Below are 57,671 nucleotides of genomic sequence, written 5' to 3'. Positions count from 1 at the left end.
CTTTGCTGTGCTTGATGATATTGGTCACTGCTTCCCGCATACACATGCTGATAATATTTTGCGTGACGGGAGATATTGCTGAAAAGTCTTCGTCACCTTCATATTGAAAGGTAATGTTCCCCGTTCTTAATATGTGCTGAATGTTGGCGAGTTCCTCCGCCATCGTGGCCGTTCTCATATCAGAAACAAGCTCACGAACCTGCTTGAGTGCGGCGCGTGAACTGATTTCCATTTCTTTTGCTTCAAGCCGGGTCCGTTCTGAATCAGATGTTGCCAGCCGCTGAATCAGCTGGCTTTTTAACGTAAGGAGCGACAGGGTATGGCCGAGGGTATCGTGAAGATCACGGGCGATTCGAACGCGCTCCTCCCTTTTGGAGAGTTCTTTTATCTGTTCGTTGGCTTGGGCAAGTTTGGTTTCAAGTTCAATTCTCCGAAACATCGAACGGATGCCGAATGGAGAAATGAGCATGATGACGAGAAACGGGAGAACAGAAAAAAGCTCCCGGAGCGAAACCGAATTCGCAAGAAATTGATAAAAACACGGAAAAAGCAACATAAAGATTAAACCGCAGAACGCACGGTTAAACTTTGTTTTCTCTTTGTAATAACCAACAAAGTTTGCCGGAAAAAAACCTAAATAGATATAGGTGATATTGTAAAACACACTATAGATGAAAATAACCGCCATTTGCACGAGAAGCCAATACGTAAACGAAGCTCTGCCCACATTGCAAAACAACTGGCGATAGGCTATGACAAAAAAGAGCAGCATGCCATATCCAATCACCTGTTTGACGCCTGTTTCTCTCAATAAAGAAAGAAACGGCATGATGGTATACACCAGAAAGATATAAGGGAAAAACCCGAATTGCTTAGGGAATATAGTTCTTAAGATTTTCATGTATTATACCGCTTCTTGTTTTCTTCTTATATACTTAGATAGTAGCATGAAGAGCATCAAATAAGCGATTAGTATCAGAATATTTTCCCATGACGGGCCCCCGCCCCGGACAAGTTCCCACGCTCCGTTCCCGAAATGATAAGACGGAAGCCACCGGCCAATATTCTGCATCACCTCAGGCATAACCTCAAACGGCATCCACATGCCTCCGCCTAAAGCCAGCAGCATGTAAAGCACATTACTGATTCCAGCTGCTGTTTCTACTTTTCTCATAAGGCCAATTAGTGTGCCTAATGCTAAAAACGGCAATGCGCCAAACAAAATCCACAGTCCGCTCATGATCCATTCAAACGGGGACAAGTCGATGTCATTGATAATTGCGCCGCAAAGAAAAATGACGGTAATAGATAAAATGTGAATCACACTTTGACCGATCATCTGAGCTGATAAATAGATATGATCCGGAAGAGGCGTAATGCGGATAAAGGCAGTCCAGCCTTGCGACCGTTCTTGAACCATACGGATTCCAAGCGTCATGATAGAGGATCCCATTACGCTGAAGACTGTCATTGACATTAAGTAATGAGCGTCCCATGCACGTTGATCAGAGGCGCCCGTATTCACTACATTAGTAAAGAGATAATAAAAGGCAATCGGCATCATCAGAGACCAAAACACAAAATACTTATTCCGAAGCACCCTTTTCATTTCGGCTGCGCTTTGCTTTTGCAGCATATTCACTCACATCGCCTCCCGATTTCCGTCAGCCAGCTGGCGAAATGCCTCATCGAGCGTTCCTTGCTCAATTCGAATATCGCATGCTTGTATGTTTTCTTGAAAAATCAGTGCTAACACTTTGTCTGTATTTGATGTTTGGATAATGGTTCTCTGTTGCTTTTGGATCACTCGCTCTACGATCGGATGACGAGACAGCTTTTCCAATGATTCATCTGAATGCAGCGTAAAGGAAACAGACTGTTTTTGGATCCTTGAGCGGATTTGCATTGGCGAGTCGTCCGCCACAAGCCGTCCGTCAGCAAAAAATAAGATTCGCCGCGCGGCATCATCTGCTTCCTGTAAATAATGGGTTGAAAAAATAATTGTTTTTCCTTGGTCCGCGAGCCCATGAATGGTCTGCCAGAATCGATGTCTTGATGATGTGTCCATTCCGACTGTCGGTTCATCGAATATGAGCAGCTCGGGGTTCCCGGCAAGAGCCAAAGCAAAGCTCAAACGGCGTTTTTGTCCGCCGGATAATTTTTCTGCCCTCGTTTTCAAGTCTTCTTTTGTGAGTGCTGTTAACGAAACGAGTTCTTTCATAGACAATGGATTTGGATAATAGCTTCGGAAGAGCTCGAGGATTTCATACACCTTCAGACCAGGCATAACGCTCACTTCCTGCAGCATCACCCCTATTTTTTCCCGCACCTGTTGATCATCGGGAACCCGGTTAAATAGTTTGATGTCTCCCTCGCTTGGTTTCAGCAATCCTAATATCATGGAGATAACGGTCGTCTTCCCTGCCCCATTCGGGCCGAGAATGGCTGCAATTTCTCCTTTTTTAATGCTGAAGCTGATGTTGTTTACAGCTGTTTTTTGCTGGAATTGTTTTGTCACATTGCTTACTGATACTGCCTCATTCATCACATGAACACCTCCTGATAGCTTATAATGATTGTAAAATGACGGAGAAGATGATGTTAGTATGAGGTGTCATGATGGTGGGTGACAAATGTCATATTCTTTCTCAAGTCTAGGTCATCCCTCCTCTACATCTTCCAATTTTTCCAGCTCGCCTATGCCGGATGTCCTCTTTCTTTTAAACCGCTATATACTTTCATAGAAAGACGCACTCTTCAAACCGTGAGTGTTATGATATACATATTGAAATTTATTTTACTTTCCAGCTGAAAGGAGCCAATCATGAACGATGCGATTTTGTCTCGAAATGATGTGAAGGTGAAGGGAAGCGGCAAAACATCTATCATTTTCGCCCCTGGTTTTGGATGTGATCAAAGTGTGTGGAATGCCGTGGCCCCGGCCTTCGAAGAAGATCATCGGGTCATTTTATTTGATTACGTCGGTTCGGGACATTCAGACTTGCACGCATATGACCCGGATCGTTACCAGACACTTGAAGGCTATGCCCAAGATGTTCTTGATATTTGTGAAGCTTTAGATCTGGAAGACACCGTATTTGTGGGGCACTCTGTCGGGGCTGTGATTGGGATGCTTGCTTCCATCCGCCGTCCGGCGCTTTTTTCCCATCTGGTGATGGTGGGGCCTTCTCCTTGCTATTTGAATGATCCGCCTGAGTATTACGGAGGATTTGAGGAGGAACAGCTCCGTGGTTTGCTGGAGATGATGGAGAAAAATTACATAGGCTGGGCAACTGTATTCGCAGCAACCGTTCTGAATCAGTCAGATCGGCCTGAAATCAGGGAAGAGCTTGAAAACCGTTTCTGTTCTACTGACCCTGTAATTGCCCGCCAATTCGCGAAAGCCGCGTTTTTTTCTGATCACCGGGAGAATCTTTCGAAGGTAACGGTTCCCTCTCTGATTCTCCAATGCGCGGACGATATCATCGCACCGGCCGCAGTAGGCGAGTATATGCAGAAGCATCTTCCTTATAGTACACTGAAACAAATGGAGGCTCGCGGGCATTGCCCCCACATGAGCCATCCTGAAGAGACGATCCAGCTGATCAGCGATTATTTGAAAGCGCTCGTGATATAGGAACGAAAGAGATAGAGGTGACCCTCTTAATGGACAAACAATTGAATGATGCACCATGCGGTTTCCTCACTTTGTCAGAAGAGGGTTCAATCATAGCTGTCAACCGCACCCTGCTCAAGATTCTGAATTATGAGCCGAAAGAGATTGTCGGCCGGCATATGAATACGATCCTGACAATTCCCGCACAGCTTTTCTGCCAGCTCTATTTTGAGCCGCTTTTAAAACTGGAGCAGCACATTGAAGAAATCTACATTTCTCTGCAAACTAGAGATGGAGAAGAAATTCCCGTCCTTGTCAATGCTGTTGCAAGAGCTGATGGCGGATTATCTGTCACCGAGTGTGTTCTGATACCGATGCGAAAGCGAAATGAATATGAAAATGAGCTGCTGATGGCCAGAAACACGGCTCAGGAAGCTTTGCTTGCCAAACAGAAAGCCAATGCGGAGCTAGAAATGGCCTTGGAAGCGCTGAAGGCAAAACAAGAAGAACTTCTTGAGATCAACAAACAAAATCAGCAATTTAAACTAAACACTAAAAGAGAGCTCGAGCTTGCCAGAAAAACACAGGAAAACTCGTTGACTGAACCGATTGTAAACGACCAGATCCAGATTGACGCTTATTACAAAGCATCCAGTGAATTATCGGGTGATCTATACGGATTTTATCAAATCGATGAACATCGATACGGCATTATTATTCTTGATGTGATGGGGCATGGGATTTCATCTGCATTGATTACGATGTCTCTGCATCCTTTGTTCCAGCGCCAGATCACGCAAGGTCTCAGTCCCGGCAAAGTCATGAAGGAATTAGACCGTCACCTTCACAGCTTGTTTCAAAATGATGAGGAAGCAAGACATTATTGCACAGCCATTTATCTCGAGATTGATACAGCCCGGCAAAAAATTGATTATGTCAATGCAGGGCATCCGCCGGCATTATGGCAGGGCGCCGGCGGAACCCAAAATCCGCTGCATACAACCGCGCCTCCGATCGGGATGTTTGAAGATACAGTCTTTCAGTCAAGCAGTCTTTCATACACGGAGGGCGGAAGGCTCCTGCTGTATACAGATGGCGTGATGGACCCTACAGCGTCATGTTATTTATTTGATTTATTAAAGGACCATCCCGATTTGCCTATCGCTGACTTGAAAGAGCAAATTCTTACATCCCTGCATGATCATAAGGAAGCCCATCATAAAAGTGATGACGAATGTTTTATATTAGTTGATTTGAAAATCCATGAGACGTAACAATGACTTGATACGTCTCATGGATTTTCTGTTTCAATGATTCTTGAGGATATGACCTGACTCCGCATATTGAAACACCTGCAGGGAAGGGAGCGGGTGTCCGTTAAAATCAAACAAAGCTTGGTTATCCACAGCACTTCCCCCATACCACTTCCCGGCATCTTCTGGGTCATATTCAGCGGCATAGCTCGAGGCCCATCCTGAACCGAATGTTTCCCATAACACTTTGTTTTTCTCCACCTGTGTTTTCGGCCCGACTGGAATCCACGCAGGCTCCCAATAGAACACGCCAAGTCCCGCCGTTCCTGTATTCGCTACGGCCTGCATCACATCTCTTATCGCATTCGCCTGGCCTTGAACGGAAATAGGATATAGCAGCGTCTGCCCGCTTTTTGGCGCTGTATTTTCATGCCCATCACCGTCCTCAGCGGTATAGGTGTACGATGTCTCCGCCACCATGACTTTTTTGCCGTACGTCCCGGCAACTGCCTTCAGTACAGAAGTCAAATTCTGCAATGTGCCGTGCCAGAAAGGATAATAAGAACTGGCAAACACATCATAATCCACTTTGTTTTTGCGGAGTGTTTCTGCAATAAATGAATACCTTCCAGTTGTTTCAGGATTGGTAAAATGCAGCGCGACCAAGATGCCTGGGTCTGTTTCTCTGACCGCCCGGCTTCCTTCATTAAATAATTGACTCATCTTCGCCCAATCGGTTTCGCCCGCAAATGCCCCTGTTGTTTCATTTCCAACCTGAACCATGCCGATGTCGACGCCTTCCTTGATCATTTTTTGCAGGCTTTGTTTCGTATACTCATAGAGCTTTGTTTTTTTAGCTTCAAAGCTGAAATTCGCCCAAGCTTTGGGCACCTTCTGTTTCGCAGGATCAGCCCAGAAATCAGAATAATGAAAGTCGGCCAGCACCTTCATTCCGTTCGCTGTCGCTCTTTTTCCGATTTCAATGGCTTTTTGAACATCATTGTTTCCCCCTCCATATCCACTGCCATGTGAATCATACGGATCATTCCAAATGCGGACGCGAACATAGTTGACGCCGGCTTGTTTTAGGGTTGTAAAGATGTCCTGGCGTTTTCCGCTTGTATTGTAAAAGGTGACTCCGCTGTTTTCCAAAGCAATAACACTGGACACATCTGCCCCTTTGATAAAGTCCTTGTTCATGCCCTCTACTTTTTTAACGAAAAGATCCTCTGTCCGAGGCTTCGGCACATGTTTCTCCTCCCCAATGGCAGCGGCATATCCCGTAGAACTGAATACACTCCATACGATGGCAGCTGCAAAGAATATTTTCACTCTGCTTTTCATGACACTTCTCACTCCTCGGTAAACGCTTTCAAAATACAAGAAAAAAGAATCCGCCCATAGCGGAGGCATCAGCCTAATGTGTGTTTACGACGATTCTCACTTCATATTTTTCCATCGTCAGGTCGCCAGATACTATCTCTCCGGTCATCATATCTTTCACACTCTGATTAAACGTGACCTGCTGTTTTTCTTCCGTGAAATTCATGACAAAAATGTAATCATTGCCCTGATCCTGCCTCGCTTGTACGGAGACGCCTTTTCCGTGCCGAACCGGAAAAACAGGAGAAAGAGACAGGTCTGTGATCAGCCCTTCATAGAAATCCCGATGAAATTGATCCTCCAAACGCGCACCGATAAAATACGCCTTGCCCCGCTGATATTGATGGCTTGTCACCGCTGGCGTACGCGCATAAAAATCTTCTTGATACAAAGCTTCTGCAGACGCCGTCTTTACATCAATCACCGTTGCATAATCCTTCATTTCATATGATTGGCTGCGATAACTGACAGCATTTCGATCCTTCGGGTACAGCGTATCGGATTCAAGAGGCTCCATTCCGAAAATGGCTTGCAAATCCGGATGCCATCCGCCTGTGTACGTTAAGTCATGTTCATTCACAATTCCGCTGATATATGTCATGACTAAGGTGCCGCCGTTAGCCGTAAACGCTTTCAAACGGGAAATGGTGTCTTCGCTGATTAAATAAAGCATCGGGACGATCAGCAGTTTATATGATAAAAAGTCTTGTTCTTTTGTGATGACGTCGACAGGGATATCGTGTTCCCAGAACGTGCGGTAATGCTGCTGAAGTGTTTGCGCATAACGTTTTGTCGCCTTTGCAAAACCCTGAGCATCCTCGAGCGCCCAATGATTTTCCCAGTCATATAAAATGGCGGTTTCAGCCGGCCTCTTCGTTCCGACAACCGCGGAGAGCTGTTCTAATGTTTCGCCGACTTTGGCCACTTCTTGAAAGACCCGGTTCTGCGGGCTATTGTCATGATCCACTATTGCCCCGTGCAATTTTTCTGATGACCCGCGTGATTTACGGTATTGGAAATAGAGTACGCTGTCCGAACCGTGGGCAATCATTTGCATAGACGACAGCAGATTCATGCCCGGGCGCTTCGCCTTGTTGACGTTATGCCAATTGACCGCGCTTGGCGTACACTCCATTAATAAGAAAGGCTGCTGCTTTAGGCTGCGGTACATGTCATTGATAAAGCCCGCCTTCATCGCCAAATCAGCTGTGCTTTCCCAGTCATTGTGCCAGACCGGATAAGCGTCCCAGCTGATGACATCGACATGCTTCGCAAATTTGCTGTAGTCGAGGCCCTGATACGGAATTAAATCCGGTGTGTCAGCCATAAAGTTCGTTGTGATAGGGATATCAGGCGTCAGTTCTTTCAGCGGGATGATTTCATTTTCATAAAACGAAATCGTTTGATCAGTGACGAACCGGCGCCAGTCTAAGTTCAAACCGTGCAAGCCATTTTCACCGATCGGCGAAGGGCTTTCAATTTGTGACCAGTCATTAAATGTATGGCTCCAAAAAGGAGTCCACCACACATGGTTTAATGCCTTGAGGCTGTTGTCATATTTCGATTTCAGCCACACCCTGAAAGCATGCTGGCATTGGTCGCAGTGGCACTCTCCTCCGTATTCGTTGGAAATATGCCACATTAACAGCGCCGGATGATTGCCGTATCGTTCTGCTAATAACCGGTTGATGTGACGTGTTTTTTCACGGTAGACTTTAGATGTAAGGCAGTGGTTGTGCCTTCCGCCATGCAGCTGTTTGACGCGGGAGGCATTGACCCGCAGCACTTCAGGATAGGTTTGTGACAGCCAGGCAGGACGGGCTCCGCTTGGCGTTGCTAATATGACCCGGCCGCCTATGCTGTGAATCCGTTCAAAAATATCATCAAGCCATTCAAATTGATATACGCCCTCTTCCGGCTCAAGCGCGCTCCATGCAAAAATGCCGACAGAAAACGTATTCGTATGAGAAAGCTTCATCAGCTTAATATCATCGGCTAAAATATCAGGCCGATCCAGCCACTGATCAGGATTGTAGTCTCCCCCGTGGAGCATAAACTTCGCTTTTGTAACGTACGTTTTTTCAAGCTTTGCCATTATTTTCTCCCCCTTATTCTCTTACCCTTTTGTTCCCCCAGCGGTTAATCCGGACACAAAATGCTTTTGCAGCATGATAAAGATGATGGCAACCGGTATGCTGATAAGCAGGGCTCCGGCTGCAAATGTTGTATAGCTGGCTCCCATGACATCATTCACTAAATTGAATAGACCTACGGGCAATGTATATGATTCAGGCGTTCTCAATATCGTTGAGGACAGCACAAAATCTCCGAGCGGGCCGGTAAAGCCGTTCATGGCGACTACTGCCGCCATCGGTTTTGATAATGGCAGAATGATCTGGAAGAAGATTCTTGTGCTGCCGGCCCCGTCAATCTTGGCGCTTTCGTCTAAATCCATCGGAATGGAATCCATGTATCCTTTCATCAAATACGTATTCATCGGGATCAGGCCGCCGATATAAAGCAAGATTAACAGCCAGTGGCTATTGATCATCCCCAAGATTTGCGCCAGCACAAACAAGGCGATTAAAGCCGAAAACTGAGGAATCATTTGCAGCAATAAAAAGAGGGTTAAAGCGTATTTCCTTCCTTTAAATCGAAAGCGCGAAAACGCATAGGCGGTAAACGTCACACAGATCAAAGATCCGGCCATCGTAAACAGGCTGATCTTCATTGAGTTGAGATACCACTGCACATATTGAAGGCTTTCTTCGCCCGCAAATAACTCCTTGTAATGATCGAATGTCGGATGCTTCGGAATGATGGATGTACTGATTAAGCTGTTGCCGGGGTTAAAGCTTGCGCCTGCCGTCCAAAGGAGAGGATAAACAATGATGGCCGCCATACAGGCTAACAACAAGTAAGACAAAAGGAGACGAATACATTTTCTGACCTTCATATCTGCCAGCATGCCTCATGCCTCCTCTTTAAAAGACTTCGTCCGTCTGAACTGCCACAATGCGATAGAGATGACAAACACAGATAATAAAATCGTTAAAGCCGCGGCGAGTGAATATTGACTGGACTGCATTGTCAATTTGTAAATCCACGAAACAAGGATATCTGTCCCGCCGGCTGTTGACCCGGTTACCGCCGGACCACCGCCATTGAATAGATAGATAATATTAAAGTTATTAAAATTAAACGTAAACTGAGTAATGATAATGGGAGCCATGGCGATGAACACCATTGGAAGCGTAATGTATCTCAGTTTTGCGAAAACAGAAGCGCCATCAATCGTGGCTGCTTCATACAGATCGTCCGGAATGGACTGCAAGACGCCTGTTGAGACGAGAAAGATGTACGGAAACCCGAGCCAGCCCTGCATAAGAATCAGCGCAAGCCTCGACCAATTGGCATCTGTCATCCATGGAAGAGGCTCTATGCCGAAGAAAGCCAAGATATCATGATTCATCGCACCGAAGCTATCATTAAACAGCCCTGCAAAAATTAAAATCGTCACAAAACCGGGAACAGCCCATGGCAAAATCAAAATCGTCCGGAAAAAACGTTTAAAAAGAATGTCTTTCTGATTGACAATAATCGCGAGAAAAATCCCCAAACTGACTTGCAGTGTGGATGCTGCAAGTGTCCAAACCACCGTCCAAGCCAGCACATCAAAAAAAGTCGACCTCCAAATATCAACTGTGAAAATGCTTGAGAAGGTTTGAAAACCGACCCAATCAATTAATTTAGCAGGAGGCGAATGATATAAATCATAGTTCGTAAAGGCTAGTGCAAAGCTGAATAAGATGGGGAAAATGACGGCGAAAATTAAAATAAACAAAGATGGTCCGCTGACGACATAAGGGTAGCCATGAGAAATGATATGTTGGTATTGTTCCTTGAGAGAGCTCAATGGCTTGTTTTCATCGCGCTGTTTTCCGCTTTGAAACGCATCGCGAAGATTCACATAATACACCGCAAGGCCAAAGCAGGTCACGATTACAGCGATAATCCCTTCCGCCAGCAGAAACACGGAATGATCCCGCGGCACCTCTGTTCCCAACGTGAAAATTCCCCAAAACCCCATATTGAGCAGATCTCCAAAGACCGCAAAAAACGATACGCCTAGGAAAAGAAAGACCAAACCTTTTATCCATTGCTTGTTATAAAATTGCCCGAACCCCGGGATGATAGACAGCAACAAAGCGATTTGACGATGCTGCACCGTTTTCACCTCTCTCACAATACAAATCTAGCTTTCTCTTTATTTTCCGCTGTGCTTTGCCTTGATTTGTCCTTTAGCCGTTTCAGCCGCTTGATCCAATGCTTGTTTCGGATCTGCTTTTCCTGTTGCAATCGTCTGTAATGCTGAATCAGCCGGCGTCCATATTTCATTCATTTCCGGAATATTTGGTGTCAGCTCTGCGAAGCGGGTTTGTTCCGTAACAGCCCGTGCCGCCTCGCTTTTCATAATAGCCGGATCATTGGCTAAGGATTTCACAGCAGGAACTTCTTTGGTTTTTTCATAGCGTGTTTTAGCATTTTTTTCGTTTGCAAGAAAAACGGCTAATTCCTGCGCTAGCTCCGCATTCTTTGAAAACGCACTGACATTGTAGCTTTTGACACCGATAAAGGAGCTCATGTTTTTCCCCTTTTCCAGTTCCGGCAGTTTCGTTATGCCATAATTGATTCCTGCTTTCGAAAAGGCATCTACATTCCATGGGCCCGAGATAATCGCTGCGGCTTTTCCTTCTGTGAACAGTGATTCCAGCACGTTTATCCCTTGTTCTCCAATAATGCCTGCCGGGAATAAACCATCCTTGTAAAACTTTTGAATCTGCGCCGCACCTTTGAGAGCGCCTTCATTATTGATCCCGATGTCTGACGGGTTATAGCTGCCGTCTTTGTCCTTTCCGAAAATATATCCGCCGTAACCGCTCATCACACTTTCCGCGTAATAAATTTGATCAAATAACGCTAAAAAGCCAAATTTGCTGCCGTCAGCAGTCTTTTTGGAATAGTCGTACCACTCCCCCAGCGTTTGCGGCAACTCCTTCTCTGAAATAAGATCTTTGTTGTAAAAAAGCACTGTCGTTTCGACCGCTTTAGGCAGCCCATAAAGCTTTTGATCTACCATTTGAGATTGGATGGCAGTGTCAGTGTAAAGCGATTGCACGTCCTTTTCAACATGTAATTCCTTGAGTAATCCCTCCATGACAGCCGTTCCGATTTGGTCACCGGGCATGGTTAACACGTCAGGACCCGTGCCGGCCGGTCCGTCCATTCGCAAATCTTCAATCTGCTTGGCATACGGTTTTTCAACGACTTTGACCTTCACATCATGCTCTTTTTCAAACGCGGCAACGGCACCTTTAATGCCGATGCTCTTTTCTTTATCCTCCCACACGACAAGCTTTGCTCCTTTTGAGCTTGGTTTGGTGCTGCCGCTTTCCTTTGGGCCGCAGGCCGCCAAGGATAAACTGACAGCCGCACAGAGCAAGAGTGCGGAACACTTTTTCGCCATTTTCATTGTTTGTCACCCTTTCGCTAGTAATGAAAGCGCTTTAAAAAATAATATAGCACGGCTGAGAAAATATGTAAACAAAATATTTACTTATATCAGTAAATTTATTTACCAATAAAAAATAGCTTAGTGTCCTAAGCCATTCTTAATTCATACTCTTTCTGACGATTAATTCCGCGCCCACATATAATGTTTTTACCGTTCTTCTCTTGTCCTGCACTTGTTCAAGCAGCATTTCAACAGCATTTTTGCATAATTCATGTATATCAATATGAAACGTTGTCAGAGGGGGTGAGACATACTTTGCAAAGCTGATGTTGTTGATGCTCACAATGCTTACCCTGTTCGGTATGGCAATTCCTTTTTCGTTCAGGGCTTGCAGACAGCCAACTGCAATCGGGTCCGCCGCGATCAAAAAAGCCGTTGGAAGCTGATCGCCTAATGTGTCGATCGCTGTTGTCATCAGGCGATAGCCGTTTTCTACAGAGAACCCGCGCTGACAGAAAATATAGCGCTCGTCCAGCAAGCCTTTTTCCCTCATATAAGATCTAAAGGTTTGTTCACGGATGTCCATTTCATCCTGATTGGTGTTCGGATTTTTGTATGTGCCGCCGATAAAACCGATGCTCTTATGCCCTTTCCCGCTCAGGATATTTACCGTCTTCCTTGTCATTTGAGCTAAATCGGGCCTTACCGAGTCAAAATGATCGGGATCAGGAGTTGAATCGATAAACACGCCGTTTTCAGTGAGATTTCTGAGAAAAGCCAGCTCTTCATCAGAAAATGTTCCAACGGCAATAAACCCTTCTGTATGTGCAGGAATGCTTTCGATTCCATCCGATATTTTATAAGTGGTCATGTCGACATTGAATGCTCTCGCCAGTTTCTCTACTTCTAATCTCATCGTTTTAAAATAGACATCTTCTAATTCTTCTTTATCTGTCAGCCAATATAAAAACGCAATATGTTTCACTAGCGGCCTTACTGTTTTCTTGCGGTAATTGAGTTTTTCCGCGGCTTCATAGATTTTCTCCCGTGTCTCATCAGGAACAGAAAGGCTTTCATCGTTATTTAAAACGCGGGAAACAGTTGAAATCGAAAATCCCGCTTCCTGCGCGATATCTTTAATTGTCGCCATTGCATCTGCCTCCATTATTCAGCTCGTATTCGTTTTAGTAAAATATTTTACTTTGTTTTTCACAAATGTCAAGTGCTGCTGCAAGCACAAAAAGACTGAACCTTTTGTGGCTCAGTCTCGGTTGTTCATTCGGCACCGGCAGAATTGCCCGGGAAATGAGTTAGTTATTGCACATTTTCCTCGAAATATCCCGAAAGCACATCTTCCACATTCGTTAAATGCGCCAGCATAGAAGCCTCCGCCTGCGCTCCATCCTGTGCAGCCACGGCATTGTAAATCCGTTCATGCTCCTCATAAAGCCGCTGAACTGAGGTCTTCTTGGAAAACAGCCAGATTTTCCGTGTTTCTCTCATCGTTTCCAGCAGCAATGATGAAACGTGGTTCATCAGATGTTTGAGAAGATCGTTTTGGGAAGCGTCAGCCAGCGCCAGATGAAACGCGAAGTCTGCTTTCTCTCCAAGCTCTCCGTCGGCTTCAATGCTGCCCATTTCCTTTAACGCGGCATGAATTCTTTCGAGATCCTCTTCTGTTCTTTTTTCAGCAGCTAATGAAGCCACGCCGATTTCAAGCAGTTTTCTGACCTCGAGCAGCTGCTTGACGTCCTCTTTTTTCATAAGAAGGGCGGCTGAGAGCGGCTGAGAAATTTGATTGAGCTCAAATTCCTTTAGGTATGTGCCTTCTCCCTGTTTCATTTCGACAAGCCCCATCGCTTTTAGCGCGGAAAGTGCTTCGCGAACCGCTGAACGGCTGACTTGAAAGCTTTCGGAAAGGGCTTGAACGGAGTCCAGTTTATCTCCCGGCTTCAATTCGCCGTTTTTGATCATGTCTAATAGTGCGTCCGCCACTTCTTCATATATTTTCTTTGTTTTAATCTGTTTGTATTTCAATGCAATTCACCCCGTAACTTGTAGGTCTGGCTGTTTACGATCTATTATACTCTGTTTTTGGGGGAGCCAAAAGATTTTGACAATTTTGTCAAAAAGTCTTGTACTTTGATTTTTTTCAAAATATAATGCTAGGTAACTGGTCTTATTACCCAGTCATCAGATGATCATATCACCATCTATAGAAAACGCTTACACACAACGCCAGTTTATGTTTCTAGGAGGGGTTTGGGATGCAATGGACACAGGCATATACGCCTATAGGGGGAAATTTGCTTTTATCAGCGCTTGCGGCACTTGTACCGATTATTTTCTTTTTTTGGGCACTCGCGATTAAACGGATGAAGGGGTATACAGCGGGCTTGTCCACATTGGGGATCGCACTTTTCATCGCTGTATTGGTTTATCGGATGCCGGCGGAAAAAGCGCTGATGTCCGCGACACAAGGAGCCGTATACGGGATTTTGCCGATCGGCTGGATCATTGTGACGTCTGTTTTTTTGTATAAAATCACTGTGAAAACGGGACAATTTGATATCATTCGCAGTTCTGTCCTCTCGATTACGGATGACCGCCGGCTTCAGGCGCTCCTGATCGCTTTCTCATTCGGGGCTTTTTTAGAAGGAGCGGCGGGCTTCGGAGCGCCGGTCGCCATTTCAGCCGCGCTGCTGGTCGGCCTCGGCTTTAACCCTCTTTATGCGGCGGGAATCTGTTTGATCGCCAATACGGCGCCGGTCGCCTTTGGCGCGATTGGGATTCCGATTACAGCCGTAGAAGGGCCTACAGGAATTCCGGCGATGGAGATTTCGCAAATGGTCGGGCGGCAGCTGCCGTTTTTATCCGTATTTATTCCTCTTTATTTACTCATCATCATGAGCGGGTTCAGGAAAGCCTTTGAGGTCTGGCCGGCCATTCTCGTTTCCGGTGTTTCCTTTGCTGTCGTTCAATATCTTAGCTCCAATTTTTTAGGGCCTGAGCTGCCGGATGTTTTGTCAGCGCTTGTTTCGATGGCAGCGCTTGCTGTGTTTTTGAAATGGTGGAAACCGAAAACAACATTCCGGTTTGCCGGTGAACAGGAATCGGCCGCCGCGATTGAAACGGCGAAAACGAGTCAGGCAGCGCCTGCATACAGCGGGGGACAGATTTTTAAGGCCTGGTCGCCATTTTTGCTGCTGACGGTGATGATTTCTGTATGGGGCATTCCCTCTGTCAAATCCGCGCTGACCGGGCATTATGAAGGCGCTTCTGTTTTCTTGAAGTGGCTGAATGGTATTGGAGAAAAACTGACTTTCGCCCCTGGTGTGCCTTTTTTGAACAATCAAATTGTCAATGCTGACGGTACGCCGATTGAAGCGGTTTACAAGCTTGAGGTGCTTGGTTCGGCCGGCACAGCGATATTGATTGCGGCCGTGCTGTCAAAGTTCATCACGGCGATTGCGTGGAAAGACTGGGGAGCTGTTTTTAAAGAAACGATCCAAGAGTTGAAGTTTCCGATTTTGACCATCGCTTCTGTTGTTGGTTTTGCCTATGTCACCAACTCTTCGGGGATGAGCACGACCCTCGGGATGACACTTGCGCTGACAGGTTCGATGTTCACCTTCTTTTCGCCTGTTCTCGGCTGGCTCGGCGTCTTCATTACCGGCTCGGATACGTCTGCCAACCTGCTGTTCGGCAACCTGCAGAAAGTCACCGCGTTATCAGTCGGCATGGACCCTGTTCTGTCTGTCGCCGCCAATTCATCAGGCGGTGTCACAGGAAAAATGATCTCGCCGCAGTCGATCGCGGTCGCGTGCGCCGCGGTAGGGCTCGCCGGGAAAGAGTCGGATCTTTTCCGCTTTACGATTAAGCACAGCTTGTTTTTACTGCTGCTCGTTTGTATCATCACTTTTTTACAGCATCACGTGTTCAGTTGGATGATTCCAGCAGGATGATGCAGTATGAACAGTCAAGATTATCAAGAAATAAAAACAAAACTGGCAGATTGATGTTCTGCCAGTTTTATTTCTTAATATTTTTTTGATAATATCACCCACGAAGTGAAGGTTGTAATGATTGTTAAGGATATTAAAATCCTCATGATTTCAACTGCCGATAACGCCACTGCGCTGAACTGAATACTGAACAAGATTATTACGCAATAAATCAATACAGAATAAAGTGCGTACTGCATTCCTTTTTGCTTAATCAAGTTTGCTCTTTCATCTTTTTCTTTGAAATGCGGATAAATATAGCCCGCAGCAAAACTTAAATAAGACAGTGCTCCCCACATTAATAATTCAGTAATGGAAACAGAATGAGTCACAATTTGAAAAAAAGCTTTCATCAGTAAAATCATTGTGAATAAAGCGCCAATGATGAAGTAAACTTTTCGTAATGCCATGATTTTCACCTCTCGTTCTCATCTTCATAAAACATGTTTTCGACAGTTGTATGAAACGTTTTCGCGATTGCTAATGCCAGCGGCAAAGAAGGATTATATTTTCCTTTCTCAATTGATATAACCGTTTGTCTGCTAACGTTTAGCAGCTCAGCTAATGTATCTTGGGAATATCCATATTTCTTTCTGTATTCTATTAACCTATTTTTCAAAGGGATTACCTCTTTTTCCATTAATTGTACAATAAATTCATTATAACGTAAAGCTTGCTTTACAATTTGTGAATGTAGCACCGCAATTACGCAATAAAAATCCTCCCTTTTCGGGAGGATTTTATTTATACCGTTTTCTCGCTGCCGATGACGGAATGCTCATTTGATCGCGGTACTTTGCCACGGTGCGTCTGGAAATTTGAATGCTGTGCTGTTCATATAGCAAATCGGCTATCTTTTGATCTGAGAGCGGTTTTGTTTTGTCCTCTTGATTGATCAGGTCTTCAAGATGTGTTTTGACTGCATAGTTAGACGCATCTCCATCTCCTGATGCCTCGGCTTTTGCTGAGAAAAAGAGTTTCATCTCAAATAGTCCGTACGGCGTTTGTAGCGTTTTTCCTTTGATTGCCCGGCTTACAGTTGATTCATGAAGGCTTAGGCAGTCCGCTACCTCTCTGAGAGTCAGCGGCTTCATTGCGGTTCTCCCTTTCAGAAAGAACTCCCTTTGCCGTGTGATCAGTTCATTGACAATTCTCGTGATCGTCTGTTTTCGCTGCCGCAGCGCGCGGCTCAGCCAGCGCCATTCCTGATATTTCGCAGATAAGTAAGAGGCGGTATCCTGACAGGAGCCCGACGATAAAAGCGGTCTGTACTGCGAATGCAGTTCTATTTCCGGAAACGAGCGAGTATTCAGCTCCGCTGCGATGTGCCCGTTTTTCACAGAGATAAAAATGTCAGGCTCGATATACATATCTTGCTCTGGCTGGGCAAACAGAAGCCCTGGTCTCGGATGAAGAGCCGCGATGTCATCAGAGATATCTTGAATGGTATGAAGCGGAATCCCGGTCTCCTTTGAAAGCGCTTTCCAGTTTTTTTGCGCAAAAGCATCAAAATGAGCTGAAACAAGCATTTCCGCTTGCTCATTTCTGTCCGGCAGCCGCTGTAATTGAAGAAGGATACATTCCTGCAGAGATCTTGCGCCGATTCCAGCTGGCTCTAACGACTGGAGTTTTGTCAAAACAGCTTCCGCTTCCTTGGCCGAAACAGATAGGCGCCGGGCTGCCTCCTCCACCTCTTCTTCCAAGTACCCGTTCGAATCAAGCGAATGAATCAGATAATTGAAAATCTTTTTTTCGGAGTTTGTCAGATTCATATCGAGTGACTGCTGTTTTAACACATCCTGCAATGTTTTTTGCGGATCACTTAATTGAAGGCCGGCTTCCTGTGGATTCATCCTGTTTTTATTTGTTTTATGGTAAGATAGTGGCGGTGTGTCTGTTTCCTTTCGTTCAATAAGAGGGTTTTCCAGTGAGAGCTCATCAATGTATTCGGCGAGTTCTGCCGAATGATAGCCAAGCAGCGTGATGGCCTGCCTGAGCTCCTGTGTCAGTTGAGGCTTTAATACTTGTACTTGCTGAAGTTTCATATCCATCTTGCTCACTCCCCTTTCTTCATTGTACATGATTGAGATCACACCGTATACATTTATGAAAAAGGAGCTGCCAAAAGAATGTCTGAACTTTTTTCCGTCCCTTATTTTATTGAGAATTTAAAACAGCATATTGAAATGAATCCGTCTGAGGATAAAATCCATGCGATGAACAGCTACTACCGTTCCGTCGTCTCAACGCTTGTTCAGGACCAGCTGACGAAAAACGCGGTTGTCTTGAAACGGATTCAGCATTTAGATGAAGCGTACAATAAAGTCAAACGGGGAGAATCAAAATAAACCTTCCGCTCACATGTGAGCAGGAAGGTTTTCCTTCTTTGAGGCGTTCTGGATGAGTCGGGTGTTCGGTACTTCTTCCATCCAGGTGTGATAGTAATTGGCGTTTTTCCCATAGGAATTATCAATAACCGTGTTTTCTTTTTGAAGAAGAGATGACAAGATGTGGCCGTGCAGCCTTGACGTTTCCACCGATTCGTAACGGCTGAAAAACCGAATCGCTTTTTTGACGATATAATCCGAGTATTTTTCCCATATATACGCGATAGGCAGAAGATTGCCCGCTTTTTTGTTCAGGACGTTCAGCGTTTGCAGAAAAGCGATTGTCCGGCGGTCTGAAGCTGACAGCACCGTACGCCAGTCGTAGCTTTCCGCTTTTGCGTGTTCCTGAAGCTCCTTATTCGCTTCGTGATCTGTTCTGATAAATCTCAGCTTTTGATTGAACGGCTGCTGCGTGGGAACGACGGGAAACAGCTGATGAGCCATATCAGGCAGAAGCTTAATGTGATTGCTTGTAAAATAAGCCTGCGCCGTAGCATAGGAGGCTTTTTCCCTTGTGATGATATGGAGATTCGCATGTGCAGAAAATATCTCCGCCGTCCGTTTAAGATTGTCTTCGTTTTGAAAATAAATCGATTGCGGCAGGATCACGATTTTATGGTTCGGATAGGTTTGGACGATTTTCTCTCTAAAGCCTTGGTAATACGGATACAAATCCCCGAAGTTGCCGCCTCCCTGGCAGACGATGATGAGATTCGGGTCCAGCTTTCGACCGACTGGAAAGTTGTCGGGATTCCAGCGTTTTCTGACCTGAATCCCATGTTCTTTAAAGAAAGCTTCTGTTCCCTTCATAATAAATAAATCCCCTACATTTCCGTATAGAGGATAATCGGCATAGATGATCTCGGATTGTTTCGGAATGACGTCGAGCAGCCCGGACAGTTTCTGTTTCAGGCTGATCATCGAATGCTTGCTGTCCATTTCTTCACCTCGCCAGTTTGGAATAAGTGTACGAGTACATCAATAACCCGGTCTTGCTCTTCTTCCGTCAGATTTGACCCTGATGGGAGACAGATTCCCCGCTTGAAAAGATCTTCGCATATGCTTCCTGTATCTTCATGAGCATAAAATAAAGACGGCTCAAACAGCGGCTGGGTATGGAGCGGCTTCCACAGCGGGCGCGCTTCAATGTTCTCTTCCGCAAGACGCTGAACCGCGTCATATGGGCTCAGCCCGTTATCAAGTGTAAGTGTGGTGAGCCAGCGATTGGATACACCTGCTGCATGTTCCGGCATAAAGCGGACTCCGTTTATGTGACCGAGTGCATTCTTGTATCTCGTGAAAATGGCCCTTCTTTTCTCCACCCGTTCATCCAGCACCTCAAGCTGGGCAATGCCGACGCCGGCCAAGATATTGCTCAGCCTGTAATTGTGGCCGATTTCGCTGTGCTGATAATGTACAGCCGGCTCACGTGCCTGTGAAGCGAGAAATCTTGCTTTCTCAATGGCGGCTTCATTGTCTGAAACGAGCATCCCGCCGCCTGATGTGGTGATGATTTTGTTCCCGTTAAATGAAAAAATGCCGAAGCGCCCGAATGTCCCGCTTTGCTTCCCTTTATAGACTGTGCCGAGAGATTCGGCTGCGTCCTCAATGACAGGCACTCCATATGCATCACACAGGCTTACGATGTCATCCATTTTCGCGCTTTGCCCATATAGATTGACGGCAATAACCGCTTTAGGCAGCTTTCCGTTTCTTTTCGCTTCCTCCAGCGCTCTTTCTAGGGCTTGCGGCGACATATTCCACGTATCAGGCTCGGAATCAATAAAGACGGGCACCGCTTTTTCATATAAAATCGGATTGGCGGTCGCCACAAATGTGAAGGACTGGCAAAACACGCTGTCTCCTTCTTTTATCTCAAGCAAACGCAGCGCCAGATGAATCGCCGCTGTTCCTGAGCTGACCGCCGCTGCCCCTTTTACGCCGACACGTTCAGCCAATTGCTCTTCAAATGAATTCACGAGAGGCCCAAGCGGCGCAATCCAATTTGAGCGAAAGGCTTCTGAAATATAGTGCTGCTCTCTGCCGCTCATGTGAGGGGGAGATAAATAGATTCTTTTATGCATATAATCATCCTTTGTTTTATGTTTGAATGGGAGAAATAATGCGCGCCGGGGCACCGGCCGCCGTTACCCTGTCCGGTATGGAACGGATCACCGCCGAGCCGGCGCCGACAACGCTCCAAGATCCGATTGTGAGCTGCGGTATGACATTTGCGCCGGTTCCGATGTGAGCGCCTTCCTGAACGGCAACCGATCCTGACAGCGTGACACGCGGGGAAAGATGAACATAATCGCTGAGTTGATTGTCGTGCTCTGCCACTGCGCCCGTATTGATGATGCAGTGGGCGCCGATCCGCGCATCCGCCTGAATGATCGCGCCCGCCATAATGACCGTCCCTTCCCCGATGACAGCGGACTTGCTGACGATGGCTGACGGGTGAATCAATGTAATTAAATCTTCTTTTTTCAGTCCCAGCCGCTCCGCCAGGTGTTTTCTGACACTGTTGTTTCCAATGGCGATCAGAAACAACACGTCGGGAACCAGCCTGCACACGTCAGAAATGGCTTCCGGCGGGCCTGTGTACCACTCTTTTCCGGCTTCAAATGTTCGGAATTTATCATCCAGCACCGCGGCTAAGCGCGTATCTGACCGGGCGTTTATCAGCTCTCTAATCACCTTTCCGTGCCCGCCGTCACCCACAATGGCAACGTTTCTCATGAGGACACATCTCCGTTTCCTGTAAACCGTTCCGCGGTCACATGATTGGTTTGCTGAACCCCTTCTGAAACAAGCACCTTTCGCACCGTCAAACATAAAATTTTCAAATCGAGAAAAAATGACCGGTTGTCAACGTACCACACATCTAATTCAAATTTCTTTTCCCAGGAAATCGCGTTCCGGCCGTTGATTTGCGCCCACCCTGTGATGCCCGGCTTCACCTCATGGCGCCGGGCCTGCTTTTCTGTATAAAGAGGCAGATAGTCCATCAAAAGCGGGCGCGGGCCGACAAGGCTCAAGTCGCCTTTTAGGACATTCAGCAGCTGCGGAAGCTCATCAATGCTCAGCTTTCTGATCAGCCTGCCCGTTTTCGTCAGCCGAACTTCATCAGGCAGCAGATTTCCTTCACTGTCCCTTTGATCCGTCATTGTTCGGAACTTATAAAGGGTGAACGGCTTGCCGTTCAGGCCCGGCCTTACTTGCTTAAAGAAGACAGGTGATCCTATTTTCAGCCTGACAACGGCGATGGTGAATAGAATGATGACACTTGTACAGCACAATAAAAAAATGGCGGCCGTCAGATCAAAAAGTCGTTTCAGGATCAAAGATTCACAGCCCCTTTCGTTTTTCGAAATCGTTTCAGTACCAACTGTCTTTCCTCTTTCGTACAAACGAGCGCAAACGCGAAAATGGCGTAGCAGCAGCTGACTGTTATTCCCGTCGCAATCAATGATGTCCAGTCGTCAATCTTCACAGCGAACCTGATTGCCTCACAGACCGCCCAGGCAAACACAGCCGCTGAAAGAGGCCCGATTATGCCTTTAAAAAACACGTGCTTTTTGTAGCCGGTCATGCGGGATACGTAAAGCGGCGTAAAAATGGCGTTTTTCAAAATAAGGGAAATCGCTCCGGCCAACGTAATGCCGTACAGACCGAGATGAGCTGGCCCGCTCAGTGTGGCGGCCAGCACTACATTTAACACACCTAACAGCAGGGTAATGATCGCCGGGGTTTTTTGTTTATTAAAGGCGGTCCAGATATAAAACAGCGGCATAAAGGCGAGACTGACCACCAAGTATCCGGCATGAATATATAAAATCGGTGCGATAGACGAAAAGGACGGTCCGAGCCAGATCGTCAGAAAAGGCCCCGCCAGCCCGCCCAATAAGGCAGCAGGAAGCGCAAGCAGAAGACCGTTCAGCCTCACTGCCTTGTTGGCGTAATTCACCAATCCGTCCATATCGCCTTTTGAATAATACGACGTCATGAGAGGCGCAAACAGAGATGCGACCGTTCCAGCCAAGCTGCGCAGCAGCAGCGGAAACTGGATAATCGCCGCGTATTTCCCGGCTTCAGACGCTCCCAGCACCAAATTGGCGGTTAATAGATCAATCTGCAAAAAAAGCAGGACGCCGATTTGATTGACGGAGCTCCATGTGCCCGCCTGAAACAGCTCTTTGCTTATGCGGAATGAAAGATCCTTCACCCGAAACGTAAACCACGGAATCAGCTTTTTGAAGAAATAGAAAGACAGCACAGCCGCGATGACAGCACCAGCTAAAGCGGCAAGCTGGATCTGCCAGATTTTCGGTGTGAAGCATGCAAACAAGAGCAGCACAGACAGCACGCGTACAAGCATTTGCACCGCCTGAATGGAGCTTGAGATGTAAAGGCGGTTGGCATAAAATGGGGCAGCGCCGAAACCCGCCATCAGAAACGTTAAAATAAACAGTACACTACCGATCAAAATCGACAAACGCACATCAGCCAAAATCGCCTGCGGCACGTTCATGACCCGGTCAATATAGAAAGCTGAACCCGCAAGAGGCAGCAAAAGAAGCAATGATATCAGAACAGAAGCCGCCAAATAATTGCTGATATACGCATTTGCTTTATCCCGCTCCCCCCGGTGTGCGGCGACAGAAAAAAAACGCACGACAACCGAGCTGAGCGCGACGGTGATGATCGAAAAGTAATTAATCACGTTTTGGGTCAAATGAACAAAACCGAACGCTTCCACACCAAGCGTTTTGACAATAAAAGGCGTCATCCAGACCGACAAGAAAACGGACAAGAGAAAAGCCGTGAGATTTGCGCTGAAGTTGATCGTGAATTTCATGCCTGCTTCGCACTGCCTTTCATCGTTCCCCGCTGCTCGAAAAACAGCTTGATGAGAAAAATGAGCCGCAATTTGCACAGTCCTAATACCAAACGCTCGCCTCTTAATAATTTCTCATGCTGAAACGGTGTATGTCTGACGGCCTGCCGCACCATCTCATAGGATAAAATGTGTTTGATCTGCTTTTTAATGTCTTTCGGCGAATTTGGAGAAGCACAGGCGTTTGCCAGAAGCATCGGAAGCTGGTGCTTGCAAATGTACACATTCAAATCTTCTTTGCATGCGCCTGCTATACCGTAATGATTGTAGAATGCGATTTTCGCCTGATATTGCTTTTGAATATGTTCATCCATCGCCGGCTTATAAGGGACTTCTGTCAGGCTGTTCGGGTTTTCGCGATAGACGTACAAGCCTTCATCCAGCATTTTCACCCGCTCCGCTTCGCAAAAAGCGGACAAATTGAAGGGAGAGTCTTCAGCAAAACGGATGTCTTCATCAAACATCAGATGGGCTCTCTCCAAAAGCTCACGGCGATAAACATAACGCCATACATACCAGATAAATCTCGTTTCGTGAGCATATTTGAGCCATTCAGCCATTTCAGATTTTGTCAGCACGCGGTTTGTGTCAAGCTGCGGCGGCACATAAGTCCGCCTGTCCGCTGACTGCTTGTAAAAACCGCATCCAGCGATGTCGAGCCGGTGCTGTTCCGCTTCTTCAATCAACCTTTGGAACATGGCGGAAGATACATAATCGTCACCGTCCACAAAGCCGATGTACGTCCCCCGGGCGGCCTTTATTCCCGTATTACGCGCTGAACTCAACCCGCCGTTTTTCTGATGAACGACCCGGATTCTCGCATCCCGTTTTGCATAATCCTCTGCAATCTCGCCAGAACGATCCGGCGATCCGTCATTCACAAGGATGACTTCCATATCAGAAAGCGTTTGGCGAAGCAGTGAGTCAATGCACTCTTCTATAAATGGTTCAACGTTATACATCGGGACAATAATGCTGACGAGCGGGGTCATTGCGCCTCACCGCTGATTTTGTCACGCAGCCCTTTAAAATACACGTCTCTCGGAAAGCCGGAACGGATTGTTTCTTTTGTTAACAGCTCTTTTACTGCGACTGTCACGCGCTCCGGGTCCGGATGTTCAATCAGCTTCATGTATGGGATGTCTTTGAGCCATTGATAGCCTTCCATCACCTTATGGTCAAAGGAGCGGATGACGACACACGGCGTTCCTGTCAGCGCGCAAAAAATCATGCCATGAAGCCTGTCAGTGACAACAGCTTCTGCACTTTGCAGCTTAGACCACAGCGCTTCAAGCTCCCGCTCCCGGGAATCGCGGCTGACCCGGCGCCCGATCGTTGTCGTAAAGGCTTTAATATCGCCGAATTCTTCAAATAGCGCAGCCTTCACATTGTTTCTCTCATCTTCTTGAAGCACGCTTTCCTGATCCTCGCGCAAACACATATAAACCCCTTCGCGCTCTGCGGGGGTCTTGCTTCTGTCTAAGTACAGCACCATGTCCGGCTGCTTCAAAATCATTTTTTCTTGAAAATGCTGTTTCATAAATTGATACGTTGTTTCATCCCTGGCCATCAGCAATAAGCCGGGATGCGCATTATAAATTTTTTGCGCCCGTTTCAGCTCTTTGCGTCCCTTTTTCGTGTCAGAAAAATGAGCCGTTGCGGGAAGCTGGACAACTGGATAGTCGTGAAATGTTTTAATGATGAAGCGGCGCGTCCACTCCTCGTAACGGTATAAGTCCCCCATGTTTCCGCCTCCGATGATAAAGACCATGTCCGCCGGATGGCGCGAGCGGAGCAGCGCTTTTGCTGATTTATAAATGTCCTTCATATCGACCTCGACGATGTTAAAATCGGGGTATTCCTGCTCAAGAAATGCCTTGCTGGCATAAGCAATCGCGTGATCCCCCAAATTGTCATGGGACGGCAGCAGGGTCAGTATGATTTTTTTCTGATGTGTTGCGGCCTTGACCGGCTGATCGGCCGCACCCAGCCAATATTGGGACGGGTATTTGACCTTAAGCAGCAGCCATTCTGCAAGATTGATTTTCAACGATTGTAACGACATGTCCTCACCCTCTGTTTCTCATTTTGTACTCGATTACCCGCTGATACACGGCCGACGCCATAGCGACGAACGGGATCATTCTGTATTTCGCCATCAGAAGCAGGCATGACCGTTTTGCGTCAAAAGGCGCGGTACCCGTTTTTGAGAGGCTCTCTTGAAATATGGGATCCCCGCAAATCACGCCGACATTTCTAAACTTGTCAAACAGCCTGCGGCTGCCGCTTGTTTTCCATTCATTCAGCATACAGATGCTGCTGTGAAGCACGATAAAGGTATCAAGCTCCTTACCGTACTCCTCCAGTTTGTTGTTCTCCTGTAAAAACGCCGCATTCGCCTCATACAGCGCAAGCCCCGATTCAAACAGTTTTTTCTGATAGCGCTGCACGATGGATGATAGGTGAATGCGGTAATGATAGAGCGGCGCCTTGACATAGGATACTGTACGGGCGAAAAAATGAGCCCTGAAGCTGAAAAACTGATCCTCGACATGCTCCAGCTCGCCTCGAAGCGGAAACGACAGCCGATGTGCTTTAATCATGCTTCTTCTGTACAGTTTGTTCCACGAAAACCCTCTGACCTTCCCTTCGAATAACGCCTTAATATAGTTCTCTTTCGGCTGATCCTGGTAGGTTTCCGCAATGTCAGAGATCATCGTTTTTCCAGTGTCCTCAAACTCCGCGGCGTAGTTGCAAATGACCAGATCAGTTTCATCGCCCGCTGCTTGGAGCATTCGCTCGCAATAATCGGGCTCGATCCAATCGTCTGAATCGATAAACGCGATAAATTCGCCGCGTGCCGCCTCTACGCCTTTATTTCGAACCGCACCGAGGCCTTGGTTTTCCTGATGAATCACCCTGAACCTGTGATCCTTTTTGGCGTATTCCTCCGCGATATTCGGGCTGGCGTCTGCCGAACCGTCATTGACGATGATGATTTCAATATTGTCCACCGTCTGGTTCCGCAGCGATTCGAGGCACGTTTTGATATATGTTTCTGTATTATAAACAGCGACTAGCAGACTAACCGCAGGTATTTCCATAATGACCGGCTCCTCTTGCATAAATTACCGGGAAAAAATCGTTCTGTAAGGCAGAACGGACGAATCAACCGGCATAAGCAAATAACTATAAAGAAAATAACAAACAACGATCGCGATATAGATAAGGGCATTCGATTTTTCATCAAATATCCTGACGAAATAAGGGACTAGGATCAATTGATACAGGCCGAAATAAATATTGAATCTGGCAAAGATCACGTCTTTTGTGGCCAAAAGCCCGAATAAAAAACCGAGCAGGCACAGATTGACGACGATGTCGATTTGCGGCCACAGCTTCCGCAGACGCGCCCTGTAGCAAAAGGCGAGAAACAGCGGCAGAACCAAGACAGCGATTTTGATCACATTCATTCCATTTGTGTTCGTCATAAGCCATTTTTCATAATGACTGTATGAGCTGTTTTCAAGCACAACAACAAACACAGAAATGAATTTTTGATATAAAAACGTCATGCCGAGAAATAAAGCGGATAGCCCGAATATCGCCGGTGACCAAGCTTTTCTTCTGACAATAAAATATACGGGAATCATAATCAGCGCCGAGGAATGAAAGAGCGAGCTGATCAGCACGATCAGAAAATATCGCTTCCAGTTCCCGCTAATGATGTAACGAATCGCCCAAAACAAACCGGCTGCCACCATGTATTGCCTGATGCCGTTAAAAGACGCGTAATAATGAAAGGTTCCTAAAAATAAAAAGACACTCAGCTCAAACGGCCTTCCGTAATCAGCAAGTGTCTTCATAACCAAACTGTAGGTCACGGCCGCAACTGTTATATACATGATTTGCGGATCTGCCGTGATGACATTCATCAGCCAAAGGAGTGCGGTAAAGCCCGGATCCGTCGCCATTTTAGCTGTGCCGAAACCGAATATCTGCCACACATTTTGATAATCGCCCGCCAATTCATACAGCAGCGTGTACGTCTGAAAATCCGTGCCGACTCTGTAACGGAGACCCGACACAAGCACAAGTGACGCTAGCGGAATCCAGATTAACAGCTTATTCGGCCGATATCCCGTAGCGAGCGAATCGTCACGGCCGCCGCACATTTTGGCAAACCAAGACCAAATATATACAATTCCCATATTGACGGCATATACAATCATCGTTTATTGTCCTTTTCCGCTGCTAATGTTATATACATTCAGCAGCGCTCCTACATTTTGCTGTGCATCGTAGCCAAGTTCGGCGAGTGTTTCTTTGATAAGCTCCCGCTTCGGCCTGCCTGCGGCGGCCGCCCTTGCAATGGTTTCAGCCCAGATGCCGATCGGCTCAGAAAGATTCAATCTTGTCACAAGTCCTAGACCGACATCGACTTTTTCTGTGATGGTGTCTGAAATGATGCATGGAAGCCCCGATGCCTGCGCTTCCACCAGCACAACCGGCAAGCCTTCATACAGAGACGGCATGACAAACACATCAAATGTGCGCATCAATTCATGAATGTTGTCTTCAGTGCCTAAAAAGAGGACATCTGAAAGCAAGTTCTGCCGCCGCGCCTCCTCTTCCATTTTCTCGCGCAGCGGCCCGTCTCCTGCGAGCACGAGATGAAAGCGAACCCCGCGGTCTTTAAGGTGTGCGGCAAGCTTCAGCAGAAACGCATGGTTTTTCACTTCATGAAACCGGGCCACATGGCCAATAATGAGACGGTCAACTGCAATGCCGCGTGCTGTTTTTTCTTCATCATCCCACTGTACATTTGGGGCGAACAAATCAAGATCAATCCCGTTTGGAAGGAGATGAACACGCTCCATGTTGGACGGTCCGAATAAAAACTTGCCCGCATCCTCTCCGCAGGCACACAGTGCTGTCGCGTTCGCCAAAATCAGCCGCCTGAACACCATCAGCTGCAGGCGATCCTTCCAATTGAAGCCGGTCTTCCACGACGTATTATGGGAATGACATACCCTGACCGGCACTCCGGCTAGCCTTGCCGCAAGGGCGATAAAGCCCGTTTGGAAATCCGTGTGCGCATGAACGGCGCTGAACGGCCCGTTTTCTGTTATCGTATGTCTTACATTCCTCACAAATGTAAGAGGATTGCTTTGCCCGATGCTCGGGACATAAAAAAGCCGCCCGCCTAAAGATAAAATTTCTTCATCAAAAGCGCACGGATCATTTCGATACGTTAAAAAATCAAATTGTACTTTGCTTCTGTCCATTTTCCGATATAAATTCATCACCATGGTCTCCGCGCCGCCCCTGTTCATGCCGCTGAGAACATGGAGCACGCGTTTTTGGCTGCTATTCATGTTTGACAAGCCCTTCCTTTTGGTTCATCACTCTTTTTTTGTGGTAGCGATTCATCACGGCTGGAGGCATAAGCGCGCGGATTAACGGTTTTGCGATATATAGGTAATCAGATAATGGAAGCTTCAAGCGTCTGCATGCCTGATAGACAAGGATGGCATTGTCAATGGAATACGTAAATGACCGCCGTTTGAAAGCATCGCTGTCTTCCCTTACTTTATACAAGGCTTCCTGGAGGTTGTAGCCCCTGAAGCCCTCTTCAAAAAAGCGAAGCCATAAATCAATATCCTCCATCCGTCTCGTCCGCCGCACCGAACGGTAGCCTTTCAGCGTGCGGTAGGCGCTCGCTCTCATCATAATCGTTCCGTGGCAAAACGGGGTCCCTTTTGCCATGATGCCCGGCTCCGGAACAGAAGGCAGGATGCGTGTGCCCCTTACGCCACATTCATCAAATACAAGCATGCCGGTGCCAACCACCTGATAGTGGCGGTGCTTTTCTAAAAATGCGACCTGCTTTTCCAGACGGCGCGGAAACGAAAGATCGTCTCCGTCCTGGCGGGCGATATACTCGCCTGTGGCATTTGAAAGACAATGATTTAATGAAGCGGCAAGCCGCTTGTTTGTTTTGTTTTGAATCACCTTGATGCGGTCGCTGTAATGAGCGGCATACTGCTTCGCGATGCGGAGCGTGCCGTCTGTTGACGCATCATCGCACATAATCAGCTCCCAATTTTTATAAGATTGGCTGAGTATGGATTCAATACTTTCCGCCAAAGTGCGTTCACAATTATAAATGCCCATAATGACAGAAACTTTCGGTCCTGAGTTCATACGCTTTTCTCCTTTGTATCCATATCCATGTACGCGGAATAAATATCTGCCATTTCTTCTACCGTGCGCGCCTCCGAAAAGCGCAAGGCTGTTTTTCGGCCTTCCTGCCCCAAATTTATGCAGAGTTCCGGTTTACGGTAAAGCTGTTCGATCCGACGGGCAAACGCGGCACTATCACCGACTTTGATCAGAAAACCGTTTTCTCCGTCCCGGATGATTTCCCGGTGCCCGCGGTTATCCGTGGCAATCGCCGGTTTTTCCGCGGCCATCCCCTCAAGAACGTTCATGCCGAGGCCTTCTCTCATGCTGGATGCGACAGATACATCTGCAAGCTGAATCAGCTCGTGAATGTCCCGGCAAAAGCCGTAAAAGCGGACATTGCCGGAAGCGCCAAGCTTTTCAGCTAACGTTCGATACGTTTGTTCCATCGCCCCTTCTCCGGCAAAAACAAGGCGAAGCGACGGTATTTTTTCTTTCAGCAAGGCCGCGGCTTCAATTAACAGCTTCTGATTTTTGTTGAAATTAAGCTCAGCCGGATAAACCAATATAAAATCGTCTTCGCTGAATCCGTGTTTTTCTCTGAGGTTTTGCTTCTCTTGCAGGCTGACAGGCCGAAACCGCTCTGTATTCACCCCGATGCCGTGAATTTTCCGCGTCATGCCGCCCGGCCTTTGAAGTCCTTTCGCCCGTATGTAATCCTCTTCATTGATCGTAATCAGGCAGTCCGTATAGGCCGAGAGCCATTTCTCAACCGGATAGTAAAGAAGCCAATTTTTGACCGGCGCTCCGCTGCAGAAGTGAAATCCGTGCGCGGTGTACAGCACCTTTGTTCCATGCCGCCTCGCTTGCCTCGCCGCTAGTCTGGCAAGCACGCCGCCAACCGGCGTATGGCAATGGACAATGTCGTATTGATTGGTGTCAATCACTTCCTTCAGCTGTCTGTAAACGGCCAGATTCTGAGGATGAAAGGGTGACCTGCGAATCGCAATGGAGAATTTCTCGTCCACATACGGCAGTTTGGTTTGTCCGCTCGCCGCGACATGAACCTCCCAGCCCATTCGTTTAAACCATTTAAAGTAAGGAAGATGAAAGGCCTTAAAATGATAATCAACAGTCGCACAAAACAAGATCTTTTTCGTCATCTTCACTCCCCCTATTGAACACTGGCAGCCGTCATTTTGTCTGATGTATCAATCGCCGCAAACAGCCTCGCTCTCAGATCGTCTTCCGGCATCTCATGAAAATCCTCGATAAAGCGCATCAGCACTGGCCAATCGCCGTCAACCGCTTTGCCGATATGAATTTTCGGAAAGATTTGTTCAGCGTGTACTTCATTTTGGTTCAGCAATTCCTCATACATTTTTTCACCGGGACGAATGCCTGTGAATTCGATTGGAATCTGCTCAGTCGTATAGCCGGACAGATGAATGAGATTTTTGGCAAGGTCCACAATCTTTACGGGCTCTCCCATGTCGAGAACGAAAATCTGGCGCCCTTTCGCAAGTGCCCCGGCCTGAATGACAAGCCTTGAGGCCTCGGGAATCGTCATGAAATAGCGGGTCATCGCCGGGTGTGTGACCGTCACCGGTCCGCCTTTTTCAATCTGCTTTTTAAAAATCGGAATGACGCTGCCGCGGCTCCCGAGTACATTGCCGAAGCGGACAGCGACAAATTTGGTTCTGCTCATTTTTCCAAGGTTCATAATAATCATCTCGGCGAATCGTTTTGTCGCCCCCATTATATTGGCCGGGTTCACCGCTTTGTCCGATGAAATCAGCACAAATGTCTCTGTCCCCGACATATCGGCTGCTTCCGCGACATTTTTTGTTCCGATGATGTTGTTTTTGACAGCCTCTTCGGGATTGTGCTCCATTAAAGGAACATGTTTATGGGCAGCTGCATGGTAGACCACGTGCGGCTCGTACTTTTTCATCAAGGTAAACATTTTATCGCGATCCTGCACATCCGCAATTTCCGTATGGAACACAATGTGTTTGCCGAATCGCCCGTTCAGCTCTGTATAAATCGAATGAATGCTGTTTTCTCCATGTCCGAGCAGAATGATTTCTTTAGGCTGAAACGCGCTGATCTGCCGGCAGATTTCCGAGCCGATTGATCCGCCCGCTCCCGTGACGAGAACTGTTTTTCCTTTGATGCGGTTCGAAATTTCGCTTGTGTCGAGGGTTACCGGCTTTCTGCCAAGTAAATCCTCAGCTTTTACATCTCTGATTTGCCCGGCAGTTCGTGTGCCGAGCAGCATTTCATCAAAGTGAGGCATAATTTTGATGTTGACTCCAGTCCGCACACATTCTTTATATAAAACCTGAAGCTCATGGGTGTGGAGTGAAGGAATCGCAATAATAATATAGTTAATTTTGAGCTTTTGCACCGCAGGCATGATACTTTCTTTTCCGCCGATCACGGGCAGCCCCATCATTTCTAATTTATGTTTTGTCTGGTCATCATCAATAAAAGCGACAGGCGTGATGTCAGGATCATCTTTTGAAAGCAGCTGCCTGACCATCAGAGTCCCTCCTGAGCCCGCCCCGATAATCAGCGCGCGGGCAGAGGCGCTGCGGTTTTTTCTGATGCTTTCTTTTAACACTCTCGACAAAACACGGGTTCCTCCGATGGACAAAAGCTGCAACACCCAGCACGCGATTAACAGACGGAAGAACATCGTATGATATACAGCATACTGAATGAAGCCGGTCACAGCGGCCGAAAGCGTGATGCCCTTAAGCAGGACGATCAGCTCGCCGATTCCGGTGTATGTCCACACCTGTTTATACTGATGGAACAGAAAAGCACATACATGATAGCTGAGGAGCAAGCTGACAGCGGTAAGCAATAATGCTCCGGAGTCATAAAATTGATAGGAATCTTTTAAAAATTGATATCCTGCAATAACTGAATTTAAAACGAGATAAGTGTCCAGCGCAATAATCATTGACAGTCTTCTCCGGTAACTCAACCTTTTCCCCCCTAATTCTTTTATCGGTTTAGCTGCGGCGGCTTTCGTCCTCCAAAACATCGGCAGCAGCTAAACCGACAACACGTCCTATGTATATATCAAATAAGCGGGCATTTAACCCATCCTCACGCCCCGCCAGTGACGACCAGCATCTAAGGCAGCAACACCGCTGCCCACAGCAGAGCCGAGTGCCTCCATTGATACAGGTCAGGAGACATCACCTTTACCATCTATTTAGTAGGAATAGTGTTCCGATTTTTTCATTTTCTTTTTGTTTAAAAGAGCGCCTAACAGCTTGGCGTTGGATTGTTCCAGTGCATCCTTCGCTTTTAGGATGGTATCGGTTTTTGTTTTTCCGCTTAAAACGACGAGCACGCTGCCGTCTGTCTGGTTTGCTAAAATCTGAGCATCCGCAACAGCCAAAAGCGGAGGAGAATCAAAGATGACAAGGCTGTATTGTTTATAGATCTCAGATATTAAATCTCCCATCGCTTTTGAAGACAGCAGTTCAGCCGGATTCGGCGGGGTCGGTCCGCTTGTCAGCACATATAAGTTATCGATCGGCGTCTTTTGCACCGTCTCACTGAGTGAAGCATTACCGACCAGAACATTTGTCAGCCCGGTTACATTCCCAACCTGAAACGTCTGATTGATGGTCGGCTTTCTTAAATCGGCATCCACCAGCAGCACTTTCTTTTCCTGCTGCTGCGCAAAGACAGCCGCAAGATTCGCCGCACTGAACGATTTACCTTCTCCAGGCACAGAGGAGGTGACGAGGATAGACCGCAAGTTGGTCTGAACGGATGAAAACTCAATGTTTGTCCGAATGGTGCGATATTGTTCCGCAACAATTGATTTATTGTGTAAAACGGATATTTGAGCCAAACCACGCCTTGCTTTCTTTTTTCTAAAGATCACTCGCTTCACTCCCCGAAGTGTTTTATCCCGCGATTCCGCCCTTTTTGGACATCAGGGACGGAGCCTAAGCATGGCAATCCGGTTCTCTCGCTGAGCTGCCGTGCGCTTTTGCACGTATCATCGAGAAAATGCAGAAAAAATGCCAGTGTAATGCCGCCCATGACAGCAGCGCCAAAAGCCATGACCATATTTCGCAGCCGGGCCGGCTTTATCATTGGGCTTTCAGAAGCCTTTGCCTCTGATAAAATATGTACGCCTTGTATGTTCAATCTTTTATCTACTTCTTTTTCAAACTTGTTCACTAACGTGTTCGCAATCTCAGCCGCTTCCGCCGGATCGTGGTCCCGGACGGCAACGGTGATAATTTCTGATTCATTTTCACTGCTGGTTATCACTTTTCCTTTCAGCGAGGAAGCCGATTCAGAAAGATGCAATTCCTCCTTGACCTCTTCCATCAAGGCCGTGCTTTTCATGATCGCTTGGAATGTGCTGCTGTACTGAAGATTTCGCTGGATGTCACTGAGATTCGAGTTTTTTTCACCGTCTGATTCATGAATCAGCACTTGCGTCGACGCCTGATAGGTCGGTGAAACGACCTTAAATTGCATAAAACCCGTCATAAGGGTGACGCCGATTGTGATGAGCAGGATCAGCACGAATCTGTGTCTGACAATCGCATATAATTCTTTAAAACTCATATTCTCATTCATGTATTCATAGCCTTCGGCTGGCTTCCCGCGCCCCTTTCTGTTAATGATTGGATTATAAAAGAAAAAGATATTATTTAAAAATTGCAAAATAAGCCAATAAGTTCTCTTTAGAGAACAAATTCATGATTTTCCTCTTATTTACTGCACTTCCCTTATTATTTTAAATTTTATAAAGAACGAATAATTCCTTATAATGAACGAAATAACGACAGGAATAGAGGAGAATTTTAATTATGATTGGAAGAATTATCCGTTTGTACCGCAAAAGAAAAGGCTATTCTATAAATCAGCTGGCCGTTGAGTCAGGTGTATCTAAATCCTATTTAAGCAAGATTGAAAGAGGCGTTCATACGAATCCGTCCGTTCAATTTTTAAAGAAAATTTCCGTCACGCTGGAGGTGGAATTAACAGAATTGTTCGACGCAGAAACGATGATGTACGAGAAAATCAGCGGCGGTGAAGAAGAATGGCGCGTGCATCTTGTGCAAGCCGTACAAGCCGGAATGGAAAAGGAAGAGCTGTTCACTTTTACGAACATACTAAAGAAAGAACAGCCTGAAACCGCTTCCTACCGAAATCGTAAACTGACGGAATCCAATATAGAGGAATGGAAAACGCTGATGGAGGAAGCAAGAGAAATCGGCTTGACCGTGCAGGAAGTCAAATCCTTTTTCAAAACGATGGGAAGATGAATATCGGCTAAGGGCTGACGTTCGCACGATCAGGGTAAATCTGTTTATAATGGGGTAAAAAGGGAGAGAGAGCGATGTCACATACAACAGTAACAACTTCCTACGGGAAAGTAAAAGGCACAACAGAAAACGGCGTACATATATGGAGAGGCATCCCCTATGCCAAGCCGCCTGTCGGACAGTTGCGTTTTAAAGCACCGGAGCCCCCGGAAGCGTGGAAGGACGAATTGGACACAACAGCGTACGGCCCGATTTGCCCGCAGCCGCCGGATTTAATGTCACTTTCGTATACTGAGCCTCCCCGCCAGTCTGAGGATTGTCTGTATCTCAATGTATTCGCGCCTGACACCCAGAATCAAAACCTGCCTGTCATGGTGTGGATTCACGGCGGCGCTTTTTATCTCGGAGCGGGCAGTGAGCCATTATACGATGGATCAAGCCTTGCGGCGCAGGGAGACGTCATTGTCGTTACATTGAATTACCGGCTGGGACCGTTTGGATTTTTACATTTGTCTTCGTTTGATGAGGCGTATTCCGATAACCTCGGGCTTTTGGACCAAGCCGCCGCGCTGAAATGGGTACGAGACAATATCTCAGCGTTTGGCGGTGATCCGGAGAACGTAACGGTATTTGGAGAATCCGCAGGCGGCATGAGCATTGCCGCGCTGCTCGCTATGCCTGCGGCAAAAGGCCTGTTCCAGAAAGCGATTATGGAAAGCGGCGCTTCCCGAACGATGACGAAAGAGAAAGCGGCAAGCACCGCGGCAGCCTTTTTACAGGTCCTTGGGATTGATGAGAGTCAATTGGACAGATTGCATACGCTATCGGCGGAAGATTTGCTTAAAGCGGCCGATCAGCTTCGGAAAGCAGAAAATGAAAATATCTTTCAGCTGTTCTTCCAGCCCGCCCTTGATCCGAAAACGCTGCCTGCTGAACCAGAAAAAGCGATCGCAGAAGGTGCTGCGGCCGGCATTCCACTGTTAATCGGAACAAATCGCGATGAAGGATATTTATTTTTCACCCCGGATTCAGATGTTCATTCTCAGGAAACGCTTGATGCCGCGCTCGAGTACTTATTAGGACAGCCGCTGGCGGAGAAAGCCGCCGATCTGTATCCGCGTTCGCTTGAAAGCCAAATCCATATGATGACAGATTTATTATTTTGGCGCCCGGCCGTCGCCTATGCCGCCGCCCAGTCCCATTTCGCGCCTGTCTGGATGTACCGATTCGACTGGCACTCGAATAAGCCGCCGTACAATAAAGCGTTTCACGCATTAGAGCTTCCTTTTGTTTTCGGAAATCTGGGCGGCTTAGAACAAATGGCAAAAGCGGAGATTACGGATGAGGTGAAACAACTTTCTCACACCATACTATCAGCATGGATCACGTTCGCCAAAACAGGAAACCCAAGCACTGAGGATGTAAAATGGCCGGCGTATCATGAAGAAACAAGAAAGACGCTGATTTTAGATTCAGAGATTACGATTGAAAACGATCCTGAATCTGATAAAAGGCAAAAACTATTCCTTCCAAAAGGAGAATAAACATGGGGAAAACAGGGTACATTGGTGCTGTCATCGTTGTGGCAGCTTGCATCATCATTTTGTCGGCAGTCGTATTATTGCGGGGCACAGCCTATTACGATCCCATCCGCTGGACTGGAATCATACTGTTTTTTACGGGAATTGTGATGGTTCCAGCATACGCAGCAAAAAGAAAACCCGGAAAAGAGAAGTAATTTCTCTCTTTCCCGGGTTTTTGTTTTTTACAATTTTCCGGCGCGAATATCGTCTGTCATTCCTTCATAAGGAGCTTTCGAAATCACTTCTTCATTGTCAGCTCCCTCATTTTTCAGAAATGTAATCTCCGCAAATTCAGGTACAACGTATTTCGGATACGTTTCATATTTTTCGCGGGATTCTTTCATAAGATCAATGTGGTCATTTTGATAGCAGACCGTAATTTCAGGGTGTTCATGCACCCATTTCGGGAAGAAAATAATGCCGTGCATGCGTTTTTCATTCGGCATAAAGTTTAATGAAACATCTGTGCCTGTCGGTTCTGTCCAAGACACTTTATATACGCCTTCTGTCAGTTTAACAATATTGACTTCCTGATCCCGAACCCAGCGTCCGGCAACCATTCCGCTATGAATTCTATAATCGATGGTATGATCGTTTTTTATATAGATCTCGTATTCCCATCCGTTTTCATAAGTATAAATCATGTGGCTTCCGATAAAGTTTTCCATCTTTCACACTCTCCTTAGTCTTTACTGTACTTCATAAATGTCTAGTCGAACGCAATCAGGGGTTCTTTCTGCGGAACCGATAAACAAGCGGTCATGCAGCCATTGATAAGCTTCACTGCCTGTTTCAAATGTCGGCACCGTACGGAAATAAACATGTGCCGGATCAATGATGGCCCCGGCCGCGGCTTGTTTTCGAAACGGCTCGCTGACTTGCCGTATTCCATTGTTTTCAATGTAAATCAGTTCATGATCGGCTGTTTCGATGGCATACCTGGCAGATAAATCTGTTCTGCCGTCAGCGCGAATGATTTGTGAATCGGCACCACCCGGCAAATACGCCCTTTTACTTTCCCTGTTATTGTTCCCGAACGAATCGGAATCCATCGTCTCATTCCCAGGCCTGTCTCACCAATGGTGATAGGCGGCTCTACCTTAATTTCTAAAGAGGCGAATAATGTTAAAACCGGCTTCTTCATGAGCACCACCTCACATCCAGAAAATCATGTAACTATTTACATGTTAAATTTAACACTGTTTCTTACAGCTGTCAAACAATAGGAACATAAAAAAAGGACTGGTTGAAGACAGTCCTTGTTTGAAGCTAGCTTTGATTGGCAAGATATGTGCTGACAGTGCTTTTCGCCAGACAGTCAGAGGAATCTATAATCGGAATCTCGCTTTGAAAATGATCTAACACCGCATTTAAATCCGTGCAGGCTGAAATGATGATGTCTGCATGCTGGCTGATTTCGGTATATAGCTTCTGCCACAATGCATGTGTATGCATCATATGGTTCGGCTGTTTGATAGCGGCGATGAGCTGATTCACAGCCTGCTGCCAATGATCCTTGTGAACAACTTCTTGCCCGTTTGCCTTCAGCCCTTTTTGATAGATGCCGGATTGGATGGTTGAATCTGTTCCTAAAACAGCCGCTTTTTTTGCAGCATGCGGAATTTCTTTTACCGTTTCCTTTATGATATGTAACAAAGGAACCGCCAACGCCTGCTGAATCTCTTCATAATACACATGTGCCGTATTACAAGGAAGAGCAATAAAATCAACGCCTGTCTTTTCAAGCTTTACCGCGCCATCAATAATCGCTCTTTTCATCTCGTCATGATCGATGGGACGATCTGCATAGAATGGGGTCGGGCACGAATAAACCATCATATGTGGAAAGTCTATATCATTTGAAGCCCCATACAGCTTCTGACAGTAATCAATTACCTTATCAATAAATGGCGAAGTCGATTTCGGCCCCATTCCGGCTAATATTCCGATCATTACGTTCATTCCTTTCTCTTTCTAATTCGTACGGACTACTACTTCTTCTGTGCCATCTTCATAGAGGATAAAGCTTTTCGCAACATCATCGCCTAACAAAAATTCGATTTCCACAGACAATGATCGCAAAAAGAAACGGGTTTCCGAGGAAGGAAATAATTCAAGCCTCACCTGTCCTTTGATCTGCAAATAAAGCTTTTCATTCTCGGCTGTCACCCGTGCAGCCGTCCCATCCTGAAACGAGTAGCTGCCAACATAGCGGCTGTATATCGCCGGATCAACTTCTTTTTTCTTTTTATCAGCAGGACGTTCCGGGATCTCATATGGCTGGCCAAATAAAATATGTTCCGCCGCCTTCAAAATCGCTTGTTCATATTCCGCATCCTCTTCCTTGTTACTCAAATAGATCAGCGTTTTACGTAGATCTATATACCGGATCATCATCGTCGAATAACCTGGCCACCCACCGCTGTGGCTGACAATCTTCCCTTTTTCAGGACTGTGTTGCAGCACCCAACCAAAGCCGTAATCGAACGTTTCACCATTGTTCAGCCGCACCGGAGAAAATGCGGCCTCCTTAGAAGTGTTACTAATTAAGTCGTCCTGATATAGAGCCTGATCAAATCGAAACAAATCGCTTGTGACAGAGTTCACCGTACCGTCTCCTTGGATGCCATCGAGGTACACAACATAGTTTGTTTCCTCCAGATCATCAGGAAGGACGTACGTTTCGGAATGTACATCGTACACGTATCCATATGCATAATGATCCATCTGCTCAGGCCGAAGCCTCCTATTATGCACTTTCGTTTCATTCATGCCGACCGGTGAAAAAATATGAGTTTTCATAAAATCCGAATAGCTCATGCCGGAGGCTTTTTCCATGATAACCGCCAACAGCACATACCCCGTATTGCTGTACTGCCAGCCTTCGTTCGGCTCAAAATAACCAGGCAGCCCCTCATTCATCAGCATATCCACAATATCCTGATTCACCGCAATCTTGTGTTTGTCCCAATTGGCAATAAACCATTCAAAATAATCAGGCAGCCCTGACGTATGGTTCAATAAATGCCGAATCGTGACGCCCTGATATGGAAAACCCGGCAGCCAGCGCTCGACTTTGTCTTCATATCCAAGAATTCCTTTCTCCTCGAGCAATATGATCCCCAAAGCTGTAAAAGGCTTTGACAGAGACGCTAACTCAAACAAAGAGCTGGTTTGCAAAGGGCGTTTTTCCGCCAGTTCCGCATAACCGAAAGAGTGATGATATAAAATATCGCCATCCTCCGCAGCCAGAACCGTCCCGTTGAACTGTTGTTTTTCCGCCAACACAGAGAATAATGTGCCAAGATGTTTCCTTTTTTCTTGCTTCATTTTTACACCTCCCTTAATGTCTACGATATTTCCCCTTCTATGTTTCAAAATTCGAAAAATATGAGAGAAAGAGTGATAGTGGCCTGCATCCTGAATCCGTTTCACAATCACTTCCGCAAACCCTGAAGCCAAAGCCCCCGAGTTCAACGGTTGCGAAAAGACCATGTGACATCTGACCCGCGCGACCAGTCTCTAAAACAGCCGATTTCCCAGAAAAGAAAATAGCTTTCATCACATTGTTATAGAGAATCACCCTGACTTTCCGTAACACCCATTAGTCTATTAGACTCATATCATCGAAGGTCTTTTTTCATTTTCTATCAAACAAAAGAGGAAAATAGACCCGTTGTAATCTAAACGAGAGTTTAATAGAATGATGTCGAAAAGTAAATCACGCAGGTTTGTTACTGATAAAGCAGGCAAGACCTAAAATGTGTAAAGGGCAAAGTATATTCTTTGGCGTCACCCCTTACATATTTTAGGTCTTTTTTTATTGTGCGTAACTGACTTGCCATCTTCAAACAGGAGGGCCGGGAGAAGCAAACCGCTAACACAGTACATAAAAAAGGAGACATGAACGATGAACATCAAAAAGTTTGCAAAACAAGCGACAGCATTAACCTTTACAACTGCACTGCTGGCAGGAGGCGCAACTCAAGCGTTTGCGAAAGAAACGAACCAAAAACCGCATAAGGAAACGTACGGCATTACCCATATTACACGCCATGACATGCTGAAAATCCCTGAACAGCAAAAAAATGAAAAATATCAGGTGCCTGAATTCGATCAATCCACAATTAAAAATATCTCTTCTGCAAAAGGCCTGGACGTTTGGGACAGCTGGCCATTGCAAAACGCTGACGGCACAGTCGCAAACTATCACGGCTACCACATCGTCTTTGCATTAGCCGGAGACCCTAAAAATGCGGATGATACATCCATTTACATGTTCTATCAAAAAGTCGGTGAAACGTCTATTGACAGCTGGAAAAACGCTGGCCGCGTCTTTAAAGACAGCGACAAATTCGATGCAAATGATTCTATCCTAAAAGACCAAACACAAGAATGGTCAGGTTCAGCGACATTCACATCTGACGGTCACATTCGTTTGTTCTACACTGATTTCTCGGGTAAACATTACGGTAAACAAACACTGACAACTGCACAAGTTAACGTATCAACAACAGACAGCTCTCTGAACATCAACGGTGTAGAGGATTATAAATCAATCTTTGACGGTGACGGCAAAACGTATCAAAATGTACAGCAGTTCATCGATGAAGGCAACTACAGCTCAGGCGATAACCACACGCTGAGAGATCCTCACTACGTAGAAGATAAAGGCCGCAAATACTTAGTATTTGAAGCAAACACTGGAACTGAAGATGGTTACCAAGGCGAAGAATCTTTATTTAACAAAGCATACTATGGCAAAAGCACATCATTCTTCCGTCAAGAAAGTCAAAAACTTCTGCAAAGCGATAAAAAACGCACAGCTGAATTAGCAAATGGCGCACTCGGCATGATCGAGCTAAACGATGACTACACACTGAAAAAAGTGATGAAACCGCTAATTGCATCTAACACAGTTACAGATGAAATCGAACGCGCGAACGTCTTTAAAATGAATGGCAAATGGTATCTGTTCACTGACTCTCGTGGATCAAAAATGACGATCGACGGCATCACATCTAACGACATTTACATGCTTGGTTATGTTTCTAATTCCTTAACCGGCCCATACAAGCCGCTGAACAAAACAGGCCTTGTGTTAAAAATGGATCTTGATCCTAACGATGTGACATTTACTTATTCACACTTCGCTGTGCCTCAAGCTAAAGGAAACAATGTCGTGATTACAAGCTACATGACAAACAGAGGCTTCTTTGCAGACAAAAAAGCAACGTTTGCGCCAAGCTTCCTATTAAACATCAAAGGCAAGAAAACATCTGTTGTAAAAGACAGCATCCTTGAACAAGGACAATTAACAGTTAACAAATAAAAACGCAAAAGAAAATGCCGATATCTTATTGGCATTTTCTTTTATTTCTTATCAACATCATAAAGGTGAATCCCAGATGAACTATAAAAAAACAGGCAAATGGCTAACAGTAATCCTGAGCTTTTTAGGAATATTGCTGTTTATCAACTTATTGCCAAACGAAGAACCTGTCAAAAAAACAAAAACAACACAGAAGCCGGACTACCGGGCGGCCTATCATTTTACGACGCCGGATAAATGGAAAAATGATCCCCAAAAACCGGTCTATTTTGAAGGCAAGTATCATTATTTCTACCTTTATAACCGGGATTACCCAAACGGGAACGGCACAGAATGGCGCCATGCCGTATCAGAGGACTTGGTGCACTGGACCGATGAAGGCGTGGCGATCCCGAAATACACAAACCCAGACGGGGACATTTGGACCGGTTCTGTCGTGCTCGATAAAGAAAACACAGCCGGATTCGGGAAAAACGCGCTCGTCGCAATCGTGACCCAGCCTTCAGCCAAAGATAAAAAACAGGAGCAACATTTGTGGTACAGCACAGACAAAGGAAAATCATTTAAGTCCTATAGTGATAATCCCGTTATGCCTAATCCCGGCACAGACGATTTCAGAGACCCGAAAGTCATATGGGATGACCAGAATAACAAATGGGTCATAGCCATGGCTGAAGGAACAAAAATCGGCTTTTATGAATCCGATAATCTAAAGGACTGGCATTACACAAGCGGATTCTTAACGGAGCAGGCGGGAATTGTGGAATGTCCTGACCTCTACATGATGCGGGCAAGCGATGGAACGACTAAATGGGTTCTCGGCGCGAGTGCGAACGGCAAACCGTGGGGCAAACCAAATACGTACGCCTACTGGACCGGAAGCTTTGACGGAAAAGAATTTACAGCGGATCAAACCGAAGCCCAATGGCTTGACTACGGCTTTGACTGGTACGGCGGCGTGACGTTCGAAGACGGCAAAAACACAGATCCATTAGAAAAGCGGTATGCGCTTGCCTGGATGAACAATTGGGATTACGCCAACAACACACCGACAATGAAGAACGGCTTTAACGGCACAGATTCTGTCATACGCGAACTCCGGCTGCAGGAGCAGGACGGCACATACAGCCTCGTCTCACAGCCGACCGAAGCTTTGGAGCAGCTGACCGTTTCAACTGACAAAGTAGAGGATCAGGATGTGAGCGGATCAAAAACACTGTCGATCACTGGTGATACGTACCAGCTTGATATGGATCTTTCTTGGTCAGAGCTAAAGAACGCAGGCGTCAGACTGAGAGAATCGAAAGACCAAAAACGCCATATTGATGTCGGCATTTTCGCCGAAGACGGCTATGCATATGTCAACAGAGCGGCTACAAATCAGCCTGACAACAGCAACACCTATGTTGAAAGCAAGGCTCCCTTCGATGTAAGCAAACAGAAGGCCCATTTGAAAATTCTCGCCGATAAAACAACAATAGAAGTATTTGTCGGCGACGGGAAAACCGTTTTTTCAAATCAAGTGTTTCCAAAACCCGAAGATAAAGGCATTACCCTTTATTCTGAAGGAGGCACAGCCTCATTTAAAAATATAACGGTGAAACACTTCGATACGATTCATGAATAAAAAACAGATGCAGCGCAGGCTGCATCTGTTTTTTATTAGAGCGGTATTCTCTGTTGCATATTGGGCATTGTAAGGAATATAAGGCTGGTTGCTAAGGAGGAAGCGGATGTCTAAACAAGGAAATTTTCAAAAATCAATGTCGCTGTTTGATCTGATTTTGATTGGGATGGGAGCCATCTTTGGATCAGCGTGGCTGTTCGCTGTCAGTAATGTCGCATCTAAAGCGGGACCCTCCGGCGCTTTTTCCTGGATCATCGGCGGAGCCATCATTCTGTTAATCGGGCTCGTATACGCGGAGCTTGGAGCTGCCCTGCCCCGTACCGGAGGCATCATTCGATACCCCGTTTATTCACATGGCCACCTTGTCGGCTATTTAATTTCATTTGTCACAATCGTCGCTTACACAAGCCTGATTTCGATTGAAGTCACGGCAGTCCGGCAATACGTGGCCTATTGGTTTCCCGGCCTGACCAAAGAAGGCTCTGATTCACCGACCATTGCCGGCTGGCTCTTACAGTTTGCCTTGCTCTGCTTGTTTTTCCTGCTGAATTATTGGAGCGTCAAAACATTCGCTAAGGCAAATTTCATCATATCGATTTTTAAATATATTGTACCGATTACCATCATTATCGTGCTGATCTTTCATTTTAACCCGCAGAATTTATCTGTTGAAGGATTTGCACCGTTCGGTTTTACAGGTATTCAGGCTGCGATATCGACAGGCGGCGTAATGTTTGCGTATCTTGGCCTGCACCCGATTGTGGCTGTTGCAGGCGAAGTGCGAAATCCAAAACGCAACATCCCGATCGCTTTAATCGTTTGCATCATTGTTTCCACCATCATTTACACTGTTTTGCAAGTCACCTTTATTGGTGCAATTCCGACAGAAACGCTTAAAAATGGCTGGCCCGCAATCGGACGGGAGTTCTCACTGCCGTTTAAAGATATTGCGGTCATGCTTGGTTTAGGCTGGCTTGCAACGCTTGTCATTTTAGACGCCATTCTGTCTCCGGGAGGAAACGGGAATATTTTTATGAATACGACATCTCGCCTCGTCTACGCCTGGGCGCGGAACGGCACATTATTTGGCATATTTTCAAAGGTCAATAAAGAAACGGGAACCCCCCGTGCTTCACTCTGGCTTTCATTTGCCTTGTCCATTTTCTGGACGCTCCCCTTCCCTTCGTGGAACGCACTCGTCAATGTCTGTTCTGTAGCGCTCATCCTTTCTTATGCGATTGCACCCATTTGTTCAGCAGCGCTGAGGGTCAATGCGAAGGATTTAAACAGGCCGTTTTATTTAAAAGGGATGGGTATTATCGGGCCGCTTTCCTTTATTTTCACGGCGTTTATCGTTTACTGGTCAGGATGGACGACCGTTTCCTGGCTGCTCGGTTCACAGCTCATCATGTTTTTGGTCTATCTCTGTTTCAGCAAATATGCGCCTCAAGAAGATGTCAGTCTGGCCCAGCAGCTGAAATCAGCGTGGTGGCTTATCGGGTTTTATATCATGATGCTGGTCTTTTCCTACATCGGTTCTTTCGGACATGGTTTAGGCATTATCAGCAATCCCGTCGACCTTATTTTGGTCGCCATCGGCTCACTTGCGATTTACTACTGGGCAAAGTATACCGGGCTCCCGAAAGCCGCTATTGATTATGATAAATAAAGAAGCAAGAGGTTTTCTTGCTTCTTTATTCTTTACAAACGCACATACCCGAGATAAAATGAATGATAGTCAGTCATTACAGGAGGTGTTCCTTATGCCAAAACAAACTTCGGGCAAATATGAAAAAATTCTGCACGCTGCCATTGACGTTATATCTGAAAAAGGTCTCGACAAAGCCTCTATTTCTGATATTGTCAAAAAGGCCGGCACTGCACAAGGAACGTTCTATTTGTACTTCTCATCTAAAAACGCCCTCATTCCGGCAATCGCAGAAAATCTTCTCACCCTTACGCTGGATCAAATCAAAGGAAGGCTGCATGGAGACGAGGATTTTTGGACTGTTTTAGACATATTAATTGATGAGACATTTCTCATTACAGAACGCCATAAGGATATTATCATCCTCTGTTACTCCGGGCTTGCGATCGACCACTCCATGGAAAAATGGGAGACGATCTATCAGCCTTATTATTCCTGGCTCGAAAAAATCATTCATAAGGCGATTGAAAGCCGCGAGGTAACTGAAGAAATCAATGCAAAATGGACGGCCAAAACGATTATTAACTTGGTCGAGAACACAGCAGAACGATTCTATATCGGGTTTGAACAAGATGAAAATGTTGAAGTGTATAAAAAAGAAATCTTTACTTTCTTAAAACGAAGCTTAGCTGCAGCGTAAAAAATGACTGGGTAAAACCGCTCATTTTTTAATGCCTCAAAAATGACTGACGTTCATTCATAAAAATAGAGAGGTGTTTCATTTGAATTGGGTGCTTGTTTTCATTGCAGGGCTTTTAGAAGTTGTTTGGGCCTCTTCCCTCAAACATGCCGATTCGCTTTTGGATTGGTTCATTATTTTTATTTTGATCGCGGTCAGCTTTATCCTGTTAATCCGCTCTTATCAAAAAATCCCGATGGCCGCGGCGTACACTGTATTTGTCGGAATCGGAACCGTCGGAACATATATCACTGGAATTGTTTTGGGCGAATCCTTCTCAGCAGCCCAAATGTTCTTTTTAGCTTTATTGCTGGCCGGCATTTTAGGAATGAAGCTATTCACGAAAGAAAGCAAAACGCAGTCGGGAGGTGACTCGTAATGGCATGGTTTTTATTAGTGATTGCCGGCATAGAAGAAGTTATAGCTGCCGTTGCCATGAAATATGTAGACGGAACAAGAAAAAAATGGCCGATTATTGTGATGACTGTTGGATTTGGCTTATCCTTTTACTGCCTTTCACAAGCGATGCGGATCCTGCCTGCCGGAGTCGCTTATGCCGTCTGGACCGGCATTGGCAGCATTGGCGTTTCGGCGGTTGGCTTTGTCTGGTTTAAGGAGCGGTTTCAGCTTTCACAAGTGATTTCTCTTTGCCTTATCCTCGCTGGCGTCATCGGCCTGCGTCTTACGGCTTCATCATAAGATAAGGGCACATACAGCTGTATATGCCCTTGCCATTAAGCTTCGTCTTGATGGTTGTGAAGATGAAGCGGCGGCGGGATGAGCCAGCCTTTGTTTTTTAGCAGCCTTAAGTATTTTGCTCCCATTGCCGCTTTCGATAAATGGAATTGCCCAAACATCATGGCAATATCCTCACGAATTGACTCACCCATAATTTTGCTGCATGCCACAAGGCCTGCAGCATTTTGCGCTGCCGCAGAGACCGCCACATCCGGATCGAGAAACCGCGCACCCGTCGGAATATCTTTAAGATCCGCTGCCGGCGGTTCAGGAGAAGCCGGCGGGAGCGCCACACCGTTTTCCTTCAGGATGCTGCTGACTTGTTTCATTTCATCCTGGCACTTCTCAATGGCCTCATGAAGCAGCTTTTTCAAATCGTCATCACCGACATGATTCAATAACATCTGGTAATTGCCGACCATTTTATTGCCTGCCATTACATAACTCCACAAGCTGAAAACCTCACCGTAATGCATCGGTTCCTCTTGCGGATTTCCGCTTAAAATACCCATATTGATCCTCCTTGTAAATTCAATATCGCACATTTCATAAAGTGCCCAGCAGGAGGAAAATTTATGTTCCGATGAGAAAAAATTTTTAACATAAAACAAAAAAGACAAGAGCGGCAAAGTGCCAAACCCTTGTCTTTCCTGTTGTTCTATTGGACGCGCTCGGAGGGATTCGAACCCCCGACAGACGTGGTACCGGAAACCACCGCTCTATCCAACTGAGCTACGAGCGCATATTCACTGCGTGATGAGAACGTCAGCACAACTCATTATACGATAATTCCCTTCAAATAACAACCCTCTATTTCAAGAGGCCGTTTTTCACATCTAACACATCATCTTATTTGGCAATCTGACATACGATGGTTTGAACCCATATAAATTTGGGGAAAATGGGAAAAAGAGAAGACTTTGCGTGTCAAGCCAGCTTTTTGTTTGACCTTTATTGACCAAAAATGTATCATGTAACTACATACTTACCTAAAAGGTGAAGGAGGAGCATTATGAATTTAATACCTACAGTCATTGAACAAACGAACCGCGGGGAAAGAGCGTATGACATTTATTCTCGTCTATTAAAGGATCGTATCATCATGCTTGGATCTGCGATTGATGACAACGTTGCGAACTCCATCGTGTCACAGCTTTTATTCTTAGAAGCGGAAGACCCTGAAAAAGATATTTCTATTTACATCAACAGCCCGGGCGGCTCTATTACAGCCGGTATGGCGATCTATGATACCATGCAGTTTATTAAGCCGAAAGTATCCACCATTTGTATCGGTATGGCTGCATCAATGGGCGCGTTCCTGCTTGCCGCCGGAGAAAAAGGCAAACGCTATGCGCTTCCAAACAGTGAAGTCATGATTCACCAGCCGCTTGGCGGTGCGCAAGGCCAGGCGACAGAAATTGAAATTGCCGCGAAACGCATTCTCTTGCTTCGTGACAAATTAAATAAAGTTCTTGCTGAACGTACTGGCCAGCCGCTTGAAGTAATCGAACGCGACACAGACCGCGATAACTTCAAGTCTGCTGAAGAAGCGCTTGAATACGGCCTGATTGATAAAATTCTGACTCGCAACACAGAAGAGCAAAAGTAATACTGTAACCTGCAAGAGCTATGTCTCTTGCAGGTTTTTTCATTTATGAATTCATTCTTTAATCTTTCTTATTCCATACTGCACCCATTCTTCGTTCAACAGTTCAAGCGTCAAATCACTGGTTTGTCTCACAATCAGATCGGCATCAAGCATTGACTGTTCATGACCGACTCCCACCGCAAACATCCCGGCAGATTTAATTGCGGAAATCCCTGCTTCAGCGTCTTCTATTGCCGCACAATCAGCAGGGGAAACGCCGAGCAGCGCTGCGGCTGTTAGAAAGATTTCGGGATCAGGTTTTCCCTTCGCGAGAGCTGTAGGGTCAACAATGGCATGAAAATCATCCATAATCTCCAAACGTTTTAAAATCGCGGGAGCATTACGGCTTGAAGACGCTAACCCGATTTTTATATTTTCACCTTTTAATTCACAAAGAAACCTGCCGATTCCCGGCAAAAGATCTTCCGGCGTCAATTTGCTGATCAACATTTGATAGTATTGGTTTTTTTGATCCATAAGTTCTTGTTTCTCCGCATTTGTATACTTTGTTTGCGCACCGCCAATGATAAGTATGCTTTCAAGTGACTCTGCTCTGCTGATTCCTTTTAGGCTTTCATTCACACTTCTGTTAAAGGGAATATCGATTTGTTCCGCGATATGCTTCCAAGCGAGATAATGATATTCAGCGGTATCTGTTATCACACCGTCTAAATCAAAAATGGCCGCTTTCATATGCTAATGCCCATCACAGCTTCATAAGGTTCGAGGCAAATGCATTTTAAGTCAGCCGGCTCCTGCGGATAGTTGGAAATCAGCACTTTCCAATGCTCACGGGCCAGTTCAGGAGGCGCTTCGAACAGAGCCTTGTCTTCCGACAAATTCACAACGACGAGAAGCTTTTCCCCTTGGTATTCACGGAGATAAGAAAAGACTTGCGGATCATTCTCCTTCAGCAGCTGATAATCTCCATATATGATGGTCTTGTATTGCTTTCGTAATTGAATGAGCTTCTGATAGTAATAGAAAATCGAATCTTGGTCTTCCAAGGACTCCTTCACATTTATCTCTTGATAGCGGGAATTTACTGCTATCCAAGGGGCTCCGGCTGTGAATCCCGCATGTTTTTCGACATCCCATTGCATCGGTGTTCTGGCATGATCCCTTCCTTTTTTCATCACGGCTTGTAAAAATTCTTTTTCCGGCATCGTTTTGTTTTCGACGACTAGTTCACGATACGCATTTTTTATTTCAAGATCATCATACATCTCCAGCGGCATATCACTGTTGACCATACCGATTTCTTCTCCCTGGTAAATAAACGGCGTTCCTTTCATGCCATGGAGAACCGTTGCAAATGCTTTTGCACACTGCTTTCGCAGCTTACCGTCATTGCCCCAGCGTGAAATAACCCTCGGCTGATCATGGTTTTCAAAATACAGGGTATTCCAGCCGACATTCATTAACCCGGTCTGCCACCTTGTCATCGTCTTTTTTAAAGCAATCAAATCAAACGGCTTGATCTGCCATTTCCCGTTTGGCGAGTGTTGTTCTGTATCAATATCCATATGTTCAAATGTGAAAATCATATTCAGCTCTTGCCTGCTTGCATCTGTATACTTTTTCGCCTCTTCAATATCAGAGCCGTTTGCCTCCCCGACCGTCATGCAGTCGTAATGAGAAAGCACTTCCTTGTTCATCTCCTGAATAAATTCATGAAGGCGGGGGCCATTCGAATGATAACGGCCGACGATATAGCTGCGGATGTTATCTGTTTCGTAGTTCGGAAAATCAGTATACTTGGAAATAGAGCCGATCACATCCATCCGCCAGCCGTCAACGCCTTTATCCATCCAAAATCTCATCACATCATAAACTTCCCGGCGCACCGCTTCATTTTCCCAATTTAAATCAGGCTGCTTTTTTGAAAAGTAGTGCAAATAATACTGCCCTGTCCCTTCATCAATTGTCCACGCCGGGCCTGAGAAGATCGACCCCCAATTATTCGGCTCTGAGCCGTCCGGTTTAGGGTCTTTCCAAAAATAATAATCCCGGTAAGGATTATCCTTCGACTTGCGGCTTTCAGCAAACCAGGCATGCTCATCCGACGTGTGGTTCACAACCAAATCCATGATGATTTTCATTCCGCGTTGGTGCACTTCATCAATCAGCTGAAACATATCTTCATTTGTCCCAAATTTTTCGTACATGTTTCTGTAGTCGCTGATATCATAGCCGTTGTCATCCTGCGGGGAATCAAACACCGGGGAGAGCCAGATCACATCCGCCCCGAGATATTTGATGTAATCCAGCTTTTGAATCACACCTTGCAAATCCCCGAATCCATCTCCATTGGCATCATAAAAACTGCGCGGGTAAATTTGATAAACGACAGCTTCTTTCCACCATTCATTCATCAGGCGTGCTCCTTTCACATCGTCCATTTAGGACAACTGGTTCCTCATACACTTTCATGTGCAGCGGCTCGCCTTTTACAAGCTCAAAGACGGCGCTCAGTTCATCAACCGTAATATTGATTAACCTGTTTCGATAATTGATTTTGAACGAATATCTGTCCCATTCTTTCGGCAAAAACGGGGCAAATGACAGCGTCTCATTCGCGATGCGCATGCCTGCAAAGCCCTGAACGATCGCGAGCCAGCTTCCCGTCATTGATGTGATGTGCAGACCTTCCTCCGTGTCATGATTATAATTGTCAAGATCAAGCCTTGCTGTACGCTTATATAATTCAAGCGCTTTCTTTTCCATCTTAAGTTCGGCTGCGAGAACGGCATGGACAGAGGGTGACAGGCTTGATTCATGAACAGTCATCGGTTCATAAAATTCAAAATTTCGCCGTTTTTCTTCCATCGTAAAACGGTCATGAAACAGATAAATGCCTTGAAGCACATCTGCCTGTTTAATAAAATTGGAGCGGAGAATCTTGTCCCAGGACCAATTCTGATAAAGAGGCCGCTCAGCTGGATCTAATTCATCCGCTGATCGCAGGTCTTTGTCCAAGAATGTGTCATGCTGAATGAAAATTTGCAGTTCTTCACTATACGGATAGTACATGTGCTGGATGATTTTTCTCCAGACGTTCAGTTCTTCTTCCTGCACATCAAGCAGGCGGCGTTTTTCCGCTGAAACCCTTTCGAGATTTTCCAATGTATATTCCAACGTCCAAGCCGCAATGACATTTGTATACCAATTGTTGTTGACATTGTTTTCGTATTCATTCGGCCCTGTGACGCCGTGGATCATATACTTGTTTTTTCGTTTCGAGAAGTGAACGCGGTCTGCCCAAAACCTGCTGACTTCCACAAGAACGTCTATCCCGTATTCCTTTATATAGTCATGGTCACCTGTATATTGGACGTAATTGCAGATCGCATAACAGATCGCGCCATTGCGGTGAATTTCTTCAAAGGTGATCTCCCATTCATTGTGGCATTCATCGCCTGTAAAGGTCACCATCGGGTAAAGTGCCCCTTTCATCCCCAGTTTGGCGGCATTCCGTTTCGCTGCCTCCAAATGATGATAGCGGTACAAAAGCAGGTTTTTCGTCACCTCTGGTTCGGCTGTCGCCAAATACATCGGAACCGCGTACGCCTCCGTATCCCAATAGGCTGCGCCTCCGTATTTTTCACCAGTAAATCCTTTCGGCCCGATATTCAAACGGGCATCGCCACCGTAATATGTCGAGAATAACTGAAAGATATTGTAGCGGATTCCTTGCTGAAGTTCCTCATCCCCTTTAATCTCTATGTCCGCTTTTGCCCACCTTTCCTTCCATTGTTCAATGTGCCTTCGTTTTGCTTCTTCATATCCGTTCTCAAGTACACCCGCCAAAAGCTCCTTGGCTTTCGCTAAAAGCTCTGCCTCACGACAATCACGGGAAGTCGTGACAATAATAAACTTTTTCAAAGAAGCCTTCGTTTGGTAACTGTAGCGGTTCTCGACATACATTTCAGCTGTTTTATAGCTTTCATTGACAAAGCCCTCTGTTACGTTTGCCATTGCGGCTGAAACGGTAAAGCGCGGTGTTTCAAATGGATTTTCGATCGTTTTTGCCGCTAAATGACCGCTGTGAGAATCAGCCCCTTTCGCTTCTTCCTGCCAAAATTGTTCTTGGTAGTTCGAATCTTCATTTGCGACATTTCCGTCCAAGTAAGGAACAAGTGTAATGACAGCGTCTTCTGTCAGGCACTCCGCTTCATAATGAATCGCGCAAAGCTCTTTTACGGCAAGGCTAATAAATCGCTCCGCTCTGATTCTAACGGTTTTATCCTGAATACGGACAACAGCGCTTCTCCGCAGAATCCCCTCTTTCATATTAAGTTCTAACTCAAATGATTCGATTGGGTTTTGATAAAGATCGACTTTTTCACCATCAATATATAAGTCTATGCCAATAAAGTTCATCGCATTGATCACTTTTCCGAAATACTCCGGATACCCGTTTTTCCACCAGCCTACTCGCGTTTTGTCAGGGAACCACACGCCTGCAATATATGTGCCTTGGTGACTGTCGCCTGAATAGCCTTCTTCAAAATTTCCTCTGACTCCCATATAGCCGTTGGCAAGAGAAGTCAGGCTCTCCTGCAGCCGTGTATGTTCCTTTCGAAATGTATGTGTTTTGACTTTCCATTCATCAATCTCAAATAACCGCTGATTTGTCATAATTTCCTCCCGAATGTAAGTTTCCATGATCACGGCGGGTTTTCGTCAAATATCTAAACGCAAAAGAGATCATCAAAGTGACGCCGCACGAATGGATCATCAATACAGTGATCAAGTTAAAATGAACCATACCGATAACAGCTGCGGCAAATGCCGGCAGTGCGGATGCGCAAACCGCCGCAGATGCCGCTTCCTTGAATGACGCAATAGAGATCATGTTTGATATTTTTGTGATCCAGAGGCCCCCCGCAAGAACAGCCGTTACAAATAGCTGAATCACAAAAATCACCGCATATGCCAGCATCATGATCATCGGCTTATACTGTGCCAGCCACAATGTATCGATCAAAGCCTCTATATCATGGACGTTCGGTTTCTTAAACTCAGCGTCCATTTTCGCATAGCCAACAGAAAACCCCGTTCCGTTTTGATCGATAATCACCAGTTGATCGGATTGAAAGACGATGGCGTTATCATATCCGGTCACTTTCAATCGCCCATTTTCACCGCTTACCTGATATTCATGCTTCATATCAATTGCCAGCAAACTCTCTCCCTCTTCAATTCGATCAGAGCTCTTTCCGCCCGTCAGTTTTCCGTTTCTGATTTGATAACCTTGTAATTGATCAGCAAATTGATGATTAAGCTTTTGAATCGCTGACGGCATGAAAGATGTAACACTGAAGCGATCCATTTTCATAAACGAAATCGTAATCGGCGCCATCAAGCAGGCCGTTAAAAACATAAAGAGAAAACAGAGCTGCAGCCAGCTGAATGTATTCCCGTAACGGCATACACCTGATGGAGACGCAGCCGCTTTTAGGCAGCGGATTATAAAACTTTCTTTTTGTAGATTCTTCATCGAATTACCCCTTTGTTCCGCCGGCTGTCAGCCCGGACACAAAGTTCTTTTGGAGAAAAAAGAATAAGACGCATATCGGCAATGCGGCCAGTATAGCTCCGGCTGCAAACAGGGCGACTTTTTGCTGCTGCGGATTTGAAATAAAGGACTGCAATCCTACAGCGATGGTCAGCCTTTCCGGTGAGCGGAGCAAAAACTTCGCCAGCAAATAGTCGCCGAACGGCGCCATGAACGCCCAAAGCGCTTGTACTGCAAGCATCGGCTTAACAAGTGGGAGAACAATTGATGCGAAAATCCTCAGATGTCCCGCTCCATCAATTCGCGCCGCTTCATCAATTTCTCTCGGCACAGTATCAAAATAACCTTTCATCAGCCACGTGTTCATCGGAATTCCGCCGCCGATATAGATCGCTGTCAAAAACCAGTACTGATCGAGTGCGCCTATCAGCATCGCTAGGACATAAAAAGCAGTAAGCGCTGCCATCGTCGGCACCATTTGAATGATGAGAAAGAAGACCAGGCTCTTTTTTCGGCCTGCAAACCGATAGCGGCTGTACGTATATCCGGCAAGCGTCACGATCGTAACCTGCAAGACCATGACCGATAACGCGATGATAAGTGTATTACTGTACCAATGAAGGTAAAGCGTCTCGTCAAATAGCCGCCTAAAATGATCTAAAGTCCACGAACCCGAAAAATCAAGCTGAAAAGCCGCCGCATTTCCCACACGGAAAGCGGATGATGCCGTAATCAGCAATGGATATATAATGACTATACTTAACAGCGTCAAAAATAAATACGTACAGATTCTATTCAGCATTCTGGCCGTTCCCGCGTTCACTTACATAACCTCCTCATTGCCAAAAGCATTCGATTTTTTGAAAGCAATCAGGGAAATTCCAATGACAATGAAAGAAATTAACAGTGTAACAGCCGCCGCAACGGAATATTGCGGTGATGTGCCTGTTGTCAGTTTATAAATCCACGAAATTAAGATATCGGTCGACCCGGCCCCGGCTCCCGCGCTGCCCGGTCCTCCCTCATTAAATAAGTAGATAATCGAGAAATTATTAAAATTAAACGTATACTGGGTAATCATCACAGGTGCTGTCGCAAATAAAATCATTGGCAATGTAATATGTTGAAAACGCTGGATAAAAGTGGAGCCATCAATCTTTGCCGCTTCATACAGTTCACCTGGAATCGCCTGAAGCACTCCCGTTACCATGACATAAATATAGGGAAAGCCAAGCCACGTCTGAATCATAATGAGGGCTGTCTTTGTCCAGAAAGGATCAGTCTTCCATGCGATCGCAGGCAGCTCTACAAACGGCAGGTGATTTAATAAAGGAATCACCTGTGCATTCACCGCCCCTATGCTGTCGTTAAATATGTTGGAAAAACTCATGATTGTAATGAAAGCCGGAACAGCCCATGGCAATAAGAAAATCATTCGAAATATCCGCTTGCCTTTTATAAAATCCTGATTAACGAAAAGTGCCGTCACGATCCCCAAAATGATTTGCAGCGTTGTCGCACAGATTGTCCAGATGATCGTCCAGCCAAGTACATTCACAAATGTTTCACGATAGGAGCCGAGGAAAAAAATATTCAAGAAATTTTTAAAACCGACCCAGTCAATCAGACTGTTAGGCGGGATATGATAAAAATCATAGTTTGTACATGCAACAAACAGAGTCACCAAAACCGGAAAAATAATCACAAACACCATCATGATATACGCCGGCAGTGTAAATAAATATGGAAACCCTTTATCACCCGCATGACAGATCATATCCTTGGCCGTTGTATGGACTTCCAAACCCGCCGCTTTCATAGCGGCGATCTTACGCGAATCATAAATAGTAAAGATATAGAACATGAGGAAAATCACTGTCACGATCAATTGCAGCGTGCCTTCAATCAGCATAAACAGTGAGTGGTCAACACCGGGAACACTTCCCAATGTAATCAATCCGGTGAGCGCCTGAATACCGAAAACGTGTAATTCAAAAGCAAACAAGCCTGTGACGGCAAGAAACAAGATCCCCTTTAAAAACTGCTGATTCGCAATCTGCCCAAGTCCTGGAATGATTGATAAAAGCCCTGCCTTTCGTTTTTGCTTTGCAAGTGTGTGGTGTTTATTCATTTTTTCGCCCTCTATTCTTCCGGACGCTGTCCCGCCGTTTATTTCACATATTTTTCTTTGATATTTTCCTTTATGACGTTTACAGCATCATTCGCTGACGTTTGCGCCGCTTTTTTTCCTGAAGCTGCATCAAAAATCAAACTTTCCGCTCCTGTCCATACCTCAGCCATTTCCGGAATATTCGGAGTCGGTGTCGCTGTTTCATATTGTTTAATCACAGCTGACGCCAGCTCATTTTTTTGCTCATCCGCTTTCTTTCTCGCAGCTGTGTTGGCCGGAACTTCGTTTGTATTCTCATAAAAAGCGTAAGCATTGGCATCATTTGCAGCATACTCAAGCCATTTTTCAGCCAGTTCGGGTTCTTTTGTATATTTTGATGCAACCCATCCCTTCCCGCCGGCAAAAGGGGCATATTCTTCTCCATTTGGCAATGTCGGAATGGGAGCCGCTCCGTAGTTTAATTCAGCTTCTTTATAGTTGGCAGCTGACCAAGGTCCGCCGATGATCGCAGCCGCTTTGCCATCTAAAAACATCTGCTGAATAAAATCGTCTGCGCTTGAATTATCCTGCATGCCTTTTGGCCAATAGGTTTTAAACCATTTCTCCGCATATTTCACCGCTTCTACAGCCCCTTTATTGTTTAGGCCGATGTCCCCGGAATCTGTGCCGTTTTTTCCAAATACATATCCGCCGTAACCGGCCAACAAACCGTACGACATATAAAAGTCAGTCCATTTTGCCAAAAATCCGGTTGATTTCCCTTTTTCCGAAGCAAACGCAAACCGGGAATCCTCTGTTAATGTTTCAAGATCTTTAAATGTTTTTGGTGCTGTTTGTAAGAGATCTTTGTTGTAATACAAAACAAGTGTTTCAATCACTAGCGGCATTCCATACACCTTGCCGTCAACCGTTACTTGCTGCATCTCTTTATCTCCAAAACTTTTTGTGTGAGATGGCTTAATGTCAAGCAAATGTCCTTGCTGGCCCAAACCGCCTATCCGGTCGTAGGCAGCGAGCATCACATCAGGTGCATTCCCCGCCGGGCCATCAAGAGGAAGCGCTTCCAACTGCTCAAACATTTGCTTTTCAACCATTTTTATTGTGACATCATTCTCTTTTTCGAATGTTGCTTTTATGCTTTCAATGTAATCTTTATAGGCTTCTTCAACAGATACAGTCAGTACCTTTTTGCCGTCAGAGCTTGCTGGATCTTTTGAACTTGAGCAAGCGGCAAGGCCGAATGTCAGGACTGATGCCGCCAATAAGGCGAACCCCTTTTTAACAAGTATCATCCCTTTTCCCCCTTTATTTATGAATCTACAACAATTGTATGGTTCTCCAGAAAGCGGTTACAACATATTTTAACTTGTTACCGATAACAGAATTTAAACAGGGACGGCAGCACCCAAAATAAAAAATTCTCCCGGCTGAACAGCAATGACATCGTGATGATGAAGCGGCTGATCTGTCCATACATCGTAGATTTTCTTATTCCTTTCAATATTCAAATCTCGCAAACTGACATGTCGAGCCGCGTCCCCCTGATTAAAGAAATAAATCAGAGTTTTTTCCTCAAGAGTCCGCGAAAAACGAATAAAATGGTTTTGGTCATCCAGCAGATTCCACTCAAGATGTCCCTCAGTCAATAAAGTGTTTTCCTGTTTGCGCAAAGCAATTAACCGTTTCATAAATCGCAGCATGCCTTGGTTCTGCTTCTCTTTTTCCCAAACCATACATTTCCGGCATAATGGATCATTTTCGCCGTCCAGCCCGATTTCCGTTCCGTAATAGATGCATGGTGAACCTATCTGGGCAAACATAAAGGCCAGTAAAGCGCGTGCTTTTTTCTCGTCATTGCGGCATCTGGTCAAAAGGCGTTTTGTATCATGGCTATCCAGCACATTAAACATCACCTCATTGACCTGCTTCATTCCATTCATCAAATGGGCATTTACACGGTGGGCCATACGCGAGGCTGGAATCGTCCCATCAGCAAAATATTCAATCATAGGCTCTGTAAAGGGATAGTTCATCACCGCGTGAAATTCATCTCCTCTAAGCCAAGGTTCGGCGGAATGCCAAATCTCTCCTACAATATAAACATCCGGCTTTTCCGCTGATACAGCTTGCCTGAATGTCTTCCAAAAA

Annotated in this window: 53 protein-coding genes, 1 tRNA gene and 2 pseudogenes (2 of these 56 cut by a window edge); 14 read left to right on the top strand and 42 right to left on the bottom strand. The window is 45.9% G+C overall.

Annotated elements, in window-relative coordinates; all coding sequences use genetic code 11:
- The 3 genes in view from ACMX2I_RS04195 to ACMX2I_RS04185 are tightly spaced (at most 3 nt apart) and all read right to left on the bottom strand, a layout consistent with a single transcriptional unit that may run on beyond the window.
- Positions 1-901 carry the 5' portion of a sensor histidine kinase gene (locus ACMX2I_RS04195; RefSeq protein WP_414956267.1) on the bottom strand. 215 nt of this gene lie to the left of the window's left edge, so the window shows 901 of its 1,116 coding nt (coding positions 1-901); it begins with the start codon at positions 899-901; the stop codon falls past the left edge of the window.
- A gap of 3 nt (positions 902-904) precedes the next feature.
- A complete protein-coding gene (locus ACMX2I_RS04190; protein ID WP_414956266.1) occupies positions 905-1,642 on the bottom strand; it encodes an ABC transporter permease in 738 nt (245 codons plus the stop codon).
- Positions 1,643-2,548 (bottom strand): ABC transporter ATP-binding protein, encoded by a 906-nt coding sequence (locus ACMX2I_RS04185; protein ID WP_289348239.1) that lies wholly within the window; start codon positions 2,546-2,548, stop codon positions 1,643-1,645.
- A 276-nt stretch (positions 2,549-2,824) separates the two neighbouring features.
- Here ACMX2I_RS04185 and ACMX2I_RS04180 point away from each other — a divergent pair, with 276 nt between their 5' ends.
- Together ACMX2I_RS04180 and ACMX2I_RS04175 are read left to right on the top strand one after the other, a co-directional pair.
- A complete protein-coding gene (locus ACMX2I_RS04180) occupies positions 2,825-3,637 on the top strand; it encodes an alpha/beta fold hydrolase (RefSeq protein ID WP_414956265.1) in 813 nt (270 codons plus the stop codon).
- Between the two features lie 29 nt (positions 3,638-3,666).
- Positions 3,667-4,890 carry a PP2C family protein-serine/threonine phosphatase gene (locus tag ACMX2I_RS04175; RefSeq protein WP_414956264.1) on the top strand — a complete coding sequence of 408 codons (1,224 nt, stop codon included), beginning with the start codon at positions 3,667-3,669 and terminating at the stop codon, positions 4,888-4,890.
- Between the two features lie 33 nt (positions 4,891-4,923).
- On the opposite strand, the gene ACMX2I_RS04170 is transcribed toward ACMX2I_RS04175, so the two are convergent.
- The 7 genes from ACMX2I_RS04170 to lutR all read right to left on the bottom strand — a co-directional run bounded on the left by ACMX2I_RS04170 (position 4,924) and on the right by lutR (position 13,804).
- Positions 4,924-6,213: an arabinogalactan endo-1,4-beta-galactosidase gene (locus ACMX2I_RS04170; protein ID WP_414956263.1), complete on the bottom strand. Its 1,290-nt coding sequence runs from the start codon at positions 6,211-6,213 to the stop codon at positions 4,924-4,926.
- A 73-nt stretch (positions 6,214-6,286) separates the two neighbouring features.
- Complete coding sequence (gene ganA / locus ACMX2I_RS04165) at positions 6,287-8,350, bottom strand: beta-galactosidase GanA (protein WP_414958290.1); 2,064 nt, start codon at positions 8,348-8,350, stop codon at positions 6,287-6,289.
- 18 nt (positions 8,351-8,368) lie between these two features.
- A complete protein-coding gene (gene ganQ / locus ACMX2I_RS04160; RefSeq protein WP_087993496.1) occupies positions 8,369-9,220 on the bottom strand; it encodes an arabinogalactan oligomer ABC transporter permease GanQ in 852 nt (283 codons plus the stop codon).
- Between the two features lie 3 nt (positions 9,221-9,223).
- The gene (ganP, locus tag ACMX2I_RS04155) at positions 9,224-10,480 is read right to left on the bottom strand and encodes an arabinogalactan oligomer ABC transporter permease GanP (RefSeq protein ID WP_414956262.1); all 1,257 of its coding nucleotides are present in this window, start codon (positions 10,478-10,480) and stop codon (positions 9,224-9,226) included.
- A 39-nt stretch (positions 10,481-10,519) separates the two neighbouring features.
- The gene (locus tag ACMX2I_RS04150; RefSeq protein WP_414956261.1) at positions 10,520-11,785 is read right to left on the bottom strand and encodes a sugar ABC transporter substrate-binding protein; all 1,266 of its coding nucleotides are present in this window, start codon (positions 11,783-11,785) and stop codon (positions 10,520-10,522) included.
- A gap of 139 nt (positions 11,786-11,924) precedes the next feature.
- On the bottom strand, positions 11,925-12,917 hold the full coding sequence (gene ganR, locus ACMX2I_RS04145) for a galactan degradation operon transcriptional regulator GanR (protein ID WP_414956260.1): 993 nt from the start codon (positions 12,915-12,917) through the stop codon (positions 11,925-11,927).
- A 164-nt stretch (positions 12,918-13,081) separates the two neighbouring features.
- Entirely contained in the window at positions 13,082-13,804 is a 723-nt protein-coding gene (gene lutR, locus ACMX2I_RS04140; protein ID WP_394715126.1) for an L-lactate utilization/bacilysin biosynthesis transcriptional regulator LutR, read from the bottom strand.
- A gap of 230 nt (positions 13,805-14,034) precedes the next feature.
- On the opposite strand from lutR, the gene lutP reads away from it, so the two are divergent.
- Positions 14,035-15,732, top strand: a complete 1,698-nt coding sequence (gene lutP, locus ACMX2I_RS04135) for an L-lactate permease LutP (protein ID WP_414956259.1) — start codon at positions 14,035-14,037, stop codon at positions 15,730-15,732.
- A gap of 74 nt (positions 15,733-15,806) precedes the next feature.
- On the opposite strand, the gene ACMX2I_RS04130 is transcribed toward lutP, so the two are convergent.
- The 3 genes from ACMX2I_RS04130 to rpoN all read right to left on the bottom strand — a co-directional run bounded on the left by ACMX2I_RS04130 (position 15,807) and on the right by rpoN (position 17,822).
- Positions 15,807-16,181 (bottom strand): hypothetical protein, encoded by a 375-nt coding sequence (locus ACMX2I_RS04130; RefSeq protein WP_367387034.1) that lies wholly within the window; start codon positions 16,179-16,181, stop codon positions 15,807-15,809.
- A gap of 5 nt (positions 16,182-16,186) precedes the next feature.
- Entirely contained in the window at positions 16,187-16,390 is a 204-nt protein-coding gene (locus ACMX2I_RS04125; RefSeq protein WP_087993534.1) for a helix-turn-helix transcriptional regulator, read from the bottom strand.
- Between the two features lie 121 nt (positions 16,391-16,511).
- On the bottom strand, positions 16,512-17,822 hold the full coding sequence (gene rpoN, locus ACMX2I_RS04120) for an RNA polymerase factor sigma-54 (protein ID WP_414956258.1): 1,311 nt from the start codon (positions 17,820-17,822) through the stop codon (positions 16,512-16,514).
- A 78-nt stretch (positions 17,823-17,900) separates the two neighbouring features.
- Between rpoN and yvfG the strand changes: the two genes are divergently transcribed.
- Complete coding sequence (gene yvfG, locus ACMX2I_RS04115; protein WP_105953948.1) at positions 17,901-18,119, top strand: protein YvfG; 219 nt, start codon at positions 17,901-17,903, stop codon at positions 18,117-18,119.
- 9 nt (positions 18,120-18,128) lie between these two features.
- Here the strand turns inward: yvfG and ACMX2I_RS04110 are convergent, their stop codons facing one another.
- The 15 genes and pseudogenes from ACMX2I_RS04110 to ACMX2I_RS04040 all read right to left on the bottom strand — a co-directional run bounded on the left by ACMX2I_RS04110 (position 18,129) and on the right by ACMX2I_RS04040 (position 33,864).
- A complete protein-coding gene (locus ACMX2I_RS04110) occupies positions 18,129-19,097 on the bottom strand; it encodes a polysaccharide pyruvyl transferase family protein (protein WP_414956257.1) in 969 nt (322 codons plus the stop codon).
- Positions 19,076-20,242 (bottom strand): DegT/DnrJ/EryC1/StrS family aminotransferase, encoded by a 1,167-nt coding sequence (locus ACMX2I_RS04105; RefSeq protein WP_414956256.1) that lies wholly within the window; start codon positions 20,240-20,242, stop codon positions 19,076-19,078. The genes ACMX2I_RS04110 and ACMX2I_RS04105 overlap by 22 nt, the downstream gene beginning before the upstream one ends.
- Positions 20,243-20,258: 16 nt before the next feature.
- Positions 20,259-20,897, bottom strand: a complete 639-nt coding sequence (locus ACMX2I_RS04100) for an acetyltransferase (RefSeq protein ID WP_414956255.1) — start codon at positions 20,895-20,897, stop codon at positions 20,259-20,261.
- The gene (locus tag ACMX2I_RS04095; RefSeq protein WP_414956254.1) at positions 20,894-21,502 is read right to left on the bottom strand and encodes a sugar transferase; all 609 of its coding nucleotides are present in this window, start codon (positions 21,500-21,502) and stop codon (positions 20,894-20,896) included. Before ACMX2I_RS04095 ends, ACMX2I_RS04100 begins: the two co-directional genes overlap by 4 nt.
- Positions 21,499-23,016: an MATE family efflux transporter gene (locus ACMX2I_RS04090; RefSeq protein ID WP_414956253.1), complete on the bottom strand. Its 1,518-nt coding sequence runs from the start codon at positions 23,014-23,016 to the stop codon at positions 21,499-21,501. The genes ACMX2I_RS04095 and ACMX2I_RS04090 overlap by 4 nt, the downstream gene beginning before the upstream one ends.
- A complete protein-coding gene (locus tag ACMX2I_RS04085; RefSeq protein WP_414956252.1) occupies positions 23,013-24,047 on the bottom strand; it encodes a glycosyltransferase in 1,035 nt (344 codons plus the stop codon). Before ACMX2I_RS04085 ends, ACMX2I_RS04090 begins: the two co-directional genes overlap by 4 nt.
- Positions 24,044-25,120, bottom strand: coding sequence for a polysaccharide pyruvyl transferase family protein (locus ACMX2I_RS04080; protein WP_414956251.1), 1,077 nt, complete (start codon positions 25,118-25,120; stop codon positions 24,044-24,046). The genes ACMX2I_RS04085 and ACMX2I_RS04080 overlap by 4 nt, the downstream gene beginning before the upstream one ends.
- A gap of 4 nt (positions 25,121-25,124) precedes the next feature.
- Positions 25,125-26,159 carry a glycosyltransferase family 2 protein gene (locus ACMX2I_RS04075; protein WP_414956250.1) on the bottom strand — a complete coding sequence of 345 codons (1,035 nt, stop codon included), beginning with the start codon at positions 26,157-26,159 and terminating at the stop codon, positions 25,125-25,127.
- Positions 26,160-26,183: 24 nt separating this feature from the next.
- Entirely contained in the window at positions 26,184-27,287 is a 1,104-nt protein-coding gene (gene epsG, locus ACMX2I_RS04070) for a biofilm exopolysaccharide biosynthesis protein EpsG (protein WP_289348268.1), read from the bottom strand.
- Positions 27,284-28,433, bottom strand: a pseudogene (locus ACMX2I_RS04065) (glycosyltransferase family 1 protein). The gene epsG and the pseudogene ACMX2I_RS04065 overlap by 4 nt, the downstream one beginning before the upstream one ends.
- A complete protein-coding gene (gene epsE, locus ACMX2I_RS04060; RefSeq protein WP_087993515.1) occupies positions 28,426-29,262 on the bottom strand; it encodes a glycosyltransferase EpsE in 837 nt (278 codons plus the stop codon). Before epsE ends, ACMX2I_RS04065 begins: the two are co-directional and overlap by 8 nt.
- Positions 29,259-30,404, bottom strand: coding sequence for a glycosyltransferase family 4 protein (locus tag ACMX2I_RS04055; RefSeq protein WP_414956249.1), 1,146 nt, complete (start codon positions 30,402-30,404; stop codon positions 29,259-29,261). Before ACMX2I_RS04055 ends, epsE begins: the two co-directional genes overlap by 4 nt.
- A gap of 11 nt (positions 30,405-30,415) precedes the next feature.
- Positions 30,416-32,236: a polysaccharide biosynthesis protein gene (locus ACMX2I_RS04050; protein WP_414956248.1), complete on the bottom strand. Its 1,821-nt coding sequence runs from the start codon at positions 32,234-32,236 to the stop codon at positions 30,416-30,418.
- 234 nt (positions 32,237-32,470) lie between these two features.
- Entirely contained in the window at positions 32,471-33,154 is a 684-nt protein-coding gene (gene epsB, locus ACMX2I_RS04045; RefSeq protein WP_087993517.1) for a protein tyrosine kinase EpsB, read from the bottom strand.
- Positions 33,155-33,159: 5 nt separating this feature from the next.
- Positions 33,160-33,864: a YveK family protein gene (locus ACMX2I_RS04040; protein ID WP_414956247.1), complete on the bottom strand. Its 705-nt coding sequence runs from the start codon at positions 33,862-33,864 to the stop codon at positions 33,160-33,162.
- Between the two features lie 233 nt (positions 33,865-34,097).
- Between ACMX2I_RS04040 and slrR the strand changes: the two genes are divergently transcribed.
- The 3 genes from slrR to ACMX2I_RS04025 all read left to right on the top strand — a co-directional run bounded on the left by slrR (position 34,098) and on the right by ACMX2I_RS04025 (position 36,294).
- A complete protein-coding gene (gene slrR, locus ACMX2I_RS04035; protein WP_087993518.1) occupies positions 34,098-34,556 on the top strand; it encodes an HTH-type transcriptional regulator SlrR in 459 nt (152 codons plus the stop codon).
- Positions 34,557-34,630: 74 nt separating this feature from the next.
- Positions 34,631-36,100 carry a carboxylesterase/lipase family protein gene (locus ACMX2I_RS04030; RefSeq protein ID WP_414956246.1) on the top strand — a complete coding sequence of 490 codons (1,470 nt, stop codon included), beginning with the start codon at positions 34,631-34,633 and terminating at the stop codon, positions 36,098-36,100.
- A 2-nt stretch (positions 36,101-36,102) separates the two neighbouring features.
- The gene (locus ACMX2I_RS04025) at positions 36,103-36,294 is read left to right on the top strand and encodes a hypothetical protein (RefSeq protein ID WP_414956245.1); all 192 of its coding nucleotides are present in this window, start codon (positions 36,103-36,105) and stop codon (positions 36,292-36,294) included.
- A 27-nt stretch (positions 36,295-36,321) separates the two neighbouring features.
- Here ACMX2I_RS04025 and padC read toward each other — a convergent pair whose 3' ends face one another.
- From padC to ACMX2I_RS04005, 4 genes and pseudogenes are all read right to left on the bottom strand, one after another.
- Positions 36,322-36,807 (bottom strand): phenolic acid decarboxylase, encoded by a 486-nt coding sequence (gene padC / locus ACMX2I_RS04020; RefSeq protein ID WP_003235304.1) that lies wholly within the window; start codon positions 36,805-36,807, stop codon positions 36,322-36,324.
- 21 nt (positions 36,808-36,828) lie between these two features.
- Positions 36,829-37,283, bottom strand: a pseudogene (locus ACMX2I_RS04015) (DUF3237 domain-containing protein).
- A 125-nt stretch (positions 37,284-37,408) separates the two neighbouring features.
- Positions 37,409-38,092: an aspartate/glutamate racemase family protein gene (locus tag ACMX2I_RS04010; RefSeq protein ID WP_414958289.1), complete on the bottom strand. Its 684-nt coding sequence runs from the start codon at positions 38,090-38,092 to the stop codon at positions 37,409-37,411.
- 21 nt (positions 38,093-38,113) lie between these two features.
- Complete coding sequence (locus tag ACMX2I_RS04005) at positions 38,114-39,469, bottom strand: serine hydrolase (RefSeq protein ID WP_414956244.1); 1,356 nt, start codon at positions 39,467-39,469, stop codon at positions 38,114-38,116.
- 580 nt (positions 39,470-40,049) lie between these two features.
- Between ACMX2I_RS04005 and sacB the strand changes: the two genes are divergently transcribed.
- The 6 genes from sacB (at position 40,050) to ACMX2I_RS03975 (ending at position 46,184) form a co-directional block, all read left to right on the top strand.
- Entirely contained in the window at positions 40,050-41,471 is a 1,422-nt protein-coding gene (gene sacB / locus ACMX2I_RS04000; RefSeq protein ID WP_414956243.1) for a levansucrase, read from the top strand.
- Between the two features lie 76 nt (positions 41,472-41,547).
- Complete coding sequence (locus ACMX2I_RS03995) at positions 41,548-43,098, top strand: glycoside hydrolase family 32 protein (protein WP_414956242.1); 1,551 nt, start codon at positions 41,548-41,550, stop codon at positions 43,096-43,098.
- A 106-nt stretch (positions 43,099-43,204) separates the two neighbouring features.
- Positions 43,205-44,767 (top strand): aspartate/proton symporter AspP, encoded by a 1,563-nt coding sequence (gene aspP / locus ACMX2I_RS03990; protein ID WP_087993525.1) that lies wholly within the window; start codon positions 43,205-43,207, stop codon positions 44,765-44,767.
- A 94-nt stretch (positions 44,768-44,861) separates the two neighbouring features.
- On the top strand, positions 44,862-45,446 hold the full coding sequence (locus ACMX2I_RS03985) for a TetR family transcriptional regulator (RefSeq protein ID WP_087993526.1): 585 nt from the start codon (positions 44,862-44,864) through the stop codon (positions 45,444-45,446).
- Positions 45,447-45,528: 82 nt separating this feature from the next.
- Positions 45,529-45,864, top strand: coding sequence for an SMR family transporter (locus ACMX2I_RS03980; RefSeq protein WP_414956241.1), 336 nt, complete (start codon positions 45,529-45,531; stop codon positions 45,862-45,864).
- On the top strand, positions 45,864-46,184 hold the full coding sequence (locus ACMX2I_RS03975) for a DMT family transporter (RefSeq protein ID WP_414956240.1): 321 nt from the start codon (positions 45,864-45,866) through the stop codon (positions 46,182-46,184). The genes ACMX2I_RS03980 and ACMX2I_RS03975 overlap by 1 nt, the downstream gene beginning before the upstream one ends.
- Positions 46,185-46,219: 35 nt before the next feature.
- Here ACMX2I_RS03975 and ACMX2I_RS03970 read toward each other — a convergent pair whose 3' ends face one another.
- On the bottom strand, positions 46,220-46,735 hold the full coding sequence (locus tag ACMX2I_RS03970; RefSeq protein WP_414956239.1) for a DUF3231 family protein: 516 nt from the start codon (positions 46,733-46,735) through the stop codon (positions 46,220-46,222).
- Between the two features lie 154 nt (positions 46,736-46,889).
- A tRNA-Arg gene (locus ACMX2I_RS03965) sits at positions 46,890-46,965 on the bottom strand.
- A gap of 270 nt (positions 46,966-47,235) precedes the next feature.
- On the opposite strand from ACMX2I_RS03965, the gene clpP reads away from it, so the two are divergent.
- Entirely contained in the window at positions 47,236-47,832 is a 597-nt protein-coding gene (clpP, locus tag ACMX2I_RS03960) for an ATP-dependent Clp endopeptidase proteolytic subunit ClpP (RefSeq protein ID WP_003219849.1), read from the top strand.
- A gap of 51 nt (positions 47,833-47,883) precedes the next feature.
- Here the strand turns inward: clpP and pgmB are convergent, their stop codons facing one another.
- The 8 genes from pgmB to ACMX2I_RS03920 form a co-directional block, all read right to left on the bottom strand.
- Entirely contained in the window at positions 47,884-48,564 is a 681-nt protein-coding gene (pgmB, locus tag ACMX2I_RS03955) for a beta-phosphoglucomutase (RefSeq protein WP_414956238.1), read from the bottom strand.
- Entirely contained in the window at positions 48,561-50,246 is a 1,686-nt protein-coding gene (locus ACMX2I_RS03950) for a glycoside hydrolase family 13 protein (protein WP_414956237.1), read from the bottom strand. The genes pgmB and ACMX2I_RS03950 overlap by 4 nt, the downstream gene beginning before the upstream one ends.
- Positions 50,239-52,512: a glycoside hydrolase family 65 protein gene (locus ACMX2I_RS03945; RefSeq protein ID WP_414956236.1), complete on the bottom strand. Its 2,274-nt coding sequence runs from the start codon at positions 52,510-52,512 to the stop codon at positions 50,239-50,241. Before ACMX2I_RS03945 ends, ACMX2I_RS03950 begins: the two co-directional genes overlap by 8 nt.
- Positions 52,490-53,374 carry a DUF1189 domain-containing protein gene (locus tag ACMX2I_RS03940; RefSeq protein WP_414956235.1) on the bottom strand — a complete coding sequence of 295 codons (885 nt, stop codon included), beginning with the start codon at positions 53,372-53,374 and terminating at the stop codon, positions 52,490-52,492. The genes ACMX2I_RS03945 and ACMX2I_RS03940 overlap by 23 nt, the downstream gene beginning before the upstream one ends.
- Before the next feature lie 4 nt (positions 53,375-53,378).
- The gene (gene mdxG, locus ACMX2I_RS03935) at positions 53,379-54,215 is read right to left on the bottom strand and encodes a maltodextrin ABC transporter permease MdxG (protein ID WP_087993791.1); all 837 of its coding nucleotides are present in this window, start codon (positions 54,213-54,215) and stop codon (positions 53,379-53,381) included.
- A complete protein-coding gene (gene mdxF, locus ACMX2I_RS03930; RefSeq protein ID WP_414956234.1) occupies positions 54,216-55,523 on the bottom strand; it encodes a maltodextrin ABC transporter permease MdxF in 1,308 nt (435 codons plus the stop codon).
- Positions 55,524-55,561: 38 nt separating this feature from the next.
- Entirely contained in the window at positions 55,562-56,815 is a 1,254-nt protein-coding gene (mdxE, locus tag ACMX2I_RS03925; protein WP_414956233.1) for a maltodextrin ABC transporter substrate-binding protein MdxE, read from the bottom strand.
- A 93-nt stretch (positions 56,816-56,908) separates the two neighbouring features.
- On the bottom strand, positions 56,909-57,671 hold the 3' portion of the coding sequence (locus ACMX2I_RS03920) for a glycoside hydrolase family 13 protein (protein WP_414956232.1). It continues 1,007 nt past the right edge of the window; only the last 763 of its 1,770 coding nucleotides appear in the window; the start codon falls outside the window, past its right edge; the stop codon is at positions 56,909-56,911.

Source organism: Bacillus sp. SW14 (assembly GCF_047608225.1).
Lineage (GTDB): Bacteria > Bacillota > Bacilli > Bacillales > Bacillaceae > Bacillus > Bacillus subtilis_G.
The sequence above is the reverse complement of the archived record's forward strand: the minus strand, read 5'-3'. Positions and strand labels throughout refer to the sequence as shown.

Excerpts from the sequence above, each read along its gene's own strand:
- ACMX2I_RS04180 (WP_414956265.1), top strand. The coding sequence starts at position 2,825 with ATGAACGATGCGATTTTGTCTCGAAATGATGTGAAGGTGAAGGGAAGC.
- ACMX2I_RS04175 (WP_414956264.1), top strand. The coding sequence starts at position 3,667 with ATGGACAAACAATTGAATGATGCACCATGCGGTTTCCTCACTTTGTCA.
- ACMX2I_RS04170 (WP_414956263.1), bottom strand. The coding sequence starts at position 6,213 with ATGAAAAGCAGAGTGAAAATATTCTTTGCAGCTGCCATCGTATGGAGT.
- ganQ (WP_087993496.1), bottom strand. The coding sequence starts at position 9,220 with ATGCTGGCAGATATGAAGGTCAGAAAATGTATTCGTCTCCTTTTGTCT.
- ACMX2I_RS04150 (WP_414956261.1), bottom strand. The coding sequence starts at position 11,785 with ATGAAAATGGCGAAAAAGTGTTCCGCACTCTTGCTCTGTGCGGCTGTC.
- ganR (WP_414956260.1), bottom strand. The coding sequence starts at position 12,917 with ATGGCGACAATTAAAGATATCGCGCAGGAAGCGGGATTTTCGATTTCA.
- lutP (WP_414956259.1), top strand. The coding sequence starts at position 14,035 with ATGCAATGGACACAGGCATATACGCCTATAGGGGGAAATTTGCTTTTA.
- ACMX2I_RS04130 (WP_367387034.1), bottom strand. The coding sequence starts at position 16,181 with ATGGCATTACGAAAAGTTTACTTCATCATTGGCGCTTTATTCACAATG.
- rpoN (WP_414956258.1), bottom strand. The coding sequence starts at position 17,822 with ATGGATATGAAACTTCAGCAAGTACAAGTATTAAAGCCTCAACTGACA.
- yvfG (WP_105953948.1), top strand. The coding sequence starts at position 17,901 with ATGTCTGAACTTTTTTCCGTCCCTTATTTTATTGAGAATTTAAAACAG.
- ACMX2I_RS04110 (WP_414956257.1), bottom strand. The coding sequence starts at position 19,097 with ATGGACAGCAAGCATTCGATGATCAGCCTGAAACAGAAACTGTCCGGG.
- ACMX2I_RS04105 (WP_414956256.1), bottom strand. The coding sequence starts at position 20,242 with ATGCATAAAAGAATCTATTTATCTCCCCCTCACATGAGCGGCAGAGAG.
- ACMX2I_RS04100 (WP_414956255.1), bottom strand. The coding sequence starts at position 20,897 with ATGAGAAACGTTGCCATTGTGGGTGACGGCGGGCACGGAAAGGTGATT.
- ACMX2I_RS04090 (WP_414956253.1), bottom strand. The coding sequence starts at position 23,016 with ATGAAATTCACGATCAACTTCAGCGCAAATCTCACGGCTTTTCTCTTG.
- ACMX2I_RS04085 (WP_414956252.1), bottom strand. The coding sequence starts at position 24,047 with ATGACCCCGCTCGTCAGCATTATTGTCCCGATGTATAACGTTGAACCA.
- ACMX2I_RS04080 (WP_414956251.1), bottom strand. The coding sequence starts at position 25,120 with ATGTCGTTACAATCGTTGAAAATCAATCTTGCAGAATGGCTGCTGCTT.
- ACMX2I_RS04075 (WP_414956250.1), bottom strand. The coding sequence starts at position 26,159 with ATGGAAATACCTGCGGTTAGTCTGCTAGTCGCTGTTTATAATACAGAA.
- epsG (WP_289348268.1), bottom strand. The coding sequence starts at position 27,287 with ATGATTGTATATGCCGTCAATATGGGAATTGTATATATTTGGTCTTGG.
- epsE (WP_087993515.1), bottom strand. The coding sequence starts at position 29,262 with ATGAACTCAGGACCGAAAGTTTCTGTCATTATGGGCATTTATAATTGT.
- ACMX2I_RS04055 (WP_414956249.1), bottom strand. The coding sequence starts at position 30,404 with ATGACGAAAAAGATCTTGTTTTGTGCGACTGTTGATTATCATTTTAAG.
- ACMX2I_RS04040 (WP_414956247.1), bottom strand. The coding sequence starts at position 33,864 with ATGAATGAGAATATGAGTTTTAAAGAATTATATGCGATTGTCAGACAC.
- slrR (WP_087993518.1), top strand. The coding sequence starts at position 34,098 with ATGATTGGAAGAATTATCCGTTTGTACCGCAAAAGAAAAGGCTATTCT.
- ACMX2I_RS04030 (WP_414956246.1), top strand. The coding sequence starts at position 34,631 with ATGTCACATACAACAGTAACAACTTCCTACGGGAAAGTAAAAGGCACA.
- ACMX2I_RS04025 (WP_414956245.1), top strand. The coding sequence starts at position 36,103 with ATGGGGAAAACAGGGTACATTGGTGCTGTCATCGTTGTGGCAGCTTGC.
- padC (WP_003235304.1), bottom strand. The coding sequence starts at position 36,807 with ATGGAAAACTTTATCGGAAGCCACATGATTTATACTTATGAAAACGGA.
- ACMX2I_RS04010 (WP_414958289.1), bottom strand. The coding sequence starts at position 38,092 with ATGATCGGAATATTAGCCGGAATGGGGCCGAAATCGACTTCGCCATTT.
- ACMX2I_RS04005 (WP_414956244.1), bottom strand. The coding sequence starts at position 39,469 with ATGAAGCAAGAAAAAAGGAAACATCTTGGCACATTATTCTCTGTGTTG.
- sacB (WP_414956243.1), top strand. The coding sequence starts at position 40,050 with ATGAACATCAAAAAGTTTGCAAAACAAGCGACAGCATTAACCTTTACA.
- ACMX2I_RS03995 (WP_414956242.1), top strand. The coding sequence starts at position 41,548 with ATGAACTATAAAAAAACAGGCAAATGGCTAACAGTAATCCTGAGCTTT.
- aspP (WP_087993525.1), top strand. The coding sequence starts at position 43,205 with ATGTCTAAACAAGGAAATTTTCAAAAATCAATGTCGCTGTTTGATCTG.
- ACMX2I_RS03985 (WP_087993526.1), top strand. The coding sequence starts at position 44,862 with ATGCCAAAACAAACTTCGGGCAAATATGAAAAAATTCTGCACGCTGCC.
- ACMX2I_RS03975 (WP_414956240.1), top strand. The coding sequence starts at position 45,864 with ATGGCATGGTTTTTATTAGTGATTGCCGGCATAGAAGAAGTTATAGCT.
- ACMX2I_RS03970 (WP_414956239.1), bottom strand. The coding sequence starts at position 46,735 with ATGGGTATTTTAAGCGGAAATCCGCAAGAGGAACCGATGCATTACGGT.
- clpP (WP_003219849.1), top strand. The coding sequence starts at position 47,236 with ATGAATTTAATACCTACAGTCATTGAACAAACGAACCGCGGGGAAAGA.
- pgmB (WP_414956238.1), bottom strand. The coding sequence starts at position 48,564 with ATGAAAGCGGCCATTTTTGATTTAGACGGTGTGATAACAGATACCGCT.
- ACMX2I_RS03950 (WP_414956237.1), bottom strand. The coding sequence starts at position 50,246 with ATGAATGAATGGTGGAAAGAAGCTGTCGTTTATCAAATTTACCCGCGC.
- ACMX2I_RS03945 (WP_414956236.1), bottom strand. The coding sequence starts at position 52,512 with ATGACAAATCAGCGGTTATTTGAGATTGATGAATGGAAAGTCAAAACA.
- ACMX2I_RS03940 (WP_414956235.1), bottom strand. The coding sequence starts at position 53,374 with ATGAAGAATCTACAAAAAGAAAGTTTTATAATCCGCTGCCTAAAAGCG.
- mdxF (WP_414956234.1), bottom strand. The coding sequence starts at position 55,523 with ATGAATAAACACCACACACTTGCAAAGCAAAAACGAAAGGCAGGGCTT.
- mdxE (WP_414956233.1), bottom strand. The coding sequence starts at position 56,815 with ATGATACTTGTTAAAAAGGGGTTCGCCTTATTGGCGGCATCAGTCCTG.